Raw genomic sequence first — 55,314 nt, forward strand, 5'->3', positions numbered from 1 at the left:
TCGGCTGGACGGCTTCCGCCAGCCGGGGTAAGGAGCGTCCCGTAGAGATATGCGGGCATGATCGATACGAGATGAAACGGGCGGGGAGTGCCCCGCCCAGCGATATGGATGTCTGATGAGCGACAACGAAGACGACAGCGGCAAGGGCGGCAGGACGATCAGCCTGAGGGGCGGCGGCACGGAGACGAGCCGTGTGCGGCAGAGCTTCAGCCATGGCCGGACGAAATCGGTGGTCGTCGAGAAAAAGCGCAAGCGGATGGTCGTACCTGGCCAGGGCGGCGGCGTGAAGCCGATCGTTCCGAAACCGGTCGCCCCGCCGCCGGCGCCGCCCGCGCCGCCGGTTAGCGAAGCGCCGGCGAAACCGAAAGCCGCGCCTGCTCCGAAACCGGCCCCCATGCCGGCCCCGGCGCCCGCTCCAAAACCGACGGCGCCGGAGGCCGCGACGAAACCGTCGGCGCCCGCGACCGCTGAGAAGGCGAAGGCCGAGGCGCCTCCGGCGCCGACCCCTAAGACCGAGCCGCAGAAACCCGCCGCCCCGGAGCCCGCCGCAAAGGCTCCGGAGGAAGTGAAGCCGGTGGAAGCCAAGCCCGCCGCGCCGGAACCGGCCGCCGACAAGCCGGCTGAAGCGAAGCCGGCGGAGACGCCGCCGCCAGTCGCGAAAGCGCCAGCGCGCCCGGCGAAGCCCGCGCCAGCCCCCGCCCGCAGGCCCGCGGCTCCTGCTGGCCGGGCGCCCGAGCAGAGGCGCGGCGGCGCGCGGGGGAGGGGCGAAAAGCCGGCCATGCTCAAGTCGCTCTCCAAGGAAGAGTACGAACGCCGCATCAAGGCGTTGCAGGCCGCCAAGGCCGATGAGGGCGCGCGCCGTGAGCGCGACGCTGAGGAGGCCCGCCGCCGCGAGGAGGAGCGCGAAGCGCGCCGCGCCGAGCTGGAGGAGGCCCGCCGCCGCGAGGAGGAGGAGGCGATCCGCGTCGAACGCGAGGAAGCCGAACGCATTGAGCGCGAGAAAAAAGAGGAGGCGGCCAGGGCGCGCGCCGCCGCGGCGAACGCGAAGTCGAACCAGTCAGGTCCGGCGGCGCTCGATCCTTCCGGCCCGCCGCCGGAGGACGATCGCGGCCCGAAACGGCGCACCTCGCTGGGCGCGCCGGCGGGCGACGCGAAACGTCAGCCGCCGCCATCGCGCACGCCGCGCGACGGCGGTGACCGGCGCCGCTCCGGCAAGCTGACCATCGCGCAGGCCACCGGCGACAACGAGCAGGGCCGCCAGCGCAGCCTCGCGGCGATGCGGCGGCGCCAGCAGCGTGACAAGCGGAAGGGAGGCGGCTCCGGCGGCGAACGCGAGAAGGTTGTGCGCGATGTCGTCATTCCGGACATCATCACCGTGCAGGAACTCGCGAACCGCATGGCGGAGCGGGTGGCCGACGTGATCAAGGCGTTGATGGCGAACGGCATCATGGCGACGCAGAACCAGTCGATCGACGCGGACACCGCCGAGCTTCTGGTCGCGGAGTTCGGCCACAAGGTGAATCGCGTGTCCGAATCGGATGTCGAGACGGCGATCACCACTGTCGAGGACGATGAAGAAGCGATGCAGCCGCGCGCGCCCGTAGTGACGGTGATGGGCCATGTCGACCACGGCAAGACCTCGGTGCTCGATGCGCTGAGAAAGACCACGGTCGTCGCCGGTGAGGCGGGTGGAATCACCCAGCATATCGGCGCCTATCAGATCGAGGTCCAATCCGGACAGAAGATCACCTTCCTCGACACGCCCGGCCACGCCGCGTTCACCTCGATGCGCGCCCGTGGCGCGCATGTGACGGATATCGTCGTCCTGGTGGTCGCCGCCGACGATGCGGTGATGCCGCAGACGGTTGAGGCCATCAATCACGCCAAAGCGGCCGAAGTGCCGATCATCGTGGCGATCAACAAGATCGACCTGCCCGCAGCCGACCCGAAGAAGGTCCGCACGGATCTTCTTCAGCACAACGTCATCGTCGAAGAGATGTCCGGCGACGTGCTCGACGTCGAAGTCTCCGCGGTAAAGGGAACCGGGCTCGACAAGCTGGTCGACGCGATTCTTCTGCAGGCCGAGCTTCTCGACCTGAAGGCGAACCCGGATCGGGCGGCAGAGGGCGCGGTGGTCGAGGCGCAGCTTGATGTCGGCCGCGGCCCCGTCGCCACCGTCCTTGTCCAGAAGGGCACGCTTCGCACCGGCGATATTTTCGTTGTCGGCGAACAATGGGGCAAGGTCCGCGCGCTGATCGACGACAAGGGCGATCGTGTGAAGGAAGCCGGGCCGTCGGTTCCGGTCGAGGTGCTCGGCCTCAACGGCACGCCGCAGGCGGGCGATGTTCTCAACGTCGTCTCCGGGGAGACCGAGGCGCGTGAAATCGCCGACTACCGGCAGAGGAAGGCGCGCGAGCTGCAGGGGAATATCGGCTCCGGGGCTTCGCTCGACCAGCTGCTCGCGCAGGCCAAGGCGAACCAGGCGGTCTCCGAACTGCCGATCGTCGTCAAGTCCGATGTGCAGGGTTCAGCCGAGGCGATCGTGCAGGCCATGGACAAGCTCGGCAATGACGAGGTGAAGGTCCGCGTGCTGCATTCCGGCGTTGGCGCGATTACCGAATCCGATGTGACGCTGGCTGAAGCTTCGGGCGCGCCGATCATCGGCTTCAACGTTCGCGCCAATGCGCCCGCCCGGACATCCGCGCAGCAGAAGGGTGTCGAGATCCGCTATTATTCGATCATCTACAATCTTGTGGATGACATCAAAGCGGCGGCGTCGGGGCTTCTCTCGGACGAGGTGCGCGAGACCTTCATCGGCTACGCGACGATCAAGGAGGTCTTCAAGATCACCGGAACCGGCAAGGTCGCGGGCTGCATCGTCACCGAAGGCGTGGCGCGGCGTTCGGCCGGCGTCAGGCTTCTGCGCGACAACGTGGTGATCCACACCGGCAAGCTGAAGACGCTCAAGCGCTTCAAGGATGAGGTGAAGGAGGTCCAGGTGAGCCAGGAATGCGGCATGGCCTTCGAGAATTACGAGGACATCCGCGAGGGCGACGTGATCGAGATCTTCGAGACGGAGACGATCGAGCGCACCCTCTGATCGGGGCCGCCGGACCGGAAGGAAAGAGCGGGCCCCGCCCGCTCTTTCGCGTTCAGGAGTGACAGAATGGCGAAACGCGAACATGAAGGCGGCGCCGGCCCGACCCAGCGTCAACTCAGGGTCGGCGAAGTCGTGCGGCGGGCGCTCTCGGAGGCGCTGATGCGCGGAGAGACGCATGAGCCTGAACTCGACGGCGCGTCGATCACCGTGAGCGAGGTGCGACTGTCGCCGGATCTCAAGATCGCCACCGCCTATGTCATGCCGCTCGGCGGTGCGAACGGACAGGCGACGATCAAGGCGCTGGCGCGCGCCAAGGGCGAGCTGCGGCGCATCGTCGGCCGTCAGGCCCAGCTGAAGTTCGCGCCGGATCTGCGTTTCCGGCTCGACAGCGTGTTCGATCAGTTCGATGAGACCCGCCGGCTTCTCGACGATCCGCGCGTGAAGGGCGACCTCGACGCCGGGGACCGGGACTAGAGCCGCTGATGGCGCGGCGGAAACGCGGAACCCCGGTCGATGGCTGGCTGATCGTCGACAAGCCCGAGGGCGTGACCTCGACCCAGGTGGTCGGCCGCGCGCGGTGGGCGTTCAATGCGGCGAAGGCCGGCCATGCCGGTACGCTCGATCCGCTCGCGACCGGTCTGCTGGCGGTGGCGTTCGGCGAGGCCACGAAAACCGTTCCCTATGCGCAGCATGGACTCAAGACCTATCGGTTCACTGCGCGTTGGGGTGAGGCGACGACGACCGACGACCGGGAGGGCGAGATTTGCGAGCGGTCGGACCGGCGGCCGGATCGCGCGGCGATCGAGGCGGTTCTCGCCGGCTTCATTGGCGAGATCATGCAGCGTCCGCCGATTTTCTCGGCGATCAAGGTGGATGGCGCGCGGGCCTATGACCTCGCTCGACGCGGTGACGACGTGACGCTCGCTGCGCGGCCCATCCATGTCGAGCGGCTGACGCTGCTGGAGACGCCGAACCCCGATACCGCCATTTTCGAGATGGTCTGCGGCAAGGGCGGCTATGTTCGTTCGATGGCGCGCGATCTGGGTGGATCGCTGGGAACCTGCGCGCATGTGACCGCGCTTCGCCGGCTCGCCTCTGGTGGGTTCACGCTCGACGGCGCGGCGGCTTTCGCGGACTTGGAGACGTTCAGGGACGACGCTGGCGCAAATGCGCGCCTCCTCCCGGTTTCGGCTGGACTTTCCGGTCTCCGCCGCGTTGAGGTCGATGCGACCACCGCCCAGAGGATCGGCGCGGGCGACACGGCCGCCGCGCCCTATCTCGACGCGCCGGCCTATTGGGTGTCTCTGGCCGGCGCTCCGGTCGCGATTCTCGGCGCGGAGAATGGCGTCGCGCGCATCAGGCGGGTGTTCCGTTTCGCCTGACATTGCGCGGGCGGGACCGGCCTCCCGGAGCGGCGTATCTTGGAACTGCGGCCAGGAAACCCTATTCTTTCCATGTTGGGAACGCGGGATCGGCTTTTGAAACGCAAGCTCACCACCATCCTTTGCGCTGACGGCGTGCGCTTCGGCGCGCATATGGAGGCCGATGAGGCCGAGGCTTTCACCCGGCTCCGCCGTCATCGTGATATGATGGGTGAGCTTTTCGCGCGCCATGACGGCAGGCAGGTGAACACCTGGGGCGACGCGGTCATCGCCGAGTTTCAGAGCGTGGTGGAGGCGGTGCGCTGCGCCGTCGAGATACAGGATGCGGTCGCCCTCGAAAATGCCGGGCTGGAGTCGCCCCGGAGGATGCAATTCCGCATCGGCGTCAATCTCGGCGACGTAATGATCGATGGCGACGATCTCTATGGAGACGGCGTGAACGTCGCCGCGCGCCTGCAGGAAATGGCGGAACCCGGCGGCGTCGTCGTCTCCGGAGCGGTGCATGATTTCGCGCATAAGCAACTCGTGGTCGGGTTCGACTTCATCGGCGAACAGACGGTCAAGAACATCGCCGAGCCGGTCCGAAGCTACACCGTCCGCATGGCCGGGCGGAATGCGGATGAACCGGACGCACCGTCCGAGAAGATACGGTTGTCGGACGAGGATCTCTTCTCGAAGACTGGCCGGCGCGCCGACCGCATCCTCGCCTGGGTGCTGGCGCAGCCGAAGAAGGTGCGCAGATCGGCGGCGATGATCGCCGTGTTCTTCTGCATCAATCTTCTCTTCACCGGCATCGCGAACCCTTGGTTCATCTTTCCGTCGCTCCCTTTCGCGCTGATCATCTTCCTCCATGTCCGTCGAACCCGACGCGCCGGTCTGGAAGCGGCGGAGCGCTGAGCGGCCCCCTTTTCTTCCATCGCGAAAGGCGCCATAAGCCGCGCTTCCGAAGCCGACCGCTTCGACCCCGCTGGACGACATCCCGGCGGCGGCCGGGCGGAACCGGTCCATCGCCCCCCGGGGGGCCTCTCTGAAGGAGATATACGATGTCGATCACGCCCGAGCGCAAAGCCGCGCTCATCAAGGAATACGCCATCAAGGAAGGCGACACCGGTTCGCCTGAGGTGCAGGTCGCGATCCTGACCGATCGGATCACGACGCTGACAGAGCATTTCCGGACCCACAAGAAGGACAATCACAGCCGTCGCGGCCTGCTGAAAATGGTCAGCCAGCGCCGCAAGCTGCTGGATTACGCCCGGTCGAAGGACGAGGCCCGCTACCGCGACCTCATCAAGCGACTCGGCATTCGCCGCTAGGCGTGGAATGAATGCGCGCGCCGTTTCCGGCGCGCGTTTTCATATCCGATTATGGCCCCCGCGCCCGAACGCCCCTTGGATGGGACGGCGAAGCCGGGAAACGTTCAAAGCGCGCCGCCCCCGGCTCCGGGCGCCGCGCAATCGCATTTGAGGAGCCATGGCCCAATGAGGGGCCGCAACGCGGAACGCGCCCAAGGGGGCGCCGACCGTCCGAAAGGGATACGCATGTTTGATATCACCACCAAATCTATCGAGTGGGCAGGCGAAACGCTGACGCTGGAAACGGGCAAGATCGCCCGTCAGGCTGACGGCGCCGTCGTCGCCACCCTCGGCGAGACTTCGGTTCTCGCCGCCGTTGTTTTCGAGAAGAAGCCGAAGGTCGGCTTCGATTTCTTCCCGCTGACCGTTCACTATCAGGAAAAATACTACGCTGCGGGCAAGATCCCCGGCGGCTTCTTCAAGCGTGAGGCGCGCCCGACGGAGAAGGAGACGCTGACCTCCCGTCTGATCGACCGGCCGATCCGCCCGCTCTTCGTTCCGGGTTTCAAGCATGAGACGCAGGTGATCTGCACCGTGCTCAGCCATGATCTGGAAAACGATCCCGACATCGTCGCGATGATCGCCGCCTCCGCTGCGCTGACGATCTCCGGCTGCCCGTTCCGCGGTCCGATCGGCTGCGTTCGCGTCGGCTTCAACGCCAATGGCGAGTATCTCCTCAACCCGAAACAGGATGAGGTGAAGGAAAGCCGGCTCAACATGGTCCTCGCCGGCACCAAGGCTGCGGTGATGATGGTCGAATCCGAGGCGGCCGAGCTTTCCGAGGACGAGATGCTGGGCGCCGTGACCTTCGGTCATAACGCCATGCAGCCGGTGATCGACATGATCATCGAGATGGCCGAGGAATGCGCGAAGGAGCCTTTCGACTTCCAGCCCCCAGACAATTCCGAACTCTACACCAAGGTCAAATCGCTCGGCGAGACGGCGATGCGCGAAGCCTTCGCGATCACCGACAAGCAGGAGCGTCAGGCGGCGATCGCCGCCGCGCGCGAAACGATCAAAGGCGGCCTGACGGAAGAGGAGGCGGAAATCGCCGCCAAGAGCCTCTTCAAGGAGCTTGAGGCCGAGGTCGTCCGCGGCGACATCGTCAAGACAGGCAAGCGGATCGACGGGCGCGACCTGGTCACCGTCCGTCCGATCGTTTCCGAGGTCGGCGTTCTCAACCGGACCCACGGTTCGGCGCTCTTCACCCGTGGTGAGACGCAGGCGCTGGTCGTCACCACGCTCGGCACCGGCGATGATGAGCAGATGATCGACGCGCTCGAGGGCATGTATCGCTCCCCCTTCATGCTGCATTACAACTTCCCGCCCTATTCGGTCGGCGAAGCGGGGCGTGTGATGGGCCCGGGCCGGCGCGAGATCGGGCACGGCAAGCTTGCTTGGCGTGCCCTGCAGGCGGTTCTGCCGGCGCCGACGGATTTCCCCTATACGATCCGCATCGTCTCGGAGATCACCGAATCGAACGGCTCATCCTCGATGGCGAGCGTCTGCGGCGCCTCGCTCTCGATGATGGATGCGGGCGTTCCGCTGAAGGCGCCGGTCGCGGGTGTCGCGATGGGTCTTATCCTGCAGGATGACGGCCAGTACGCGGTGCTGACGGATATTCTTGGCGACGAGGATCACCTTGGCGACATGGATTTCAAGGTCGCGGGCACCTCGGCCGGCGTCACCTCCTTGCAGATGGACATCAAGGTCGCCGGCATCACCGAGGAGATCATGCGCACCGCTCTCGCCCAGGCGAAGGACGGCCGCGCGCATATTCTCGGCGAGATGGCGAAGGCGCTCTCCGCCGGCCGGCAGGAGTTTTCGGCCCACGCCCCGCGTATCGAGACGATGCAGATCAACCCGGACAAGATCCGCGAAGTGATCGGCTCGGGCGGCAAGGTGATCCGCTCCATCGTCGAGGAATCGGGCGCAAAGGTCGACATCAACGACGAGGGGATCATCAAGCTCGCCTCGCCCGACGCCGCCTGCATCGAGAAGGCGCGCGAGTTGATCAATTCCATCGTCGCCGAGCCCGAGGAAGGTCGCATCTACAGGGGCAAGGTCGTCAAGATCATGGACTTCGGCGCCTTCGTGAACTTCTTCGGCAAGCGCGACGGGCTCGTCCATGTCAGCCAGATGTCCTATGAGCGTGGCTCCAATCCGAAGGAGCTGGTGAAGGAAGGCCAGGAAGTCTGGGTCAAGCTGATGGGCTTCGACGATCGCGGCAAGGTCCGGCTTTCGATGAAGGTCGTCGACCAGGAGACCGGCAAGGAGATCAAGAAGGAAGAGGCCGCCGGCTGATCCGCAGGCCACTTTACGAGTATTGATCAAGGCCCCGGAGACGGGGCCTTTTTCATGTCCGCCGCCCTTGAGGCCGCACCGACGCGGAGGCAAGCTGTCGCGGCGTAGCGGGAGGCGAAAGCATGGGTAAGCTCGAAGGAAAAACCGCCTGGATCACCGGCGGCGGCGGCGGGATCGGCGAGGCGGCGGCGAAGGCGCTGGCGGCTTCGGGCGCGCATGTCGCGCTATCCGGCCGTCGCGCGGCCGAGGTGCAGCGGGTGACGGCGGAAATCCAGGCGGCTGGCGGCTCGGCCGAGGCGGCGCCGCTCGACGTCGTGGACGCCGCCGCGATGAAGGCGACCGCCGACGGAATCGCCGCGCGCCGGGGCGGCATCGACATACATTTCGCCAATGCCGGCGTGAATGTGCGCGACCGTGCCGTGGCCGAGGTCTCGGCCGAAGATTTCGCCCGCGTGATGGACGTCAACGTGAACGGCGTGATGTATGGCGTCATCGCTGTCCTGCCGCATATGCGCAGGGCCGGCGGCGGCACGCTGATCCTGACCTCCTCCTGGGCCGGACGGCATGTCTCGAAACTGACCGGGCCGGCCTACAGCGCCTCGAAACACGGCGTCGTCGCGATGGCGCAGGCGATCAACGCCGAGGAGGGTGAGCACGGCATTCGCTGCACGGCGCTGATGCCGGGCGAAGTGGTGACGCCGATCCTTCAGTCGCGCCCCCAGCCGCCTTCCGAGGCGGACATGGCGAAAATGCTGAAGGCCGAAGACCTGGGCGAGACGGTGCGATTCATCGCCGAAGCGCCGATGCATGTCTGCCTCAACGAGGTGTTGATCAGCCCGACATGGAACCGCTTTTACACCGGCCGCTGAATAGTGCGCGGCGGGTAGCCGCCCTGCGATATTCGCAGTTGCCGATGCAACGATAACACGACATAGGCCGCCGATGGGCTCATCCGACAACAGCAATCTTCGCGGCGTTCTCTTCATGCTCGCGACGACCGTGATCTTCGCGCTGCAGGACGGGCTGTCGAAGGCGCTGGCGGCCGAGCATTCGCCGATATTCATCACCATGTGGCGGTATTGGGCCTTCGGCGGGGTCTGCCTGATCCTGCTCTGGCGCACAGGGTTCAGGACAGGGCTCAAGAGCGGCCAGCCGGCGCTACAGGTCTTTCGCGGCGTGGTGCTGGCGCTGGAGATCTGCGTCGCGATCCTGGCTTTCCACGTTCTCGGCCTTGCGCGGACCCATGCGATCTTCGCCTTCGGCCCGCTGCTCGTCGTCGCGCTCTCCGGGCCGCTTCTGGGCGAGAGGGTCGGCTGGCGGCGCTGGGCGGCGATCGGTCTCGGCTTTCTCGGGATGATGCTGATTATCCGGCCGGGCTCCGAGCCGATCACGTTCGAGATGAGCGTCGCGATTCTCGGCATGGTGATGTTTGCGGCCTACGGTCTGGCGACGCGTCGCGCCGCGCGCACCGATGCGGCGATGACCAGTTTCTACTATACGGGCATTTTCGGGGCGCTGGTGATGACGCTGATCGGCCCCTGGTTCTGGTCGACGATGACCCCGTTCGAGATGCTGATGATGGCGACGCTCTGCTGCACCGGCATGTTCGGCCATTATCTGCTGATCAAGGCGTTCGAAGCGGCGGAGGCCTCCGCCATCCAGCCATTCGCCTATCTCCAGAACGTCTTTTCCTCGATGATGGGGGTGATGATCTTCGGCGAAATCATTTCCCCCTGGACCATCGCGGGGGGCGGGATCGTCATCGGCGCCGGGGTTTTCGCTTTCTGGCGCGAACATGTCCGCGCCAAGCAGAAAGCCGCCCCGGAGGGCGGCCTGATCACGCCGTCATGACGGCCGGCCTCACATCTTCCGCTCGACCATCATCTTCTTGATCTCCGCGATCGCCTTGGCCGGGTTCAGGTTCTTCGGGCAGGTCTTGGTGCAGTTCATGATCGTGTGGCAACGGTAGAGGCGGAACGGGTCCTCAAGGAAGTCCAGCCGTTCGCCCGTCGCCTCGTCGCGGCTGTCGATCAGCCATCGATAGGCGTGGAGGAGGGCCGCCGGGCCGAGATAGCGGTCGCCGTTCCACCAGTAGGAGGGGCAGGAGGTGGAGCAGGAGGCGCACATCACGCACTCATATAGCCCGTCCAGCTTCTTCCGGTCCTCGATGGACTGGCGCCATTCCTTTTGCGGTCTGTTCGTCGTCGTCTCCAGCCACGGCATGATCGCGGCGTGCTGGGCGTAGAAATGCGTCAGATCGGGGATCAGATCCTTGACCACCTCCATATGAGGGAGGGGATAGATCTTCACGTCGCCCTTCACTTCATCCAGCCCGTAGATGCAGGCGAGCGTGTTGATCCCGTCGATATTCATCGCGCAGGAGCCGCAGATGCCCTCGCGGCAGGAACGCCGGAAGGAGAGCGTCGGATCGATCTCGTTCTTGATCTTGATCAGGGCGTCGAGGACCATCGGCCCGCATTTGTCCATATCGACGAAATAGGTGTCGATGCGGGGCAATTCGCCCGATTCCTCGTTCCAGCGATAGATCTTGAAGGCCCTGACATTGCTCGCGCCCTCGGGCTTCGGCCAGGTCTTGCCCTTGGTGATCTTCGAATTCTTGGGTAGCGCGAATTCAGCCATCTGTTCGCCCCTTCCTCAGTAGACACGCGCCTTGGGCGCGATTTTCTTCATGTCGATTCCGCCCTCGGCCTCGGTCGTCAACGGGTCGACATGGACCGGCCTGTAACTGAGATCGACCTGGCCGGTCTTCTCGTCGACCAGCGCCAGCGTGTGCTTGCGCCAGTTCACGTCGTCGCGATCGGGGAAATCCTCACGCGCGTGGGCGCCGCGGCTTTCATGCCGCGCTTCGGCGCCGAATACGGTCGCCATCGCGTTGGGCGCGAGGTTCATCAGCTCCAGCGTTTCCATCAAGTCGGTGTTCCAGATCATCGTCTGGTCGGAGACCTTGATGTCGGAGAGTTCGCCATAGACCTCCATCATCGCCTCGCATCCCTCCTTCAAGGTTTTCGAGGTGCGGAAGACGGCGGCGTCCCGCTGCATCGCGCGCTGCATCTTCAGTCGCAGATCAGCTGTCGGGATGGCGCCGTTGGCGTGGCGCGCGGCGTCGAACCTCGCCATCGCCTCATCCACGGATTTCTCGTTGAGAGGTTGGTTGGCTGTGGTCGGATCGACAAACTCACCCGCCCTGATCGCGGCGGCCCGACCAAAGACCACGAGATCGATCAGCGAGTTGGAGCCGAGCCGGTTGGCGCCGTGCACCGAGGCGCAGCCCGCCTCGCCGACCGCCATCAGTCCGGGCTGGATCGCGTCGGGGTCGTCCGCCGTGGGGTTCAGCGCCTCACCGAAGTAATTCGTCGGAATGCCGCCCATGTTGTAGTGAACGGTCGGAAGCACGGGGATCGGCTCCTTGTTCACATCGACCCCGGCGAAGATGCGCGCGCTCTCCGAGATGCCGGGCAGCCGCTCGTGCAGCGTCTCCGGCGGCAAATGGTTCAGGTAGAGATGGATGTGATCCTTGTTCTCGCCGACGCCGCGCCCCTCGCGGATCTCGATGGTCATGCAGCGCGAGACGACATCGCGGCTGGCGAGGTCCTTGGCTGACGGCGCATAGCGCTCCATGAACCGCTCGCCCTCGGAATTGACGAGATAACCGCCCTCTCCGCGCGCGCCCTCGGTGATCAGGCAGCCGGAGCCGTAGATTCCGGTCGGGTGGAACTGCACGAACTCCATGTCTTGGAGCGGCAGCCCCTGGCGCGCGACCATGCCGCCGCCGTCGCCAGTGCAGGTATGGGCCGACGTGGCGGAGAAGAAGGCGCGGCCATAGCCGCCGGTCGCCATCACCACCAGCTTGGCGTTGAAGCGGTGGAGCGTGCCGTCGTCCAGCTTCCAGGCGATGACGCCCTGGATCGCGCCGTCCTCGGTCTTGATGAGATCGAGAGCAAAATATTCGATATAGAACTCGGCGTTGTTCTTCAGACTCTGGCCGTAGAGCGTGTGAAGGATCGCGTGCCCCGTCCGGTCGGCGGCGGCGCAGGTGCGCTGCACCGGCGGGCCTTCTCCGAACTCGGTCATGTGGCCGCCGAACGGGCGCTGATAGATTCGTCCATCCTCGGTCCGCGAGAACGGGACGCCGTAATGCTCCAGTTCGTAAACCGCCTTCGGCGCCTCGCGCGCCAGATACTCCATCGCGTCCGTGTCGCCGAGCCAGTCGGAGCCTTTCACTGTATCGTAGAGATGCCACTGCCAGTGGTCAGGCCCCATGTTCTGAAGGCTCGCGGCGATGCCGCCCTGCGCCGCGACGGTGTGGGAGCGGGTTGGGAACACCTTAGTGACGCAGGCCGTCCGCAAGCCCTGCTCCGCCATGCCGAGCGTCGCGCGCAGTCCGGCGCCGCCGGCGCCCACGACGACGACATCGTATTCGTGATCGGTGAATTCATATGCGGCCATGGGTCAGGTCCCCTCAATTCGGTCGCGGGGCCGCCGGGCGCCCCACATTGCTTCAACCCGCGAATGCGATCCTGGCGACGGCGAAGAGCCCGCCAAACGCGAAAAGCGCGCAAAAGAGCGTGTTCAGCACGAGAATGACCGTGCGTGCGCCGCCATGAACATAATCCTCGACCACCACCTGGATCCCGAGGCGCAGGTGATTGAACGCGACGACGATGAAAAGTCCGGCGACGATGGCGTGATAGGGCGCGCCGTATAGCGCGCGCACGGCTTCGTAACCGTCGCCAAGCGCGATCGCGAAAGGAAAGACGAACAGGAGCCCGAGCGGGACGAGCGCGATGGCCGTGATACGCTGGCTCCAGAAATGCCCGGTCCCGTCCTTGGCGGAGCCGAGGCCGGTGGCGCGGGCGCGGTCGGTCAGATAGCTCATTGCGTCCTCACAGCGCTACGAAGAGAATGATGAGGGTCAACGCGCCGGCGCCGATCAGAACGGCGATTCCGGAGCGCGTCGCCTGGTTCAGTTCGAAGCCGTTGCCGATGTCCCACCACATGTGTCTGATGCCGTTGCAAAGATGGTAGAAAAACGCCGCAGCCGAGCCGAGCATGATCAGCGCGCCGATCCAACTCGTCAGCAGCCCGTCGATGAAGGCGAAATAATCCGGGCCGCTCGCGGCCGCCAGGAACCACCAGACCACCAGCGCCATCGAAAGCGCCATGAAACAGCCGGCGGCGCGATGAAAGATTGAAAGGATCGAAGTGATCTGAGGTCGGTAGATCGTCAGATGCGGTGAAAGCGGGCGTTTGCCCCCGGTCGTGCTCGCCATGTCGGCTCCCCCTAGATCCCGTCCCCGCCTCGGCGCGAGACTCCGCCAGAGATGCGGCTGGGCCGAACGATACAGATATTCATCTCCGGCGCAAAGGCGCTGACACAATTTCCGTGAGCAGCGCGGCTATTAGCGATCACCGCCACCGCGCTTCAGAGTGGGCAGAAGGCCCAGTAGTCAAGATCGAGGAGGACGCCGGGCGCGTAGCGTCCGTCCTCGCTCCTCAGCGTCAGCCCGTCGTCCCGCCCTTTTGTGGCCACCAGTCGCAGTCGGAGCGCGCCGATGCCGGGCGCCGCCGTCTCCGCCTTGTCGAGAACTTCCGACCACGCGTAGACGGTGTCGCCGGCATGGGCCGGGGCGGCGTGCGCGCCGGCGTTGATCGCCGCGATCGGAGCGACATTGGCGAGGCCGTTGAAAGACAGCGCGCGCGCGAGGCTGATGATGTGTCCGCCATAGACCAGTCGCGCCTCGTCGCCGCGGGCCTCGACATTGAAGTGGACCTTGGCGGTGTTTTGCCAGAGCCGGGTCGCCATCATGTGCTCGGCTTCCTCCAGCGTGACGCCATCGACATGGTCGATCTTCTCGCCGATCGCGTAATCCCCCCAGCAATGCCGTTCGCCCGAGGCATCGAAATCGTAGCCGGTGAAATCGAGTCCCGGCGGAACGATCAGATTGGCGGGCGCCACCGCCTCCGCCAGTTTCGGGACCGTCGTCGCGGGCGCTTCGGCGCCGATCCGGTTCTTTCGCACCATCACCCAGCGCGCCCAGTCGATGATCGTCTCGGCGCGCTGGTTCGTCGCGGTCGAACGGACCCAGACGATGCCGGTCTTTCCGTTCGAGTTCTCCTTCAGGCCGATGACCCTGGATGATGCGCTGATCGTGTCTCCGGGAGCCACCGGGCGGTGGAAGCGGCATTCGGCGTAGCCGAGATTCGCGACGGCGTTCAGCGAGATGTCCGGCACGGTCTTGCCGAAGGCGATGTGAAAGCCGACCAGCTCCTCGACCGGTGCGGGAGAGAGGCCGCAGCTTTCGGCGAAGATGTCGGAGGACGAGAGCGCGAAACGGCTGGGATAGAGCGCGCCGTAAAGCGCGCGGTCGCCAAGGGTCACCGTGCGCGGCGCGGCGTGCCGGATGACCTGACCGAGGCGGAAATCCTCGAAGAAATTGCCGCTGCTGGTCTTGGTCATTCGATGCTCTCCGCTGTTGCGGGCGCGAAGATAGCGGTTCGCGCGGCGCGGGCAAGCGCCCCCGGTTAGAGCGCGCCGAGCTTCATCGAAGGGTCGTATTCGCCCTCCACCTCCTTCACCACCGCCTGACCGCAGCGCATGACGCCGCGCGCCGCGTCGAAGGCGTAGACCGGCTGGCCCTGCAGCGACCAGCCGGCGGCGAGCGCGGCCGTGACCTTGTGGCAGAAGGCGGATGTGTCGTCCTCGGTCAGCAATCGATATGCGAGCATCGGATTATCCCGGAAACGGCCTGACCCCGAGGAGCCAGCCATGCGTGAAGGCGATCACGGCGTAGATCAGGATGGTGATCAGGACCAGCCGGATTTCCGCCGCCGTTCCGGCGGACTTTCGCGGCGCCCAGGCGCCGACCCGCCGGTTGATCATCCAGATCATGCCGATAGCCCAGAGCGCCATGCCGCCGAAGAGCAGGATCGACGCCTGATCGCCGTTCGCGAGAAGGTGCGCCGCCGACCAGACCAGCGCCCCGGTCAGCATCGGATGCCGTATTTTCGTCGCCAGCCACCCTTTCGCGCCGCCGACGCCGAACAGATAGACGGCGAAAAGCATCAGGACGTTGTTGACATGGATGCCCCACGCAGGCGGATCGTAGACCGGAATGAAAGGCGCGGCGCGAAAGCCCCAGACGATGAGCACGAGAGAAAGCGCGACGATCAGCGAGAACGCGCCGCGATAGGCTTGCGGCCCGATCGCGTCGATCAGCCATTCGCGCAGACCGGGCAGCGCCGAGGGCAGGAAATGCGTCGCTGACCACAGCGAAAATCCGAGCGCGAGCGTCAACATGATCCGTTCCCCTCCAGATGGCGAAGCATGGCGTCAGTTCGCGCCGTCTTCAAGCCGCCGGATCGCTTCGGCCTCCGCGAGCAGCCGGCGCGCGGTCTCGACATGCAGGTTTTCGACGATACGGCCGTTGACGACGGCGACGCCGCCGCCCTTCGCGACAGTCGCCTCATAGGCCGCGAGCTGTTCCTTCGCTTCGGCAAGCGCCTCCGCAGATGGGCCGAACACCTCATTGGCGATGGCGATCTGCCCCGGGTGGATCAGCGTCTTGCCGTCGAACCCCATCGCTCGCCCCGCCTCGCATTCTTCGCGAAGCAGCGTCTCGTCGCGAAAGGCGTTGCAGACCCCGTCGATCGCCACCAGCCCCTCCGCCCGCGCCGCCAGCAGGCAGTGCCCGAGCGCCGCCGCGACCGGCGCGCGCCCTGGGACATGGGTGGCGCGCAATTCCTTCACCAGATCGTTCGTTCCCATCACCAGGCAGACCAGGCGTGGATGTGAAGCGGCGATGGCGGCCGCCGAGAGGACGCCTCTCGGCGTCTCCATCATTGCCCAGATCGCAGTTTTCGCCGGGGCCGCGCTCATGCCGGCGGCGACCGCCGCGATCATCTCCGGGCTCTCGACCTTCGGGATGAGGATCGCGTCGGGCCCGGCCACCGCCGCGGTCGCGAGATCGGCCGCTCCCCATTCGGTGTCGAGTCCGTTGATCCTGACGATAAGCTCGCGCGCGCCGTAGCCGCCCTCGCTCACCGCGTCGGCGACGAGGGTGCGCGCGTTTTCCTTCTCTTCCGGCGGAGCCGCGTCTTCGAGATCGAAAATAAGCGCGTCGGCGGCGAGGCGGCGCGCCTTCTCCAATGCGCGAGCGCGGCATCCCGGAATATAGAGCACGGAGCGGCGGGGGCGGGCGCTGACGGGCATGGGCTCTCCTTTTTGGTTCGCAGTCGCGGGATAGGGCGAATTCGAAAGCCGTTCAATTCGCAAGTGGTCGTCGGCCGGAGAACGCGATCGCGCTTGTCGCAGGAAGAACGCGATCGGGACGCAGATCGTCAAAGTCGTTTCAGTTGGCGCCTGTCCATCAGGGCGCGGGCGGCGCGTTATTCGCGCCTAACCGAGAATCCCGAGAGCGCCGTCCCAGAGCAACCTCATCCCGGTGAGTCCCAGCAGGACCGCTACGCCCCGAAAGTAGATCCGTTCCGGCACGCGCTTGTGCGCCCAGACGCCCAGAACGACGCCGGCCACCGCCGCGGGCGCGAGGGTCAGCGACATCGAAAGCGATGAGAGGTCGAGAACGCCGAGCGCGGCGTAGGGGCCGAGCTTCATCAGGTTCACCGCCCAGAAGATGAGCACGCTGGAGGCCTGATAGGCTGTCTTCTCCAGCCGTTCGGCCAGGAGATAGATGGTGATCGGCGGCCCGCCGGCGTGGCTGATCGTCGAAGTGAAGCCGGCCACAGCCCCCCAGAGCGTCGCCCGCGGCCCCCTGGGGCCCGCAACTTCGGGCGTCCAGCCCAGTTTTTGCGCCAACTGGAAGACGAGGAAGATGATTGCGATCGCTCCGAGGCCGAGTCGCAGCAGATTCGGCGAGACGGCGCCAAAGGCGAGAACGCCGAGCCCGATGCCGAACGCCGCCGCGATCAGCGCCGGCCATACCGCTCCCCATGACCATTTTCGCCAATAAGTCGCCACGCCGACCTGGTCGATCATGATCAGGATCGGCAGCATGATCGCCGCCGCCGTCGCCGGCGGCACGGCGAGCGCGAGAAGCGGCGTCGCGACGAAGCCGAGCCCGCCGCCGAATCCGCCCTTGGAGATTCCGGATAGCAGAACTGCGGCCACCGCTGCGGCCCATAGGGAAAGATCAGCCTCCGGCATGAAGATTCCTTCGCACTTGCGAGCGTGGCGGGCAAGGAGTATCCACCCTCGCGACCTTCAACGAGCCAATGAAAGGCGCCCCCCATGTCACGACCCAAGATCGCGTTGATCGGCGCCGGCCAGATCGGCGGCACGCTCGCCCATCTCGCCGGGCTGAAAGAGCTGGGCGACGTCGTCCTCTTCGATATCGCCGACGGCACGCCGCAAGGGAAAGCGCTCGACATCGCGGAGTCGAGCCCGGTCGACGGATTCGACGCCGCTTTCGCCGGCACGACCGATTACGCCGACCTCGCCGGCGCGGACGTCTGCATCGTCACCGCCGGCGTGCCGCGCAAACCCGGCATGAGCCGCGACGATTTGCTCGGCATCAATCTGAAGGTGATGAAGGCCGTCGGCGAGGGAATCGCCGAACATGCGCCCAACGCCTTCGTGATCTGCATCACCAATCCGCTCGACGCGATGGTCTGGGCGCTGCGGGAGTTTTCCGGCCTGCCGAAGAACATGGTCTGCGGCATGGCGGGCGTGCTCGATTCGGCGCGCTTTCGCTATTTCCTCGCCGAGGAGTTCAAGGTTTCCGTCAAGGACGTGAACGCGTTCGTGCTCGGCGGCCACGGCGACACGATGGTGCCACTGGCCCGGTACTCCACCGTCGGCGGCATTCCGCTCCCTGATCTGGTGAAGATGGGCTGGACCACACAGGACAAGCTCGACACCATCATCCAGCGCACGCGGGATGGCGGCGCCGAGATCGTCGGCCTGCTCAAGACCGGCTCCGCGTTCTACGCCCCGGCGGCGTCCGCGATCGAGATGGCCGAAGCGTATCTGAAGGACCAGAAGCGCGTCCTGCCCTGCGCCGCGCATGTCGAAGGCGCCTATGGGCTCGACGGGTTCTATGTCGGCGTGCCGACGGTGATCGGCGCAAGCGGCGTCGAGAAGGTGATCGAGATCAAGTTCGACAAGGACGAGCAGACGATGTTCGACAATTCCGTGAAAGCGGTGAAGGGTCTGGTCGCCGCCTGCAAGGAAATCGACGGCTCGCTCGCCTGAAGACGCCTGCGGAATCGAAGGGAGACGGCGCGCCTCGCCAGGGCGCGCCGTCTCATTTTTTGGGAGATCGCCGGGGGGGTGGATGCGCCGAACCCCGCCTGGACGCCGACGCCAAACACCGCCCCCGCGGTTTGGACAGATGTTTTTCGCGCGGCTGAGATCGTGCGGGTTCGGGAAAAGATCTGGCGAATTTCGATCGCGAATGTCAGTTCAGGCGAAGTTGTGGTCTGGCGCGGCGAATCCCTCCGCGGCTGAGCGGCCAACGCCTAAAAACCACCCATTCGGGTAGTTTGTGAGAAAAGCCGGCCATTTTGCATTGCGGTCGGCGTGGTGGGGACCTATTCGTGGCCTGCGGCCCGGGACGCGCCCGACGCCGCCCGAAGCAGACCCCGCGCGGGTCGCCGATCTGGGAGCGGAACCTCGCGATGAACATCCACGAATATCAGGCGAAGCAGCTTCTCAAGGAATACGGCGCGCCGGTTTCCGACGGCCGCATCGTGACCCGGGCGGAAGAGGCCAAAACGGCCGCCGGCGGGATGGACGGCCCGATCTGGGTCGTGAAGGCGCAGATCCACGCCGGTGGACGCGGCAAGGGCAAATTCAAGGAAGCGAGCGCCGGTGACAAAGGCGGCGTCCGCATAACGAAATCGGTCGGCGAAGCCGCCGACGAAGCCGAGAAGATGCTCGGTCGCACGCTCGTGACGCACCAGACCGGACCGGCGGGAAAAGAGGTCAACCGCGTCTATATCGAGGACGGCTCGGACATCGACCGGGAACTCTACCTCGCGCTGCTCGTGGATCGGGAAACCTCACGCGTTTCCTTCATCGTCTCCACCGAAGGCGGTATGGACATCGAAAAGGTCGCGGCGGAAACGCCGGAGAAGATCCTGACATTCTCCGTCGATCCCGCCTCCGGCATCCAGCCCTTTCACGGCCGCCGTGTCGCCTTCGCGCTTGGTCTCGAAGGGAAGGCGGTCAAGCAATGCGTCAAGCTGATTGGTCAGCTCTACCAGCTCTTCACCGAGAAGGACTGTTCGCTCCTGGAGATCAACCCGCTGATCGTGAACAAGGCGGGGGACGTCCATTGCCTCGATGCGAAGATGAACTTCGATTCCAACGCGCTCTACCGGCATCCGGAGATCATGGCGCTTCGCGATGAATCCGAGGAGGACGCGAAGGAGCTTCAGGCTTCCAAGTTCGATCTCAATTACATCGCCCTCGACGGCGAGATCGGCTGCATGGTCAACGGCGCCGGTCTTGCGATGGCGACGATGGACATCATCAAGCTCTACGGCTCGGAGCCTGCGAATTTCCTCGATGTCGGCGGCGGCGCCACCAAGGACAAAGTCACGGAGGCGTTCAAGATCATCACCTCCGATCCGCATGTGAAAGGCATTCTCGTCAACATCTTCGGCGGCATCATGCGCTGCGACGTGATCGCCGAGGGCGTCGTCGCCGCGGTGAAGGAAGTCGGTCTGAAGGTGCCGCTGGTCGTCCGGCTCGAAGGGACGAATGTGGAACTCGGGAAGGAGATTATCGCCAAGTCGGGGCTGAACGTCCTATCTGGCGACGATCTTGGCGATGCGGCGGAGAAAATCGTGAAGGCGGTGAGAGGTTAAGAGCGCGGCGCCCTGCGGGGCGTTTTGACGGGGAGGGAAGGACGATGCGGGGTTTCTTCTTTATTCTGGCGCTGACGCCGGGATTGGCCGCGGCTGACGCGGCGCGTGTCGATCAGGGGCTCGACGAAGGTTGCTTCGCCATCGATACGTGGCCGCTTTCGATACCGGTCCACATGGCGGAGCGCCATTACTGGACTTACGATCAGGCGCCCTCGTCGCACGATTTCGAGCTGATCCGGGACGACACCCAGATATTCCTTTCCGTCGGCGACCGGGTCAGCTGCTTCATCGTCGACCCGTTCGCGCCCGCTACGGCGGAAACCATCGAAGCGGCGCTGGAGCGGAAATTTTCGGGGGCGTGGTCGCGGAGCGGCGACGTCTGGATGGTGGACGGCGCGAGGCCGTTGACCGTCAGGCTGACAAACACCGAACGCGGCGCAGGAATCGCCGTGGAAACCGGTTCTTGAAGGACAGAGCATGGCCGTACTCGTCGATGAAAACACCAAGGTGATCTGTCAGGGCCTGACCGGCTCGCAGGGCACGTTCCATTCCGAGCAAGCGATCGCTTACGGCACGAAGATGGTCGGCGGGGTGACGCCCGGAAAAGGCGGATCCACGCATATTGGCCTGCCGGTCTTCGATACCGTGGTCGGCGCGCGCGAGGCGACGGGAGCGACGGCCTCCGCGATCTACGTGCCGCCGCCCTTCGCGGCGGACGCGATCCTCGAGGCGATCGACGCCGAGATGGAGCTGATCGTCTGCATCACCGAAGGCATCCCGGTGATGGACATGATGAAGGTCAAGCGCGCGCTCGAAGGGTCGAGGTCGATCCTGATCGGGCCGAACTGCCCCGGCGTCATCACGCCGGACGCCTGCAAGATCGGCATCATGCCGGGCCATATCCACCGGCGCGGTCGGGTCGGCATCGTTTCGCGTTCCGGCACGCTGACCTATGAGGCTGTCGGCCAGACCACCGCCGCCGGGCTGGGCCAGTCCACCTGCATCGGCATCGGCGGCGACCCGATCAAGGGCTTCGAGTTCGTCGACGCGCTGGAGCTTCTGCTCGCCGATGACGAGACAGAGAGCATCATCATGATCGGCGAGATCGGCGGGTCCGCGGAGGAAGACGCCGCGGCTCTGGTGAAATCGTCGAAGGTGAAGAAGCCGATGGCGGGCTTCATCGCCGGACGCACCGCGCCGCCGGGGCGCCGGATGGGCCATGCCGGGGCGATCATCTCCGGCGGGAAAGGCGGCGCCGAGGACAAGATCGAAGCGATGAAATCGGCCGGGATCACCGTCTCCGACAGTCCTGCGGGGCTTGGCGAAGCGGTGTTGAAGGCCATGAAACGCTAACGGGAAACCGAAATCGGGCGAGGATGCGTTATGACCGAACAGAGCGCTAACGAGCTTTTTCAGAACTCTTCGTTCCTTCAGGGCCATAACGCCCATTACGTCGAACAACTCTACGCCCGCTACGCCAGCGATCCGGCGGCGGTGGACGACGACTGGGCGGCTTTTTTCCGCTCGCTGGGCGACGAAGCGGGCGCTGCGGAGACGGAGGCGCGCGGCCCCTCCTGGGCGCGGGCCGACTGGCCGCCGACGCCCGGGGGCGAGCTCGTCGCGGCGCTCGATGGGCAATGGCCGTCGGAGCCGACGGCGAAGGAGATCGGCGACAAGCTCGCCGCCAAGGCGCAGGCCAGAGGCGCGGCGCTGAACGAGGCTCAGCTTCGTCAGGCGGTGCTCGACAGTCTCCGTGCGCTGATGCTGATCCGCGCTTACCGGATACGCGGTCACCTCGCCGCCAATCTCGACCCTCTGAACCTGACGCCCCCGGTCCGGCACCCGGAACTCGACCCCGCGACCTATGGGTTCGCGCAGGGCGACATGGACCGTCCGATCTTCATCGACAATGTCCTCGGCCTCGAGATGGCGTCGATCCGCGAGATCGTGGCGATCGTTCACCGGACCTACTGCGGCACGTTCGCATTGCAGTACATGCATATTTCAGACGGTGAGCAGGCCGGCTGGCTGAAAGAGCGGATCGAGGGCTACGGCAAGGAGATCGCCTTCACCCAGAACGGCCGTCGCGCGATTCTGCAAAAACTGGTGGAGGCCGAGGGTTTCGAGAAGTTCCTTGGCGTCAAGTATCTTGGCACCAAACGGTTCGGCCTCGACGGTGGCGAGGCGCTGATCCCGGCGATGGAGCAGATCATCAAACGGGGCGGCGCACTGGGCGTCGAAGACATCATTATCGGGATGCCGCATCGCGGCCGTCTTTCGGTGCTGGCCAATGTCATGGGCAAGCCCTACCGCGCGATCTTCAACGAGTTTCAGGGTGGCAGTTTCAAGCCGAACGACGTCGAGGGCTCCGGCGACGTGAAATATCATCTCGGCGCCTCCTCCGACCGGGAGTTCGACGGCAACATCGTCCACCTCAGCCTCACGGCCAACCCGAGCCATCTGGAGGCGGTCAATCCGGTCGTGATCGGAAAGGCCCGCGCCAAGCAGGAGCAGCTGGAGGATAACGAGCGCACAAGGGTGCTGCCGGTCCTGCTCCATGGCGATGCGGCCTTCGCCGGTCAGGGCGTTGTCGCCGAGTGTTTCGGGCTGTCCGGTCTCAAGGGGCATCGTACCGGCGGCACGATCCACCTCGTCGTCAACAATCAGATCGGTTTTACCACGGCGCCGCACAATTCCCGCTCCTCGCCCTATCCGACCGACATCGCGTTGATGGTCGAGGCGCCGATCTTCCATGTGAACGGAGACGATCCGGAGGCGGTGGTTCACGCCGCCCGCGTCGCGACGGAGTTCCGTCAGAAGTTCCACAAGGACGTGGTCATCGACATGTTCTGTTATCGCCGCTTCGGCCATAACGAGGGTGACGAGCCGATGTTCACCCAGCCGGAGATGTATCGGCAGATCAAGAAGCACAAGACCACGCTCCAGCTCTACTCGGAAGCCCTGGTCGCGGACGATCTGATCGCCGAGGGCGATGTCGACCAGATGAAGGCGGCGTTCCAGTCGCGACTCAACGAGGAGTTCGAGGCGGGAAAGGTGTACCGCCCGAACAAGGCCGACTGGCTCGACGGACGCTGGAAACATCTCGGTGCGGGGCAGGAGGAATACCAACGCGGCGTCACCGGCGTGCCGATGGAGATGCTGAAAGAGGTTGGCGAGGCGCTTTCCCGTGTCCCCGAGGGCTTCAACGCGCACCGGACTGTTCAGCGGATCATGGACGCGAAAGCCAGGATGATCTCTTCCGGCGAGGGGATCGACTGGGCGACGGCGGAGGCGCTGGCCTTCGGAACGCTGCAGCTCGAGGGGTTTCCTGTCCGGCTTTCCGGGCAGGACGTGACCCGCGGCACCTTCTCCCAGCGCCATTCCGCCATCATCGACCAGCAGTCCGAGGAACGGTACTACCCGCTGCAGCATATCCGCGAAGGCCAGGCGAAATTCGACGTGATCGATTCCATGCTCTCGGAATACGCGGTGCTGGGTTTCGAATACGGCTATACGCTGGCGGAGCCGAACGGTCTCACGCTCTGGGAGGCGCAGTTCGGCGATTTCGCCAATGGCGCGCAGATCATGATCGACCAGTTCATCTGTCCGGGCGAGCGCAAATGGCTTCGCATGTCCGGTCTCGTGATGCTGCTCCCGCACGGTTACGAAGGCCAGGGGCCGGAGCATTCCTCGGCCCGGATCGAGCGCTTCCTCCAGCTTTCCGCTGAGGACAACTGGATCGTCGCCAACTGCACGACGCCCTCGAACTACTTTCACATCCTCCGGCGCCAGCTTCACCGGAACTTCAGAAAGCCGCTGATCCTCTTCACCCCGAAGAGCCTTTTGCGACACAAGCTCTGCGTCTCCAGTCTGAGGGAGATGGGGCCGGATTCGAGCTTTCACCGCATCCTCTGGGACGACGCGGAGATGGGTTCCGGCGGCGTCGCGCTGAAGAAGGACGAGCGGATCAAGCGCGTGGTTCTTTGCTCCGGCAAGGTCTATTTCGATCTTCTGGAGGCGCGCAACGAGCAGGGGCTGGACGACGTTTATCTTCTCCGGCTCGAACAGCTGTACCCGTTCCCGGCGCTCAGCCTCACGAAGGAGCTCTCCCGCTTCAAAAAGGCGGAAATGATCTGGTGCCAGGAGGAGCCGAAGAACCAGGGGCCCTGGAGCTTCGCGGAACCGAATATCGAGTGGGTGCTGGAGCGGATCGGCGCGAAGCACACGCGCCCGCGCTACGCCGGGCGGAACGCCGCCGCTTCCCCGGCGACCGGCCTCGCGGCGCAGCACAAGCATGAACAGGAAAAGCTCGTCGCCGACGCGCTTACGGGCTGAGAAGGGATAGCGCATGAGCATTGAAATCCGCGTGCCGACGCTCGGCGAGAGCGTGACCGAGGCGACGGTGGCGAAATGGCTAAAGAAGACCGGCGATGCGGTCGCCGCCGATGAGCCGCTGGTCGAACTGGAAACCGACAAGGTCTCGGTCGAGGTCCCGGCGCCCGCCGCAGGGCGGCTCGACGAGATTGTCGCGAAAGAGGGCGAAACGGTCGGGCGCGACGCGCTGCTCGCCACGATGACCGAAGGCGAAGCCGGAGCCGAAGCGAGCAAGGCGAAGAACGACGAGCCGAAAGCCGAAGAAAGCGCGACTGAGGAAGGTGGGGCCGAGGAAAAGAAGGCCGCGCTTAAGACCGAGGAGCAGCCAAAGCCGGTGGAGCCCGCCAAGGCCAAGCCCGCTGGCGGTGGCGTGAAATCCAAGTCCGAGGTGCTCGCCGAGGCCGCGCGCGGCGTTCCCGCCGCGGCGGCGCCGGTCGCTGCGACCGCCGCGCCGGCGCCTGTGGCCGCCGCCGCGCCGCGCGCCCCTGTCCCGGCCGAGGACGCGGAGCGGGAGGAGCGCGTCCGCATGACGCGCCTGCGCCAGACCATCGCCCGCCGGTTGAAGGACGCGCAGAACACCGCCGCGATGCTGACCACCTACAACGAGGTGGACATGAGCGCGATCATGGGACTCAGGAACGAATACAAGGACGAGTTCCAGAAGAAGCACGGCGTGAAGCTCGGCTTCATGTCCTTCTTCACGAAAGCCTGCGTCCATGCGTTGAACGAGGTTCCCACGGTCAACGCCGAGATTGACGGGACCGACATCGTCTACAAGAACTTCGTCCATATGGGCGTCGCGGTCGGCACACCGAGCGGCCTCGTTGTGCCGGTGCTCAGGAACGCGCATGAGATGAGCTTCGCCGAGATCGAGAAGACCATCAACGATCTCGGCGTCCGCGCCCGCGACGGCAAGCTCTCGATGGCCGACATGCAGGGCGGCACGTTCACCATCTCGAATGGCGGCGTCTACGGCTCGCTGATGTCCTCGCCGATCCTCAACCCGCCGCAATCCGGCATCCTCGGCATGCACAAGATCATGGACCGGCCGATGGTGGTCGGCGGCGAGATCGTCGCCCGGCCGATGATGTATCTCGCGCTCTCCTACGATCACCGCATTGTGGACGGGAAAGAGGCGGTGACATTTCTTGTGCGGGTGAAGGACGCGCTGGAGGATCCGCGTAGGCTCCTGATGGATTTGTGAGCGGCAAAGATTTGGATACTTGGATGCGCGCCCTTGCTCCGGCGATCAAAGATAATCCGCTTATTCATCGAGCGTGGGTTTATGGTTCGCGTGTCAAAGGGACTGCGCTGTCAGCGAGCGATCTGGATGTCGCGCTGGAACTGATTGACGACGAAGCGGTCTGTGATTGGATCGACAGGTCGCATGTTTGGGTGGGCGCGCTCCAAGAGGCGATCGGTTCTTGGCCGAAGTTGCATGTAGAAGTTGTCTCGTTCGAGACAGATGAGCGCGTTGGCCCTGCGGTGAGAGATCACGGTGTTCTGATTTTCAGAAGAATGGCCGAGAGATGACCCCCGAACTCACCGTCCTCACCCTCGCCGGCCTCGTGCAGGTCGCCCAGTACTTCCTGATGGGTGTTCCCGCCAACATGCAGCTCGGCCCCGAGAAAACCGCCGGGCCGCGCGACGAGCCGCTTGCGCTTTCTGGCGTGGCGGGGCGGATGAAGCGGGCGATGGACAATCATTTCGAGGGGCTGATCCTTTTCACCATCGCCGTTGTCACGGTGACGCTTGGCGGCGCCGCGGGCGGGTTCACCGCCACCTGCGCCTGGGTCTATCTCATCGCCCGGATTCTTTACGTTCCGGCCTACGCCTTCGGCTGGACGCCGTGGCGGTCGGTCATCTGGTTCGGCGGGTTCCTCTCCACGATCGCGATGCTGCTCGCGGCGCTGGTTTACGGTTAAACGAAGGAGGCCGAAATGGCCGAATATGATCTCATCATCATTGGTGGCGGCCCGGGCGGCTATGTCTGCGCGATCCGCGCGGCGCAACTGGGGCTCAAGACCGCCTGCGTCGAAGGGCGGGGCGCGCTCGGCGGCACCTGCCTCAATGTCGGCTGCATTCCGTCCAAGGCGCTCCTCCACTCCTCCGAGATGCTTCATGAGGCGGAGGGGAATTTCGCAAAGATGGGGATTGTCGCCAAATCCGTCTCCGCTGATCTCGATCAGATGCACAAGCACAAGGCCAGCGTGGTCGAGGCGAACACCAAGGGGATCGAGTTCCTCTTCAAGAAGAACAAGGTCGACTACATCAAGGGCTGGGGGAAAATCACCGGGCCCGGCGAGGTGAAGGTTGGCGAGGATACGCACAAGGCGAAGAACATCGTCATCGCCACCGGGTCGGAGCCCGCGACGCTGCCTTTCCTGGAGATCGACGAGAAGCGGATCGTCTCCTCCACCGGCGCGCTGGAGCTTCCAAAGGTGCCGAAGAAACTGGTGGTGATCGGCGGCGGCGTGATCGGGCTGGAGCTCGGTTCGGTCTGGCGGCGGCTCGGCTCGGAAGTCACCGTGATCGAGTATCTCGACGAAATTACGCCGGGGGCCGACGCCGAGGTGGCGAAGACGTTCCGCAGAACCCTGACGAAGCAGGGAATCAAGTTCGAACTTGGCGCCGCCGTCACCGGGATCGAGACGCTGAAGACCAAGCTGAAGATCGCCTACAAGCGCCGCAAGGACGACAGCGAGCACCAGATCGACGCCGATATCGTGCTTGTCGCCACCGGGCGGCGGCCGGTGACAAGGGGTCTGGGGCTGGAGGCGCTTGGCGTCGCCACCGAGCGTGGGTTCATCCTGACCGACGCGCACTGGCGAACCAATGTCGAAGGCGTCTACGCCATCGGCGATGTCACCGAGGGCCCGATGCTCGCCCACAAGGCCGAGGATGAGGGCATGGCCGCCGCCGAACAGATTGCGAAGGGGGCTGGCCATGTTAACTACGCGGTCATTCCCGGCGTGATCTACACCGCGCCCGAAGTCGCTTCGGTCGGCCTGACCGAGGAGGCGCTGAAATCCGCGGGCCGGGCCTACAAGGTCGGAAAGTTTCCCTTCACCGCCAACGGGCGCGCCAAGGCCAACCTCGTCACCGATGGTTTCGTCAAGCTGCTCGCCGATGAAAGGACCGGGCAGCTTCTCGGCGCGCATATCATCGGCCCTGGCGCCGGAGATCTGATCCACGAGATCTGCGTCGGCATGGAGTATGGCGCGACCGCGGAGGGAATCGCCCGCACCTGCCACGCCCACCCGACCTATTCCGAAGCGGTGCGCGAGGCGGCGCTGGCGCTCTGCGACGGCGCGATCCATTTCTGATCGATCGCACAGGGCTGAACGGATGGCCGCGCGTGTCGCGACTGCGTAACAGCAAAGAGGAAAATGATGGCTTTCAGGCTACTGGGCGTATCGGGGGCGCTACGGCGAGCTTCCACCAATTCGGCGCTGATCCGCGCCGCCGGGGCGCTGGCCGGAGAGGATGTCGACTTCAGCATCGCTGATATCGACTTGCCGCTCTATAATGGCGATGTCGAGGATCGGGGCTATCCGGACAAGGTTGTCGCGTTTGTCGAGACGCTGCGCGCCGCCGACGCCGTCGTCATTTCCACTCCGGAATACAACAAGGGCGTCTCTGGCGTCCTGAAGAACGCGCTGGACTGGCAGAGCCGGTTTTCGCCTGTCCCGCTCAGTGGGAAACCGGTGGCGATCATGTCTGCGACAGGGGGTTACGCCGGCGGCCAGGTATCGCAGTTCATGCTCCGCCAGTGCCTCACGCCCTTCGCGGCGAAGGTGATTTCGCAGCCGCAGGTTCATGTCGGCTCGAACGAGACACCGGGGCTGTTCGTCGATGGAGAACTCGCGGACGAGAGAGTGCGCGCGTCGATCGCGAAGCTTCTGAAGGCGCTGAGAGAGATCGCCTGACTGTCAGTCGCCGAGATAGGCGCGAAGCGCGGGCGGCGGCGCGTCAAGGAGGGCGTCTGCGGGGGCGGGCGGGCCGATCCGTCCGCCTTCGATGAACGCGATCGCCCCTCTGGCGCGGCGCGCGTCCTCCGGCGCGTGGGTCGCCATGACGACGGCCAACGCGCGCTTTTCGCGAAGTCCGGTGACGAGGTCCAGCATCTCCGCTCGTTGAGCCGGGCCGAGCGCCGCGAAGGGTTCGTCCAGCAACAGCACCGGTCGGTCGCGAAGGAGCGCCCGCGCAAGCGCGACGCGTTGGCGTTGCCCGCCGGAGAGGGCCGCCGGACGACGCGCGCCGAGCCCGTCGAGCCCGACCTCGCGAAGCGACTCCGCGATCCGCGCCCGGTCGGCCCCGGTCAGGCGGAGCGCGGGGTCGAGCCCGAGCCCGACATTCGCCTCGACATCGAGATGCGGGAAAAGGTTGTGCTCCTGAAAGAGTATCGTCACCGGACGGCGCGCGGGTGGAATCCCCGCCATGTCGCGCCCGTCGATCAGCACCGCGCCTTGCGCCGGCTCGATGAATCCGGCGACGAGATTGAGGAGCGTGCTCTTTCCGCCGCCCGAAGGCCCGATCAGGCTCAGATGTGCGCCCTTCTCCAGCGATAGATCGCCGAACAGGCGAAACTCGCCGAGTTGGACATCTATTCCCTCAAGCCGGAGCATGACGACCCCAGCGGTCGCAAATATAGAAGATCCCGAAGCTGAGCGCCGTGAGCAGAAGCGCGGCGCCGCCCGCCGCCTCCAGTCGGTGCGCGGCCATCAGGCCGTACATGTAGAGCGGCAGCGTCGGCGCGCCGGGCGCCGAGAAAAGCGCGATGACGCCGAGATCGCCCATCGACAGCGCCGCGGCCAGACCGGCGGCGAAGCCGAGCGGCGCGCGCATCCGCGGCAGATAGACCAGGCGCAGGAGCGCGAACCCGCTCATCCCCAGAGAGGCGGCGAGCGGCCCGTAATCGCGCGCCGTCTCGCGAAGCGGCGGCAGCAGGAGGCGGAGCGCGAAAGGGAGCGCGATCATCGCGTTGATCAGCGCCACCAGCGGCAGCGCGATGGCGACCGGGCTGACGAACGGCCGGAGCGCGATGAAAAGGGCGACCCCGGCGACGAAGGGGGAGACCGCGAGCGTGAGAAGGCCGAGCGCTTCTGCCAGCCGCCCTGCGCCGGGCCGGCGCGCTTCGATCCCGGCGATCAGTGCGCCGAGCGCCAGAGCCAGCGCCAACGCCAGCGCGGCGGCGACGGGCGCGACGATAAGCGAGCGGCCGGCGGCGGCCCAGACCCCGGCGCCCATGGAGAGGAGCCCCGGCGCGCCCTGCGCCGCCGCCGCGAGGATCGGCGAAGCGAGAAAGACGAGCCCGAGAGCGATCACCGCGCCGTCCCCCCAGCGCGCCGCCGCGCCGCGCCCGTCCCAGCGCAGCGGCGCGCCGCCATGCCCGGGGCCGAACGCCGCCGGCGCCGATAGCCGGGCCGCGAAGAGCGCGAGCCCGAGGCAAAGCGCGAATTGCAGCCCGGCCAGCAGCGCCGCGCGGCCGAGGTCGAAGTCGAAGCGCATTGCGTGATAGATCGCCAGTTCCAGCGTCGTCGCGCGCGGCCCGCCGCCGAGCGCCAGCGCCACGGCGAAGCTGGTGGCGCAGATGAGAAAGATGAGGGCGAAGGCGCCGGGCGCCGCCGCGCGGAGCGCCGGCCATTCCAGTAGTCGGAACAGTGCGGGCCCTTCGACGCCGAGCTGCGCCGCGAGCCGCCAGCGCTCCGCCGGAATTTCCGCCCAGCCCTGCAGCAGCATCCGCGTCGCCAGCGGCAGGTTGAAGAAGACATGCGCGATCAGCACCCCCGGCAGCCCGTAAATGTCGAGCCGCCCGAAGCCGACGGCGAGCAACGCCTGGCTGACCATCCCGGAGCGCCCCCAGATCGCCACGACACCGAGAATGGCGACGATGACCGGCAGCAGGAAGGGGGCGCCGAGAAGGCTGACCACCGCGCCGCGTCCCCGGAACCGCCGCCGGGCGAGCGCGCGGGCGAGCGGGATGGCGAGGGCGACGGAGATCAGCGCCGAAAGGAACGCCTGCAGTGTGGTGAAACGCAGCGCCCGCCAGTCCGGCGCGGAGAGCCCGGCCCCCGCCTCGGCCGAGACCGCGAGCACCGCGACCGCGCCGATGGTGAGCGCGAGCACCAGCGCGAGCGCCGCCCCACCGCTGATCGCGACGGCGGGATGGAGGCGGACGCGGCCCGCGCTCACTTGCTGAGCGCCTCCAGCCATTCGGCGAGCGCGGCGTCGCGCGCCGATTTCGCCTCCGACACCGGGTAGATCAGCGTTTTCTGCGGTCGGGGCAGGGTGGTGAACCCTTCCGGCAGGCCGGCTGAGGGGGTCTTCGCCGGGTACATCCAGTTGGTCTCCGGGATCGCCGCCTGAAAGCCGTCGGTGAGCATGAATTCGAGGAACCGGTCGGCGAGCGCGGGCTGGTCGGTCGCCGCCAGCTTGCCGGCGATTTCGACCTGCATGTAATGGCCCTCGGAGAAGATCGCGGCGGCCTTAGTGTCGTCGCTCTCGGCGATGGCGTGATAGGCCGGCGAGGTGGTGTAGGAAAGCGCCATCGCCGCCTCGCCCTCCAGGAACATGCCATAGGCTTCCGACCAGCCCTTGGTGACGGTGACGATGCGGGGCGCGAGCCGTTCCCAGACAGCGCCGGCTTCGTCGCCGTAGATTTGCTTGACCCAGAGCAGCAGCCCGAGGCCCGGCGTCGAGGAGCGCGGGTCCTGGATGACGATAGTCACGTCATCGGGCGCGTCGAGCAACGCCGCGAGGCTTCCAGGGGGCGTTGCGAGCCGGGTCTTGTCGTAAACGAAGGCGAACCAGCCCCAGTCATAGGGAAGGAAAACAGGGTCGGCCCAGCCGCCGGGTACATCGGTTTCGGGCGTCAATCCGTGCGGGGTGAAGAGGCCGGTCGCCGCCGCGTCGGCGGCGAGATTTGCGTCGAGGCCGAGGACGATATCGGCCTCTGTCGCCGCGCCTTCCAGCTTGATCCGACCGAGAAGAGCGGCGCCGTCGCCGGCCGCGACGAATTCGAGATCGCAGTCGCAGACCGCCTCGAAATTCGCCTCGATCTTCGGGCCCGGGCCCCATTCCGTGACGAAACTGTCATAGGTGTAGACGGTCAGTTTCTCGGTCGCATTCGCGCCACCCGCGAGAATGAGGGCGAAAACCGCCGTGGTGAGGGAGGTTCTGATCACGCTCGACTCCTCTGTTGCGGCGCAAGAAGAGCGTGAGAGGAACTCTCTGGCCTTTCCTACGCCGGCATGATCCGGGTCAGGTTCAACGGGTTCGCTTGACGCATCTCAGCCGCTGACGCGGCCCCCCGAGGCGAGGGGGACACTAGGCCGGGCGCCGAGCCGGGTCAATGAGAGGGGAAAGCGGGCGCGGGGGCGGCGTGGCTATCGCATGTTATCGCGCGCGATAAGGGGGTCAAACATCTGAAAAGTAAAGAAATTCGAAAACCGTGTTCGCGATGGCGCGGTATTCGGGGGTTTCAGGTCGCATGGTCCGCCCGCTCGTTCCCCGGTTTCCCGGCCGTGAGCCGGGACCTTGTGAGGCGGGGCTGTGCTGTCGGGGTTCTGGGTCAGGCCCGGGAGCTTGTCGCCGGTGGCTTAGCCGACCTCGCCGCCGCCGTCGCCGATCTGGCCGCGATGCATCAGGACATGATCGAGCAGAACACAGGCCATCATCGCCTCGCCCACCGGCACGGCGCGGATGCCGACGCAGGGGTCGTGCCGACCCTTGGTGACGATCTCGGTCTCCCGCCCGGCCTTGTCGACTGTGGCGCGGGGGCTGAGAATCGAGGAAGTGGGCTTGACCGCGAAGCGGACGACTACGTCCTGGCCGCTGGAGACGCCGCCGAGGACGCCGCCGGCGTGGTTGGAGGTGAAGACCGGCCCGCCCTGGGTCATCCGCATCTCGTCGGCGTTTTCTTCGCCGGTCAGCTCGGCCGCGCCCATTCCGGCCCCGATCTCGACGCCCTTGACGGCGTTGATCGACATCATCGCGCCGGCGAGGTCGGCGTCGAGCTTGGCGTAGATGGGCGCGCCGAGCCCGGCGGGAACGCCGGAGGCGGTGACCTCGATCACGGCGCCGATGGAGGAGCCGGATTTGCGCAGACCGTCGAGGTAATCCGCCCAGAGCGCGGCGGCCCTGGCGTCGCCGGTCCAGAACGGATTGCGCTCCACTTCGGCCCAGTCCCAGTTCTCCCGGCGCGCCTCATGCGCGCCCATCCGCACCATCGCGCCGCGAATGCGGAGGTCGGGGAGCAGCGCTTTCAGCGCTTCGCGCGCGACGCCGCCCGCCGCGACCCGCGCCGCCGTCTCGCGCGCCGAGGAGCGGCCGCCGCCTCTCGGATCGCGCACGCCGTATTTCATCCAGTAGGTGTAATCGGCGTGGCCGGGGCGGAATTTCTCCGCGATCTCCGAATAATCCTTTGAACGTTGATCGGTGTTGCGGATCATCAGCTGGATCGGTGTTCCGGTCGTCACGCCTTCGTAGACGCCGGAGAGTATCTCTACCTCGTCGGCCTCGCGGCGCTGCGTGGTGTATTTGTTCTGGCCGGGTTTGCGCCGATCGAGCCAGTGTTGAAGCATTCCCGGCTCCAGCCGCAGGCCGGGCGGGCAGCCGTCGACCGTCGCGCCGAGCGCGGGCCCGTGGCTTTCGCCCCAGGTGGTGACGCGGAACATGCGACCATAGGTGTTGAACGACATCGGACGCTCCTTCAGCCCGCCATGTAGCGGAGCGGCGGCGCGAAGGAAAGGTTAGCCGGCGACCATCGCCTCGGCCAGTTTCAGATCGACGGAGACGAGCTGGCTGACGCCCTGTTCGGCCATGGTGACGCCGAACAGCCGGTCCATCCGGCTCATGGTGACGGCGTGGTGGGTGATGATCAGGAAGCGGGTCTCGGTCCGCCTGGTCATCTCGTCCAGCAGGTCGCAGAACCGCCCGACATTGGCGTCGTCGAGCGGCGCGTCGACCTCGTCGAGAACGCAGATCGGCGCCGGGTTGGCCAGGAATACCGCGAAGATCAGCGAGAGAGCGGTCAGCGTCTGCTCACCGCCCGAAAGCAGCGAGAGCGTGGAGAGTTTCTTGCCCGGCGGCATGCACATGATCTCCAGTCCGGCCTCCAGCGGATCGTCGCTCTCGACCAGCACGAGATTGGCCTCGCCGCCGCCGAAAAGGTGCTTGAAGAGGGTGGAGAAGCTGCTGTTGACCTCATCGAACGCGGCGAGAAGGCGCTCGCGCCCCTCTCCGTTCAACTCGGCGATGGCGTGGCGGAGCTTCGCGATGGCGGCTTCGAGGTCGCCCTTCTCACGGGCGAGGGCGTCGCGTTCCTCGCTGGCGGCGGCGGCGTCCTCCTCCGCCCGGAGGTTCACCGCGCCGAGGCTGTCGCGCTGGCGGCGAAGCCGGGCGATCTCGATCTCCAGCGCTTCGGCGGCGGGGAGGTCCCCGGCGGCGTCGATGCGCTGGAGAAGCGCCTCGGGCGCGCATTCCATTTCCTCGCGGATACGGGTGGCCGCTTCGCGCACCCGCTCGGCCGCGGCCTCGCTCTGGGTTTCGCGGCGGGCGCGGGTTTCCCGCGCGGCGGAGGCTTCGCGTTCGGCCTCACGCGCTGCGGCTTCGGCGGCGCGGGCGTGCGTCTCCGCCTCCGCGAGCGCGTCGGCGGCTGCGGCGCGGCGGGCCTCGGCGCGCTCGATCTCGTGCGCGAGCGCCTCGCGGCGCTTTCTGATCTCGCCGGGAAGGGCGGAGGCGGCCTCGCGTTCGGCGCGGGACTCTTCGGCGCGCCGGGTCAGGTCATCGACCCGGAGCGCGGCGTTCTCGCGCCGCGCGCGCCAGCTCGCGCGCTCTTGGCTCGCTTCCGCCAGCCGGGTTTCGCGGGCCTTGCCGGCGCGGCGAAGATCGTCGGCCTCGCCGCGCGCGGAGAGCATTTCCGAGCGCGCCGCGCCGAGCGTCAGCTTCGCCGCCTCCGCCGCGCGCCACGCGGCCTCGGGGTCGGCGACGGCGGCGCGCGCGGCCTCGGCTTCCGCCTCGGCGGCTTCGGCGTCCTTCGCCTCCTCGGCACGGCGGGCGAGGGTGATCTCCATCGCTTCGCGCCGGCCGGACGCCATGTCGAGATCGGCTTCCGCCTTGGCGGCGGCGCGGGCCGCTTCGCTGGCGGCGGCTTCCGCGGCGCGGCGGGCGGCGCGGCGGGCTTGGTCGTCGTCGGCGGCGGCCTTGAGCCGGTCCTTCATGGCGTCATGCGTCGCGCTGGCGGCGGCGGCGGCCGCTTCCGCCTTTTCCAGCGCCGTGCGCATTTCGGTCAGACGGTTGCGCTGACGCAGGCGCTCCGCCGCCGCCGAGGGCGCGTCCTCCGCCATGGCGCGAAACCCGTCCCAACGCCAGAGATCGCCCTCGACGCTGACCAACCGCCAGCCCGGCCCGAGCGCCGCCTGCATCGAGGCCGCGGCCTCGCGCGGCGCGACAGCGACGCGCGCGAGGCGCCGTGCGAGCGCGGGCGGCGCCGTGACATGGTCGCCGAGTGGCAGGGCGCCGGCGGGCGGGCCGGCGGGCGCGTCGGTTTCGGGGAGCGCGGCCCAGCCCGAGCCGTCCTCGGTGAGCGGCGCCTTCAGATCGTCGCCGAGCGCGGCCCCAAGCGCAGCCTCGTAGCCGGGCGCGACCTGGATATGGTCGAGAAGCGCGTCCTTCGCGCCGTCGCTCCGGGCCAGAAGCCGCTCCAACGCCGTGGTCTCGGCCCGGATCGCGGAAAGTTCGCCGGCGGCGGCGGAGGCGGCGGCCCGGCTTTCGGCCTCCACCGCCTGCGCTTCGGCGCGGGCGGTCTCGGCTTCGGCGAGCGCGGACTCGGCGGCTTCGGCGGCGGCGCGGGCGGTCGCGGCCGTCTCTTCGGTGTCATCTCGGCGCGCCGCGGCTTCCTTCAGCGCATCGTCCAGCGCCGCCGCGGCCGCTCTGGCTTCCTCGGCGCTCTTGCGGGCGCGGGCGGTCGCGTTCCGCGTCTCGTCATGCCGGCGGGCGGCGGCCTGCGCTGCGGCGGCGAGGCGGGCGGCCTCCGCCGTCAGGCGATCGGCTTCGACCTCAGCGATCTCCAGCCGTTCGCCGGTCGCGCGCGCCCTCCGGTCGGCGGCGGTCTCGGCCTCATCATGGCCGGCGCGGGCCGCGATCAGCGTCTCCTCCTCCGCCAGCAGCCGCTCGATGACTTCGGCGGCCTCCTGCTGCAATTCCGTCTCGCGCGCGAGGTCGCCCTCGATCTGCGCGATTCGCGCCGCCAGACGGTCGAGCGCGCCCTGCGCCTCGGCCTCGCGCTCGCTCAGCCGGTCGCGCTCCACCGCGAGGCGCTGGAGGATGGCGGCGGCGGTCATCTCCTCGTCCCGTTTCGGCGGCAGGGCGGCCTCTGCCGCCTCACGCGTCTTTTCGGCCTGCAACGCGCCGCGCTCCGCCGCGCCGACCGCGCCGACCGCTTCGGCGAGCGCTTGCTCCGCGGCGAGGCGGGCCTCGTCAGCTTCGCGCCAGCGGATGAAGAGGAAGGTCGCCTCCGCCCGTCGCAATTCGGTTGCGATCTCGCGGTAGCGGGCCGCCTGTTTCGCCTGCCGCGCGAGGGCGGCGAGCCGGACGTCGAGTTGTTCGATCACGTCGGCGACCCGGCCGAGATTTGTCTCCGCGGCGTTCAGTTTCAGCTCCGCCTCGTGCCGGCGCTGATAGAGCCCGCCGATCCCGGCCGCGTCCTCGAGAATCGAGCGGCGCGCCGTCGGTTTGGCGTTGATCAGTTCGGAGATCTGCCCCTGCCGCACCAGCGCTGGCGAATGCGCGCCGGTGGCGGCGTCGGCGAAGAGCATGCGGATGTCGCGCGCGCGCACGTCGTCGCCATTGGCCTTGAAGGCGCTGCCGGCGTCGCGGGTGATGCGGCGGATGACATCGAGCGTCTCATACCGGTTGAATGCGGCGGGCGCCCGGCGGGCGGAATTGTCTATCGAGAGGGAAACCTCTGCGAAATGCCGAGCCGGGCGGGTCGCGGCGCCGGCGAAGATCACGTCCTCCATCCCAGAGCCGCGCATGGATTTCGCCGAGGTTTCGCCCATCACCCAGCGGAGCGCCTCGAGAAGGTTGGATTTTCCACAGCCGTTCGGCCCGACCACGCCGGTGAGCCCGGGCGCGATATGGAGCTCCGTCGGATCGACGAAGCTCTTGAAGCCATGCAACCTGAGCTTGGTGAGGATCAACCGGCGGTCCCCCCTTCCTATGCTCTTTCGGTATGCGGAGGGGCGGTGAAGGTCAAGGATTCTGGCGCTCGATCTGGCGTGATCGTCGCTGGCGGCGACTAGATATGGCGCCTTGTTCAGTCGATCTTCCGGGCCTCGTCGATCAGCATGATCGGTATGCCGTCGCGGATCGGAAAGGCCAGGCCGGCGGCGCGGGAAATCAGCTCGCTCGCCTCCCGGTCGTAATCCAGCGGCTTCTGCGTCACCGGGCAGACCAGACTCTCCAGCATCTTGCGGTCGACACCTGCGGTGACGGCGAGGCTTTGCTTGTGCTCTTCGGTCATTGGAGCGATCCGTCCTCTCCGTGGCTGGCGATAGCGAACTCCATCAGCGCGATCAGGCTGGCCCGGCGATCGCCGAGCATCTCCGCCTCCAGCAGCGCCTGTTTCTCCTCTGCGGAGAACGGGCAGAGCATGGCGAGCGAATTGACCAGCATCTCCTCGTCCGCCTCTTTCAGACTGTCCCAATCGGTCGAAAGCCCGGCGGCGCTGAAATAGCGCTTGAGAAGGAAGAGGAACTTCGGCCGGTCGAAGCCGTCGTCAGCCTCTTGCGGGCCAAGATCGCGGCGCCAGCGCGACCAGTCCGGTCGGACGCGACGATAAGGGGTGAAACCGTCCAGCTCCTCAGCCGGGGAAAACCGGCAGATCCCGGCGAGAACCACCAGATAGCGGCCGTCCTCGGTTTCCGAAAAGCTGACGATGCGGCCGGCGCAGCCGACATCGCGAAGCGCGGGCGGATCGCCGTCCCCGGCCGGCTGAATCATGCCCACGAGCCGCCGACCGGTTTTCAGCGCATCGTCGAACATCGCCAGATAGCGCGGCTCGAACACGTTCAAAGGCAGCCTGCCGCGAGGCAGGAGCAGCGCTTCGGAGATCGGAAAGATCGGCAGCGTGTCTGGCAGATCAGCGAGGCCGAAGTGACGGGCCATCAGCGCCTCAGACGAAGATCATCGACGAGAGCCGGCGCCGGCCCTTCAGCGCCACCGGGCTCTTGTCGCCCAGGCTTTCGAATATCTTCAAGAGCTGGGTCCGCGCGGCGCCCTCGTTCCATTCCCGGTCGCGACGGAACAACTCCAGCAGCTCCTCGATCGCGGCTTCGGAATCTCCACTGGCCAGAAGAGAAAGCGCCAGATCGAACCGCGCCTGATGGTCGGACGGATCGGCTTCCAGCCGGGCGCGAAGCTCTTCCGCCTCGCCCACGCCTTCGGTCTGCTCCGCGAGATCAAGCTGGGCGCGCACCGCGCTGAGCGCGGGGTCGTTGGCGATCTCCTCCGGCGCGCCGTCCAGCGTCGCGCGGGCCTGGTCGGCGCGGCCCGCGGCGGCGAAGGCCCGCGCGAGCCCGGCGCAGGCGCGGGCGTTGGCGGGCTCCGCCTCGAGGATCGCGGCGAAGGTCTCCACTGCGTCGGTGGTCGCGCCCTCGGTCAGCATCTGGTCGGCGGCGTCGAGCGCTTCGGCGACGCCTTCGGCCTCTGACGCGCCGGCGCCGCCCTGGGCGGCGACGCGGGTGACGAACTCCTTGATCTCGGAGGGGGGCACGGCGCCCATGAACCCGTCGACCGGCCGCCCGTCGACGAATGCGAAGACCGCCGGGATCGACTGCACGCGCAACTGTGCGGCGAACTGCGGATTCTTGTCGATGTCGATCTTGACCAGCTTCGCTTTGCCGCCGGCCTCTCGCACCGCGGTTTCGAGCGCTGGGCCGAGCGTCTTACACGGGCCGCACCATTCGGCGTGGAAGTCGACGATCACCGCGACCTTCTTAGAGGCCTCGATGACATCGGTCATGAAGGTGGCGTCGGCGCCGTCCTTGACGAGATCGCCGCCAGCGTCAGGCGCGGCCGCGCCGTTTCCGAGATTAAGCATATGCGCCTCTCCATTCGTTTTGCACGACATAGTGCGAGTGGGGGCGAAAGAACAATGGTTCAGCCGTGGTTTTCCGCCGCGCGCGCCGCAGCTTTGGCCTCCAGCGCGTCGAAATCGACTTCCTCGAACGAGTGGCCGGTGGCGGCGAGGAAGGCGTGAAAATGCGCGCGCGAGACCGGAAGGGTCGCCTTGTTGTGGAGCGGATGGAAATTGAGCGGCTCCAGCGCCATCATCCCGGCGTCGAGGATCAGGCTAACCTTCCGCTCCCGGTCGTTCATCAGCGCGAAGGGCGTGACCGCGCCCGGTCTGACGCCGAGCGTCTCCCACAGCAGATCCGGCGGGGCGAACGAGAGGCGCCGCCGCCCGATCGCCTTCTCGAGATCGGCGATCCTGATCCGTCGCTCGCCGAGGCAGGAAACGAGCGTCAGCGCGCCCTTCCTGTCCTTGAGGAAGAGATTCTTCGTATGCGCGCCCGGCAGGGCGGCCTTGAGGTCGCGGCTTTCCTCCACCGTGAAGACAGCGGCATGACGGTGGAGCGGGGCGGAGATGCCGATCCTTCTGAAAAATGCGAGAAGGCGGGCCTCGCTCTCGGCCTCCTCCGGGGTCGGATCGAATTCCATCGGCGTGCGTCTCCTCAGCTTTTCGCTCGGCTCGTCGCTAGCCCGTGGAATGACGCTTGCCAAGAGCCGACGAATCCTTATAAGCCGCGTTTGTCTGATGATGCGGGCGTAGCTCAGGGGTAGAGCACAACCTTGCCAAGGTTGGGGTCGTGAGTTCGAATCTCATCGCCCGCTCCAGACATCTAGATCGCCCGACTGTCGAATATGTCGTTCCCCACAGTGGGGCGAGCCGAGGCGACGTTTCTGAATCTCCGGCGCCGGGACGCCTCCGTAATGTGGGGGGCGGCCGTTCGGCCAGGACCGCTATACTGGAATTCCCTTCGCGAAACGCCGCCGGTCTGCCCTCCGCCAGGATCTTCCGGCCACGCCGGCGATGCTGGAGCGATCGCGGTCTCCGAAACAGCGCCCGATCCGGGGCAGGATGAGGGAACGGTCGTGAGCGATGGCGCGGATCTCATCATGGATTGAGCGTCCGCCCCGGGTCACGCATATCCTCGTCGATGGCTCCAGTGGTTTCGGCTGCGGCTTACATGAATTCAGCCATCGTCAGGTCTGGATTGACGGGCGCGGGGGGGCGCACGGCCATGAACTGGTCGCCGCTTTCTTATGCGCGACGGCGCCGACGGGCGACGGGGCCGACGGGCGCCGCGCCCCCCTCGGCGCGGGAAAGAAATTCACGCGCGGTGGAGATCATCGCGTCAAGCCGTTCAACCTCCGCCTCTGCATCTCGGGTCGGCATCTCGTGGTTTTCTTCGAACGCGCAATGGCCGGTCAGGTCGTCGCGATATTCTGATATGAACTTGACGAGCGGGCCGAAGGCCTTCGTCACATGATCCTTGTGAACGAGTTCGCCCCGCATGAAGGCGCGGTAGAGAATATCCGGCCAGTGGTCTCCGGGCGCGAGCGCGGTATGGTCGAGTTCGGATTGGAAATCATTTGCAATCATGGTGTGGCCTCAATGTTTCCATGCAGCAATCCTGATCTGGCCGGCGACCGCAACCGCGACCAAAGCTATAGATGCCGGCGTGGACAGCGACAGGACGACGCCTCCGATGGCGGCTCCGGGAGCCCGCGGATCGCGCCTTTCCGCGCGTCGAGCAGCTACATGCGCGTCCTCGCAAGCATTGAAAGCGCGCCCCCGCCGACCGGGTGGCCCGCGAGTCGCCCGAACGGCTAATCGCGGAGATCATTCTCCGCGCCGTCTGACGCCGCCGCCGGCTTCCAGGGCGCAGGATGCTCATGTACGGCGTGGGTTCTCGCGGTATGCGCCTCCAGTGGAGCCGGTTGCCCTCGGCGACGGGGGTGATGCTCTCACCGTGAAGGAAAGCTGAAGGGGGGTCAGGCTTTCATTCGGCGGGCTCTCTTTGCGCGCCGCTTCAAGCGGCCTCTCTGAACCGCCAGATAGGCGAAGGCGGACAGGCGGCCGAATGCTGACTGACCCGGCGTCAGCAGAATCGCGTTCAGATATTCCCGCGAGACACGGCGGGCCGGTCTCGCATCCGCGACCGTGTCGGGATCGAACCACTTGGCGACCTCGTCGGGCGTTCTGTTCGCGCGTTGCGAACCCTCGTCATGAAGGCGGCGCATGAACTGTGGCGCGCAATCCAGCCGGATGATCTTGCCCAGCAGCGCGCATTCGGCCAGCAGCACATAGTCCGATGCGATGTAACTGCCGATCAGCCGGGTGCGCGCAAGTTCCGTCCGGCGGAACATTCCGAAGATCGACGTGACGATGCCCAGGCCCTCCAGCACCTCATACATGCGCCTCGCCGGCGTTCCGGCCGCTGTATGCACACATGAGGGATGCTCCTGATCTATCTGGTTTCCGTGCTCGTCGATATATCTGAACGCCGGATAGACGAGCACGGTGTCCCTGTCGGCGGCGTCAAAACCGCTCAGGCAGGTCGAAAGGAAGTCCGGCTCAAGAATGTCGTCGTGAGCCAGCCAATTGAAATGTTGCGCGCGGGCGAGGTGGAAAACGTAATTGTAATTCTTGGCCGCCCCGATGTTGCGCGGATGCCGGACATAGGTGATGCGCGAATCCCGTTCCGCGAATGCCTGGCATATTTCCGGCGTCGCGTCGGTCGAGGCGTTGTCGGAGATGATGAGTTCGAAGTCCTGGAAGCTCTGGTCCAGAACCGACTGGATCGCCTCCTCGAGATAATTCTCGCCGTTGTAGACCGGCAGCCCGATGCTGCACCGGGGCGTATTCGCATCTGCGCCTTCGCTCGTCATGCGTCGATTCCCCGACTCTGCGCGGGCGTTCCTCGTCTCGCCCTGCGCGCATCATGCGCACAGATCGCCCGACGATCAAACGCCGCCGAAACACGATGAAGAACATCCGTGACGGCGCGCCTGTAGCATGGAGCGACAGCGCGCCGGTCCGCGGATTCGGCACCCGGAAGCATGGACGGGAGAGCCGGCAACGTGGAGAACCTTCGCCAGGGCGTCTTGAACGCGCCCGTCAAAACACCGCAGAAAACGGGGAAAGGATGGAAGGTGGTACGCCCTAGGGGAATCGAACCCCTCTTTCCAGAATGAAAATCTGGCGTCCTAACCGATAGACGAAGGGCGCACGCCGCGCGTGTCTAATCCGGCGGCAGACGGGTTGCAAGCCGGATTCTTCATGGTTTCACCCGGCGGGCGCGGCGTCCTCCACCGTCAGTTTGGCCTTTCGCCTTCCGCCCCAGTCGTCGATCTCCAGCCGCCCGGCGAGATGGACCGGCGCGCCGCCGGTTCCGTCGAGGAAGGGGCCGAGCGGCCCCTCGAAGGCGCGAAAGGCGATGGCGTCGAGCCGCCCGCCCGCCGGGTCTTGAAGCGTAAGTCGGAGATGGCTTTCGCCGGCGCGCTTGGCGAAGGCGACGCGCACAGCCGGAATGGCGAAGCGCGGCGCGCGCGCCGCCTGGCCGAACGGGCCGGCGCGCTCCAGCATTTCGACCAGATCGGGCGTCGCGGCGCCGGGCGCGACGGCGCCGTCGATACGAAGCGCGCGCGCGGCCGGTCGGGCGCCGACCGCTTTCGCCAGCTTCGCGCCGAGCGCCGCCATCGCCGCCTCGATCCCGTCCGCGGCCACCGTCAGCCCGGCCGCCATCCGGTGTCCGCCGCCCTTCAGCAGCGCGCCTTCGCGCGCCAGCGCCGCGACCGCCGCGCCGAGGTCAACGCCCTCCACCGAGCGGGCCGAACCCTTGCCCACGCCATCCGCCACGCCGATCACCACCGCCGGGCGGTCGAACCGCTCCTTCAGCCGCGCGGCGACGATGCCGACGACGCCGGGATGCCAGCCAGGCGCGGCGGCCCAGACGAGCGGCCCGTCGGCGCCGCGCGCCTCGACGTGAAGGGTCGCCGCCTCAAGCACTTCGGCCTCGATTCGCCTGCGCTCGGCGTTCAGGCGATCAAGTTCATGGGCGATCCCCGACGCCTCTTCCGCCGAAAGTGTGGAGAGAAGCCGCGCGCCGAGATCGGCCTTGCCGATGCGCCCGCCTGCGTTGACTCGAGGCCCGAGAAGATAGCCGAGATGAAAGGCGCTCGGCGGCGCGGTCAGCTTGGCGATGTCGGCGAGGGCGCGCAGACCCGGCCGCGCGCGCCCCGCCATCACCTTCAGCCCCTGTCGCACGAAGGCGCGGTTCACCCCGATCAGAGGCGCGACATCGGCGATGGTGGCGAGCGCGACGAGATCGAGCGCCGCCATCAGATCCGGCTGCGCGGCTCCGCGCGCCCTCAGCAGCCGGTTGGCGGCGACCAGCAGGAGAAAGACCACCCCGGCGGCGCAGAGATGGCCCATGCCGCTTTCGTCGTCATGCCGGTTCGGATTCACCACGGCCGCGCATTCGGGAAGCGTCTCTCCCGCCAGGTGGTGATCGGCGATCATCACATCGGCCCCCGCCACGACTGCGGCGGCGACGGGCTCGTGGCTGAGCGTGCCGCAATCGACGCAGACGATCAGGTCGTGCTCGCCGGCGAGCGCGGTCATCGCCTCGACATTCGGCCCGTAACCCTCGTCGACCCGGTCGGGAATGTAGACCGTCGCCTCGCGCCCAAGATCGCGCAGCCAACAGACGAGCAGCGCGGTGGACGACCCGCCATCGACATCGTAGTCGCCGAAGATCGCGATGCGCTGGCGGCGCGCAACCGCATCGACGAGGCGCGCGGCGGCGCGATCCATGTCGCGGAGCGTGGACGGGTCGGGCAGCAGCGTCTTCAGCGTCGGGTCGAGATGCGCGGCCGCGCCTTCTGGCGTCACCCCGCGAAGCGCGAGGACCCGGCCGATGATCTCCGGCGCCCCGAGCGCGCGGGTGATGGCGGCGCCCATGCGCTCCGCCTCAGCGCCGGGGCCGGTCCAGCGTCGGCCGAGGACGGAGCTTTCGACATCGAGAAAGGCCCTTTCAGTCGCCATCGCCGTCACCCGGCCCGCCTTGGCTGTCGCCGCCGGGCCCTTCCTTGCCGATATCGCGCGGGAGCCTGCGGTTCCCCGAGACCCGACGCGGAGGTCGGCCGCGAAGCGCGCGGCGCAGAAGAACGACGCCGACAAGCCAGCCGCCGGCGCAGATGACGAGCCAGACCGCCAGCGGCGTCCGGCCGGTGGCGGCGGCCCCGGAAGTCAGCGCCCAGGCCACGGCAAGAAAGCACGTCGTCCAGAGGATCAGCCACAGGACGAGAAACGCGACGACGGCGGGCCGGGCCGGGCGGCGCGCGGTTTCTTCGCCGCGCGTCGCTTTCACGCGTCCCGCGTCCGGTACTGGAGGCGCCGCACCGACCCGGTGCGCGAGCGCATCAGGATCGTTTCGGTTTCGGTATATTCGCCGCGCCGTTTCAGCCCGGCCAGGATGGAGCCGTCGGTGACCCCGGTCGCGGCGAAGATCACGTCCGCCGTCACCATGTCGTCGCGGCTGTATTTCCGGTTAAAATCGGTGATTCCGGCCGCCGCCGCGCGGCCCCGCTCGTCATCGTTCCGGAAGAGCAGCCGGCCCTGAATCTGCCCGCCCATGCATTTCAGCGCCGCCGCGGCGAGCACGCCCTCGGGCGCGCCCCCGGAGCCCATGTACATGTCGATGCCGGTCTTTTCCGATTCGGCGCAGTGAATGACGCCGGCGACGTCGCCATCGGTGATCAGCCGGATCTGCACGCCGACTTCGCGCAACTCGTTCAGCATGGCTTCGTGGCGCGGGCGCTCCAGCACGCAGACCTTGATATCCTCCGGTCCGCAGCCTTTCGCGTCCGCCAGCGCCTTCACCCGTTCGGCGACGCTCATGTCGAGATCGACCAGGCCCGGCGCGAAACCGGGGCCGATGGCGAGCTTGTCCATGTAGACGTCCGGCGCGTGCAGCATGGTTCCGCGCGGCCCCATCGCGATGACGGTCAGCGCGTTCGGCATGTCCTTCGCGGTCAGCGTCGTTCCCTCCAGCGGGTCGAGCGCGATATCGACCTCAGGACCTTTGCCGGAGCCGACCTCCTCGCCGATATAGAGCATCGGCGCCTCGTCGCGCTCACCCTCTCCGATCACCACAACGCCCTTGATGTCGAGAAGGTTGAGCTGCTCGCGCATGGCGTTGACGGCGGCCTGGTCGGCGGCCTTCTCGTCGCCCCTGCCGATCAGGCGGGCGGAGGCGATGGCCGCCGCTTCGGAAACCCGGGCGAGTCCGAGCGAGAGCATCCGGTCGGCGAATTCGGTGTGAATCTTCTGGTTCATGCGCTCTGGTCCCCTTTCCGCATTTCGCCGCTTCATACGCGCTCGGACGCAGAGGGGTAAAGCGCGCCGGTGGAGAATCCGCCGCCGCCCCCCCGGCGCGGGCGTCAGAGTTGTTCGATGCGGATCGCCACCGCGGGGCCGGTTGCGACATCGCTCGTGGCGATGGTGGAGAGCGCGGCGTCGAGCCGATCGCGGTGCGTCTCGTGCGTGGTGATCAGCACGGTCGCCTCGCCGCCCTCGGCCGCGTCCGCGCTCTGGCGCATCTGGTGAATGGAGACCCCTTCGGCCCCGAGCGCCGCCGCGACCTTGGCGAGAACGCCGGATTCGTCGCGAAGCGCGAGCCGGAGATAATAAGCGGCGGGCGCCCCTCCGGTGGCGCGCGGCGCGGCGCGCAGCTGCGCCGCGGGAATGCCGAACGCCGGCGTCCGCGCGCCCCGCGCGATGTCGATCATGTCGGCGGCGATGGCGGAAGCGGTCGGTCCCGCTCCGGCGCCGGGCCCCTCATAGACGGTGCGGCCGGCGAAATCGCTTTCCAGCACCACCATGTTCGTTACGCCCTCAAGCTTGCCGATCGGGCTGCCGGCGGGGGTCAGGCAGGGCTGCATTCGCTGCTCAAGCCCGTCCCCATGCATCCGGGCAACGCCGAGCAGCTTGATCCGGTAGCCCATCTCGGCGGCATGGGCGATATCCGCGAGCCTGACCTGATCGATCCCCTCGGTCTTCACCCCGTCGAAATCGACGCGGGTTCCAAAGGCGAGCGCGGCCATGAGCGCGAGCTTGTGCGCCGCGTCCGTCCCGCCGACATCGAATGACGGGTCGGCCTCCGCGTAGCCAAGGCGCTGCGCGTCCTCCAGCACTTCGGCATAGGGTTCGCCCCCCGCCTCCATTCTTGTCAGGATGTAATTGCAGGTGCCGTTCAGGACGCCCATCAGCCGGGTGATCCGGTTGCCGGCCATGCCCTCGCCGAGCGCCTTGACGCAGGGGATGCCGCCGGCGACCGCGGCCTCGAACCGGAGCGCGGCGCCTGACGCCTCGGCCGCTTCGGCCAGCGCCTGCCCGTGATGCGCCAGCATCGCCTTGTTCGCGGTGACGACATGCTTGCCGGCGCCGAGCGCGGCCTCGGTCGCCGCCTTGGCCGGGCCGTCCTCTCCGCCCATCGCCTCGACCACCAGATCGACATCGTCGCGCCGGGCGAGGGCGACCGGGTCGTCCTCCCATGCAAACGCGGAGAGATCGACGCCGCGCTCGCGCGTCCGGTTGCGGGCGGAGACAGCCGCAACGACAAGCGGGCGCCCGGCCCGTCTTGTGATTAGCGCGGCATTGGTCTCAAGCAGCTTCAGAACGCCGCCGCCAACCGTGCCGAGGCCGATGATTCCGATGCGCAGAGGGTCGGTCATGCCGGGATTCGCCTTCGATCGTTTGAACGCCGCCCTCTTGCGACAAAACCTCGTCCGGAGCAACGTGGGCGGGTCAGCCGGGTGCGGCGGCCATGATCTCATCAGCCTTCGCCAGAACCTTTCTGACGCCGCGCGCGGCCTGGCGGATCCGCTGTTCGTTCTCCACCAATCCGAGGCGCACATACCCCTCGCCATATTCGCCGAAACCGACGCCGGGTGAGACTGCGACGCCCGCTTCCTTCAGGAGGAGCTTGGAAAAACCCATTGAGCCGAGCTTCCTGAAAGCCGGCGGCGTCGGCGCCCAGGCGAACATCGTTGCGGGAGGCGCGGGAATCTCCCACCCCGCCTGCGCCATCGCCGAGACCAGCGTGTCGCGCCGGGCGCGATAGACGCCCCTGATCTCCTCGACGCAGTCCTGCGGGCCATTCAGCGCCGCCGTCGCCGCGACCTGCACCGGAGTGAAGGCGCCGTAATCGAGATAGGATTTGATCCGCGTGAGCGCGCCGATCAGCCGCGCGTTGCCCTGCGCGAAGCCGATGCGCCAACCCGGCATCGAATAAGTCTTGGAGAGAGAGGTGAACTCGACCGCGATCTCCTTCGCGCCTTCGACCTGAAGGATCGAGGGCGGCGGGTTTCCATCGAAGTAGATTTCCGCATAGGCGAGATCGGAGAGCAGCCAGATTTCGTGCTTGCGGGCGAGCGCGATCAGTTCGCGGTAGAACTCCAGATCGCAGACCTGCGCGGTCGGGTTCGAGGGAAAGTTGACGATGATCGCCGTCGGCTTCGGAACCGAATGCACGACGGCGCGCTCGAGCGCCTTGAGGTAGGATTCGGGTTCGAACCGCCCTTCGGTCAGCGCCGGAATATGCCGAAGCGCGGCGCCGGCGATCATGAATCCGTAGGGGTGGATCGGGTAGGACGGATTCGGCGAGAGAATCACGTCGCCAGGCGCAGTGATCGCCATGGCGAGATTCGCCAGCCCCTCCTTCGAGCCGAGCGTTGCGATCACTTCCGTCTCCGGGTCCAGCTTTACGCCGAACCGCCGCTCGTAATAGGCCGCCTCGGCGCGGCGAAGCCCGGCGATGCCCTTCGAGGCGGAGTAACGGTGGGTGCGGGGTTTTCGCACCGTTTCGACCAGCTTGGCCACGATGTGGGCGGGGGTGTCCATGTCCGGATTGCCCATGCCGAAATCGATGATGTCGACGCCCTTGGCGCGGTATTCCGCCTTCAGCCGGTTGACCTCCGCGAATACATAAGGCGGGAGGCGTCTAATACGGTGAAATTCGTCGGTCATGGCGCGCGTTTTCTCCAGCGGGCCTCGGGAATAGCGCCGCTGCGCGCCGCCGGCAAGAACCAGCGGCGCGCGGCCGGAAGAAGCGGATGTGGGAGAGGGGAAAGGCAGGCGCGCGCTCAGGCGGCGCGGCGGCGGCGCATGAAGCCGAGACCGCCAAGCGCGCCGAGAAGAAGCCAGGCCGACGCCGGCAGCGGCACCGACGGCATCGGCGCGGACGCCGCGGCGGCGAAGGCGTCGAGCCGGACATTGCCGCCATTGCTGGAGGTGAAGACCAGTGACCGGACGCCGGCGAAGAACCCGTCATCGAAAGCGACGGTGTGAAAGCGCTTCTTGCCGAAATCGGCGATGCTGAACGAGATCGTCGCGGCGTTGTCGGCGGTCAGCGTCAGGGTGTTTCCGGCCTTGCCGGTTTTCGTGGAGCTTCCGCCGAGAAAGCTGAAGCTGATCTGGTTGAGGTCGAACCGGTCGCCCGATTCCAGCGTCATCACCATACGCTCTTTCTTGTTGAGCGCGGCGCAGGCGCCCTTCATGCAATTGCCGTTCACGATGCGGGCGTCGTCGAAAGCGAAGCCCGCCTCGACGTAGGCCTCCCCCTTTTTCGGCTTCCCGTCATCGAAGCCGACCGTCGCCGCGCCGGCGCCCCCGCCGAAGAACGCGACCGCAAGCGCCGCCATGATGACCCGAAAACCTGTGTGCTTCGTCATATTCCGATCCCCCCGAACCAGCAGCGAACCCGCGCCGCCCCCTATCGATGGTTGGGATGTAAAGTCGAAATGTGTCGTGATTGCGCCGCATCTGCGGCCCATTGAAGGTATTTCCGTTAACGTAAGCGTTAAGGTTGGAGGCGGTCGCTTATTCGATCGGTCCCGCCAGCGCGGCGCGCCGTGTTTCGGCGGCCTCGGCGGAGACGGCCGCGTCGATCTGCGCGGCGTCGCCGAGCGCGGGGTCGGGTGTCGCGTCGGTATGCACGCCCGGCGGCGGCGCCGGCGGAATATCTGCAAGGCGCGGCCAGTCGGCGTTCGATTCGTCGGTCACGGTCGCCGAAACGGGAACCTTGCGAAAGATCTCAGGGCCGGATCCGACGCACGCGCCGAGGGATGCGACGAGAAGACCGCTCGCCACAAGCGCGAATGTCGGATAGGCGCCGCGCTTCAGTCGAGGTGTATGCGCCATTCGGGCCGCCCCATGCTACAGTCCGGATACAGAGTATCGAATGCGCGCGCGCGCCGCCAGCGCTGGCGGGCCGCAGAGGCGAATCGTGGGAGGCGACCATCATGAGCGACGAGAAGGGACCGAAAGGCGATCTTCCCGGCCCCGACATTCCGGGTGTCGAGGAAAGCGCCGAATTCGCCGCGAACATGGCGACGGTCATGCAGCACGCGCAGGAAATCTGGGCGCGGATGGCGGAGGCGGGCGCCAGGGACGAACGCCCGCATCACCCCGATCCGATGAACGTCGCCCCGGTGTTTACCGAACTCACGAAGGAGATGCTGAACAACCCGCGCGAACTGGCGGAGAAATCGCTCGAACTCTGGGGCCAGCAGGCCGAACTCTGGCGCCGGACGATGATGGGCTGGATGGGGGCGGAAGAAGCCGAGCCGCTCGCGGAGCCGGAGCGAGGCGACAAGCGTTTCGCCGACAGGGAATGGTCGGAGAACCAGGTCTTCAACTACATGAAGCAGGCCTATCTCCTGTCCTCGCGTTGGACGCAGGATCTGGCGCACAATATCGGCCAGATGCCGGAGCGCGATCGCAGGAAGCTCGACTTTCACATGCGCAACGTCGTCGAGGCGATGAGTCCGTCGAATTTCGCCGCGACCAACCCGGAGGTGCTTCGCGCCACCATCGCGGAAAAGGGCGCCAACCTCGTGCGCGGCGCGGAGGCGCTGTCGAGGGACATCGCGCGCGGCAAGGGCAAGCTGCTGATCTCGCAAACCGACATGAACGCCTTCAAGGTCGGCGAGAACATGGCCCTGACCGAGGGCGCGGTGATCTGGCAGGACAACGTGCTGCAGCTGATCCAGTATGCGCCGAAGACGAAGACGGTCTGGTCGCGCCCCCTCCTCTTCGTGCCGCCCTGGATCAACAAGTATTACGTGCTCGACCTCAACCCAAAGAAGTCGATGATGCAGTGGCTGGTGGAGCAGGGCCATCAGGTCTTCATCATCTCCTGGGTCAATCCGGGGCCGGAGCAGAAGGGCGAGACCTGGGACAGTTACATGACCGCGATCATGACCGCGCTGGACAAGGTTCGCGAGGAGACCGGGCAGAGCCAGGTCAATATCGGCTCCTACTGCATCGGCGCGACGATGACCGCGGTCATGCTCGCGCACATGGCGCGCACCGGGGATGAGCGTGTCGCCTCGGCGACGATGTTCACCGGGCAGATGGAGTTCTCGTCGGCCGGCGATCTTCAGGCGCTGGTGGACGAGAAGACGCTGGAGATCGTCGACGAGCAGATGGAGGAAGGCTATCTGCCTGCGGACACGATGGCGAGCGCCTTCAACATGCTGCGCTCCTCCGATCTGATCTGGAGCTATGTCGTGCAGAACTACATGCTCGGCAAGGACCCGTTCCCCTTCGACCTTCTCTACTGGAACGCCGATTCGACCGCGATGCCGGCGAAGGTGCATCATTTTTATCTGGACAGGTTCTACCAGAACAACGCGCTGGCGAAGGGGGAACTGGTCGTCCATGGCGGCAAGGTCGACGTCGCCGATATCCGGATACCGGTCTATCACCTCGCCAGCCGGGAGGATCACATCGCCCCCGCCGCCTCCGTCTATCGCGCGGCCAAATTGCTGGTGAACGCCAAGAACCGCTTCGTTGTCGCGGGCTCCGGCCATATCGCCGGGGTGGTGAACCCGCCGGCGCTCGGCAAGTATCAGCACTGGGTGCGCGACGACATGGACGCGCCCGACATCGAGACGTGGCTGGAGAATGCGAAAGAGGTTCCCGGCTCCTGGTGGCCGGACTGGGATCGCTGGCTGAAGCGCCGCTCCGGCAAGAAGATTCCGGCGCCCACGCCGGGCGCGAAGCTGGGCGTGATTGAGCCGGCGCCGGGCTCATATGTGAAGGTGCGTTTCGACGAGAAATGACACGGGCGAAAGCGCGTCGTCCCGCGCCGCCTTCGGGCGGGCCGGCGCGGACGGCGCGGCGTCTCGCCGGGTGTTGGAACCCTGGCCGGCCCCCGGCGTTCTCACCGTCGAGGAGGCAGATATGACGAAGTTTTCCAAGGGCGACCATGTGAGCTGGAATTCCGAGGCCGGCCGCGTCAGCGGGCGCATCTCGAAAGTCCACAAGCAGAATTTCGAATTCAAGGGCCGCACCCGCCACGCCTCCGGCGAAGAGCCGCAATATGAGATCGAAAGCGACAAGACCGATCACGTCGCCGCGCACAAGGAAAGCGCCCTGACGAAGATCGGCTGATGGGGGCGCGGTTCATGAGCGTCGGTCACTCGAACCGGCCGCTCCCCGAATTTCTCGACATTCTCCGCCACGCCCGCGTCGGGCTTCTGGTCGATGTGCGTTCCTTCCCCCGGTCGCGCGGCAATCCGGCCTTCAACATTGGGCGTCTGCAGCAGGACCTGGCGCAGGTTCAGATCGGCTATCGCCACATCCCCGCGCTCGGTGGTCGGCGCGGCAGGCAGGCGCAGGTGGAGGAGACGGTGAACGCCATGTGGCGCGTGAGGAGCTTTCACAATTATGCGGATTACGCCCTTGGTGAGGAATTCGCCGCCGGATTCGCTGAACTCGTGGCGTTCGGGCGCGAGACGCGCGTGGCGATGATGTGCGCCGAGGCCGTCTGGTGGCGCTGTCATCGGCGCATCATCACCGATCATCTGCTTGTTAATGGCCACGCCGTCGACCACTTGATGGGCGGCGAACGGATTGACCCGGCTCGGCTCACGCCCGGCGCATGCCGCAGGGACGCAGGCGCCGGCGCGGGCAGGGTGGTCTATCCGCCGGTGGCGTGACCGCCCCCGCGCGCCGGCGGCCCTAGGCGTCGGTTCGACGGGCTCTCACGCTTGCGGCGACGAAGGCGGCGATGAACGCCGCCGTCATCAAGAGGACGATGGTCGGCGCCGGCGCGCTGTCCAGGAAGAAGCTGAGCCAAACGCCCGTCACGGCCGCCGCGACCGCGACCGCGACCGCGACCGCCATCATCGCTCCGAATCGCCGCGTGACCAGAAACGCCGTCGCCCCCGGCGCGATCATCAGCGCGATGGCGAGGATGATGCCGACCGCCTTCAGGCTGGCGACGATGGTGAGAGAGAGCAGCACTAGCAGCCCGTAATGCAGCAGCCGCACCGGCAGGCCCGCCGCCCTGGCTTGCGCCGGATCGAAAGCGTGCAGCGTGAGATCCCGCCATTTCAGCAGGATGAGCAGCGCCACCACGCCGGCGATCACGCCGGTTTCAATCAGGTCGGCTGGGCCGATCCCGAGAATGTCGCCGAAAAGGATGTGGTCGAGATGCGCGTCGGTGGTAATTTTCGTGTACATCACCACGCCAAGGCCGAACATGCCGGAGAACACGACGCCCATCACCGTGTCCTGCTTCACGCGGCTGTTTTCCTGCAGGTAGCCAGTCCCGAGCGCGCAGATCATCCCGGCGACGAACGCGCCGATCCCGATCGGTATGCCGATGATATAGGCCCCGACCACGCCCGGCAGCACGGCGTGCGAGATCGCGTCGCCCATCAGCGACCAGCCTTTCAGCACCAGAAAACAGGAAAGCAGCGCCGCGGGAACTGCGATCAACGCCGCGATCAGCATCGCATCGCGCATGAAGGGAAGCGAGAAGGGCAGCATTAGCTCTTCCATCACGCGTCGCCCTCCGCGGGGTTGTCGATGCGCGCGATCGCCGCCGCCCGCCGCCGGATCGCGGCGACCCGGCCGTGTTTGGGCGCGAGGAAGAAGGCGAGGAGAAAGAGGAATGTCTGAAGGACGACGATCACCCCGCCCGTAGCGCCGTCGAGAAAATAGCTCAGATAGGCCCCGACGAGGCTCGTCCCGGCGCCGAGCGCGACCGCCAACCCGATCAATCGCGGAAAGCGGTCGGTCAGCAGATAGGCCGTAGCCCCCGGCGTCACCACCATGGCGATCACGAGAAACGCGCCGACCGTTTGCATCGCCGCCACCGTCGCCGCCGCCAGCAGCGTGAAGAAAAGCCCGCGCAGGAAGGTGACGCGGAGCCCGATGGCGCGGGCATGGGTCTCGTCGAAGAACACCGTCATCAGGTCGCGCCAGGTCAGCAGCAGCGCGCCCATCGAGATAACGCCGATGATCGCCAGTTGCAGCGTGTCCGCCGGCGTGATCGCCAGAATGTTCCCCATGACGATGGTCTGGATGTTCACCGAGGTCGGAGAGAGCGAGACCATGAAGAGGCCGAGTCCGAAGAACGAGGTAAAGATCAGCCCGATGATCGCATCCTCTTTCAGCCCGGTGCGGTTGTTGAGGAACAGCATCGTCGCCGCCGCCAGCCCGCCGGAAAGAAACGCGCCGAGCGCGAACGGCAGCCCGAGCATATAGGCCCCCGCCACCCCCGGAACGATGGAATGGGAAAGCGCGTCGCCGATGAGCGACCAGCCTTTCAGCATCAGGAAAGCCGAGAGGAACCCGCAGACGGCGCCGACCATGGCGCTGACCCAGATCGCGTTGACCATATAGCCATAGGAAAACGGCTCCAGCAGCGCGCTCATCGGTCCCGCTCGTCATAGAGCACGAAGGGCCGTTCGTCGTCGGAGATGACCGTGACCTGCCGCGCGTCCTCGTCATCGTGAAGATCGGCGCCGCCAAGCACGAAATGCCGCAGCACGCCGCCGAACGCCTTTTCCAGGTTGTGCTGGGTGAAGATCTCTCGTGTCGGACCGTGCGCCAGAACCGTGCCCTTGATCAGCACCGTGCGGTCGCAGAACTCCGGCACCGAGCCGAGATTGTGGGTCGAGACCAGCATCACGCGGCCCTCGTCGCGCATCTCGCGCAGAAGGGTGATGATCGCCTCCTCGGTCTTCACATCGACGCCGGTGAAGGGCTCGTCGAGCAGGATCACCCGCCCGTCCTGCGCCAGCGCGCGGGCGAGGAAGACCCGCTTGCGCTGACCACCGGAAAGCTCGCCGATCTGCCGGCGGCGGAAATCCGTCATCCCGACACGGGCGAGGGCGACCCTGACCGCCTCCCGGTCCGCCGGGCGGGCGCGGCGCGTGAAGCCCATATGGCCATAGCGCCCCATCATCACCACATCGTCGACCAGCACCGGAAACGACCAGTCGACCTCCTCCGCCTGCGGCACATAGGCCACGAGATTGCGGCCGACCGCCTCCTCCACGCTAAGGCCGAGAATCCGGACCTCCCCCGTGGCGGCCTTCAGAAACCCCATGATCGTCTTGAACATGGTCGACTTGCCGGACCCGTTGACCCCGACCAGCGCGGCGATCGACCCTTGCGGAACCTCGAAGCTCGCATCGCGGAGCGCCGTCACCCCGTTCCGGTAGGCGACTGTGACATGGGAGACGGAGATCCCCGCCGCCGGGGCTGCGTCCGTGTGCGCGGCGGGGCTCGGCGTCGCTCTCACTGCGACAGTCCCTTGACGATCGTTTCCGAAGTGACGCGCAGCAGGTCGAGATAGGTCGGCGCCGGCCCGCCCGGCTCGCTGAGACTGTCGACATAGAGGACGCCGCCATAGCGCGCGCCAACCTCGCGCGCGACCTGCTGGGAGGGTTTCGGCGAGACCGTGCTTTCGGAGAAAATCACCGGGATGTTCTCCGCCCGCATCACGTCGATCACATGGCGCACCTGGCTCGGCGTACCCTGCTGGTCGGCGTTGATCGGCCAGAGGAAAAGCTCCTTCAGTCCGAAATCCCGCGCCAGATAGCTGAACGCGCCTTCGCCGGTCACCAGCCAGCGATGCCCTTCCGGCAACGCCTCCAGCTCCTTCCGAATCGGCGCCGCCACCGCGTCAATCTCCGCCATGTAGGCGGCGGCGTTGGCGCGGTAGACGGCCTCGTTGGTCGGATCGAGCCGGATGAAGGCGTCACGGATGTTCGCGACGTAGATCTTGCCGTCTTCCGGTGACATCCAGGCGTGCGGGTTGGGTTTTCCCGTATACGGGCCATCCGCGATGCTGATCGGCTCAACGCCGTCGGAGGCGACGACATCCGGCACGTCGCGAAGGCTCTGGAAGAACTTCTCGAACCAGAGCTCGAGGTTGAGGCCGTTCCAGATGATCAGGTCGGCGTCCTGCGCCTTCAGTATGTCGCGCGGCGTTGGCTGGTAATTGTGAATCTCCGCGCCGGGCCGCGTTATCGAGACGACCTCGGCGGCATCGCCAGCGACGTTGGCGGCGATGTCGGCGATGACCGTGAAGGTCGTCACCGCCTTCAACCGGTCTGCCGCGGCCGGCCCGGCGGCGTAGATAATAGTGAGGCATAGCGCTGCGAGGCGGAGGATCATCGTCGGAATTTCCTGTGTTGCGACTTCGGCTCGAGGTCAGTGATGATTATGAGAATGATTTGCATCTTGTCAATCCAGATGAAAGCGCGTCGCATTTACCCGCTCAACCGGTCGGGTTATAAGCGGCTTCATGACGAACGTGACGACCATCGCCAAGGAAATGGAGGAGGCGCTCCGCGCCGACGGCGTGCGCATCACGCGCCAGCGCGCCGCGCTGCTCAAGGTGCTGGCCGGCGCCGACGACCACCCGGACGCGAACGAGTTGCACCGGCGCGCGCGGGAGATCGAGGACACCGTCTCCCTCGCCACCGTCTATCGCACGCTCTCCGCGCTTGAAGCCCAGGGCGTCGTCCATCGGCTCGCCTTCGAGGGCGAGCCGGCGCGATTCGAGACCACCAACGC

At 66.5% G+C, this 55,314-nt stretch carries 54 protein-coding genes, 2 tRNA genes and 1 riboswitch (2 of these 57 running past the window's edge); of the genes, 24 read left to right on the plus strand and 32 right to left on the minus strand.

Annotated features, from left to right (window positions below):
* The 9 genes from G5B40_RS16040 to G5B40_RS16080 form a co-directional block, all read left to right on the plus strand.
* A protein-coding gene (locus tag G5B40_RS16040) for an RNA-binding protein (RefSeq protein WP_165100575.1) crosses the window boundary here: on the plus strand, positions 1 to 31 show its 3' end. Its footprint begins 590 nt before the window's first position; only the last 31 of its 621 coding nucleotides appear in the window; its start codon lies beyond the left edge, outside the window; it ends in the stop codon at positions 29 to 31.
* A gap of 84 nt (positions 32 to 115) precedes the next feature.
* On the plus strand, positions 116 to 3,100 hold the full coding sequence (gene infB, locus G5B40_RS16045) for a translation initiation factor IF-2 (RefSeq protein ID WP_165100578.1): 2,985 nt from the start codon (positions 116 to 118) through the stop codon (positions 3,098 to 3,100).
* Between the two features lie 66 nt (positions 3,101 to 3,166).
* Positions 3,167 to 3,574 (plus strand): 30S ribosome-binding factor RbfA, encoded by a 408-nt coding sequence (rbfA, locus tag G5B40_RS16050; protein WP_165100581.1) that lies wholly within the window; start codon positions 3,167 to 3,169, stop codon positions 3,572 to 3,574.
* A gap of 8 nt (positions 3,575 to 3,582) precedes the next feature.
* Complete coding sequence (gene truB, locus G5B40_RS16055; RefSeq protein ID WP_165100585.1) at positions 3,583 to 4,482, plus strand: tRNA pseudouridine(55) synthase TruB; 900 nt, start codon at positions 3,583 to 3,585, stop codon at positions 4,480 to 4,482.
* Positions 4,483 to 4,578: 96 nt separating this feature from the next.
* Complete coding sequence (locus G5B40_RS16060; RefSeq protein ID WP_211907355.1) at positions 4,579 to 5,379, plus strand: adenylate/guanylate cyclase domain-containing protein; 801 nt, start codon at positions 4,579 to 4,581, stop codon at positions 5,377 to 5,379.
* A gap of 146 nt (positions 5,380 to 5,525) precedes the next feature.
* Positions 5,526 to 5,795, plus strand: a complete 270-nt coding sequence (gene rpsO / locus G5B40_RS16065; protein WP_165100591.1) for a 30S ribosomal protein S15 — start codon at positions 5,526 to 5,528, stop codon at positions 5,793 to 5,795.
* Between the two features lie 225 nt (positions 5,796 to 6,020).
* Positions 6,021 to 8,138 carry a polyribonucleotide nucleotidyltransferase gene (gene pnp / locus G5B40_RS16070; RefSeq protein WP_165100595.1) on the plus strand — a complete coding sequence of 706 codons (2,118 nt, stop codon included), beginning with the start codon at positions 6,021 to 6,023 and terminating at the stop codon, positions 8,136 to 8,138.
* Positions 8,139 to 8,260: 122 nt separating this feature from the next.
* On the plus strand, positions 8,261 to 9,007 hold the full coding sequence (locus tag G5B40_RS16075) for an SDR family oxidoreductase (protein ID WP_165100597.1): 747 nt from the start codon (positions 8,261 to 8,263) through the stop codon (positions 9,005 to 9,007).
* Positions 9,008 to 9,080: 73 nt separating this feature from the next.
* Entirely contained in the window at positions 9,081 to 9,989 is a 909-nt protein-coding gene (locus tag G5B40_RS16080; protein WP_165100600.1) for a DMT family transporter, read from the plus strand.
* A 9-nt stretch (positions 9,990 to 9,998) separates the two neighbouring features.
* On the opposite strand, the gene G5B40_RS16085 is transcribed toward G5B40_RS16080, so the two are convergent.
* The 9 genes from G5B40_RS16085 to G5B40_RS16125 form a co-directional block, all read right to left on the minus strand.
* A complete protein-coding gene (locus tag G5B40_RS16085) occupies positions 9,999 to 10,778 on the minus strand; it encodes a succinate dehydrogenase iron-sulfur subunit (protein ID WP_165100601.1) in 780 nt (259 codons plus the stop codon).
* 15 nt (positions 10,779 to 10,793) lie between these two features.
* A complete protein-coding gene (gene sdhA, locus G5B40_RS16090) occupies positions 10,794 to 12,605 on the minus strand; it encodes a succinate dehydrogenase flavoprotein subunit (protein WP_165100604.1) in 1,812 nt (603 codons plus the stop codon).
* 52 nt (positions 12,606 to 12,657) lie between these two features.
* Entirely contained in the window at positions 12,658 to 13,035 is a 378-nt protein-coding gene (sdhD, locus tag G5B40_RS16095) for a succinate dehydrogenase, hydrophobic membrane anchor protein (protein ID WP_165100607.1), read from the minus strand.
* Between the two features lie 7 nt (positions 13,036 to 13,042).
* Positions 13,043 to 13,429: a succinate dehydrogenase, cytochrome b556 subunit gene (sdhC, locus tag G5B40_RS16100; RefSeq protein ID WP_165100610.1), complete on the minus strand. Its 387-nt coding sequence runs from the start codon at positions 13,427 to 13,429 to the stop codon at positions 13,043 to 13,045.
* A gap of 152 nt (positions 13,430 to 13,581) precedes the next feature.
* Positions 13,582 to 14,616, minus strand: coding sequence for a MaoC family dehydratase (locus G5B40_RS16105; RefSeq protein ID WP_165100613.1), 1,035 nt, complete (start codon positions 14,614 to 14,616; stop codon positions 13,582 to 13,584).
* A 65-nt stretch (positions 14,617 to 14,681) separates the two neighbouring features.
* Positions 14,682 to 14,885, minus strand: a complete 204-nt coding sequence (locus G5B40_RS16110) for a DUF1737 domain-containing protein (RefSeq protein ID WP_165100616.1) — start codon at positions 14,883 to 14,885, stop codon at positions 14,682 to 14,684.
* A 4-nt stretch (positions 14,886 to 14,889) separates the two neighbouring features.
* Positions 14,890 to 15,456, minus strand: a complete 567-nt coding sequence (locus G5B40_RS16115) for an NnrU family protein (RefSeq protein ID WP_165100619.1) — start codon at positions 15,454 to 15,456, stop codon at positions 14,890 to 14,892.
* Positions 15,457 to 15,489: 33 nt separating this feature from the next.
* Complete coding sequence (locus tag G5B40_RS16120; RefSeq protein WP_165100622.1) at positions 15,490 to 16,368, minus strand: HpcH/HpaI aldolase/citrate lyase family protein; 879 nt, start codon at positions 16,366 to 16,368, stop codon at positions 15,490 to 15,492.
* 186 nt (positions 16,369 to 16,554) lie between these two features.
* Positions 16,555 to 17,319 carry a sulfite exporter TauE/SafE family protein gene (locus G5B40_RS16125; RefSeq protein WP_165100626.1) on the minus strand — a complete coding sequence of 255 codons (765 nt, stop codon included), beginning with the start codon at positions 17,317 to 17,319 and terminating at the stop codon, positions 16,555 to 16,557.
* Positions 17,320 to 17,403: 84 nt separating this feature from the next.
* On the opposite strand from G5B40_RS16125, the gene mdh reads away from it, so the two are divergent.
* The 10 genes from mdh to G5B40_RS16175 all read left to right on the plus strand — a co-directional run bounded on the left by mdh (position 17,404) and on the right by G5B40_RS16175 (position 28,288).
* Complete coding sequence (gene mdh / locus G5B40_RS16130; RefSeq protein WP_165100629.1) at positions 17,404 to 18,366, plus strand: malate dehydrogenase; 963 nt, start codon at positions 17,404 to 17,406, stop codon at positions 18,364 to 18,366.
* A gap of 425 nt (positions 18,367 to 18,791) precedes the next feature.
* The gene (gene sucC, locus G5B40_RS16135) at positions 18,792 to 19,985 is read left to right on the plus strand and encodes an ADP-forming succinate--CoA ligase subunit beta (RefSeq protein ID WP_165100632.1); all 1,194 of its coding nucleotides are present in this window, start codon (positions 18,792 to 18,794) and stop codon (positions 19,983 to 19,985) included.
* Between the two features lie 44 nt (positions 19,986 to 20,029).
* Positions 20,030 to 20,452 (plus strand): hypothetical protein, encoded by a 423-nt coding sequence (locus tag G5B40_RS16140; protein WP_165100634.1) that lies wholly within the window; start codon positions 20,030 to 20,032, stop codon positions 20,450 to 20,452.
* A 10-nt stretch (positions 20,453 to 20,462) separates the two neighbouring features.
* Positions 20,463 to 21,338 (plus strand): succinate--CoA ligase subunit alpha, encoded by an 876-nt coding sequence (sucD, locus tag G5B40_RS16145; protein ID WP_165100637.1) that lies wholly within the window; start codon positions 20,463 to 20,465, stop codon positions 21,336 to 21,338.
* Between the two features lie 30 nt (positions 21,339 to 21,368).
* Complete coding sequence (locus G5B40_RS16150) at positions 21,369 to 24,320, plus strand: 2-oxoglutarate dehydrogenase E1 component (protein WP_165100640.1); 2,952 nt, start codon at positions 21,369 to 21,371, stop codon at positions 24,318 to 24,320.
* A 13-nt stretch (positions 24,321 to 24,333) separates the two neighbouring features.
* Positions 24,334 to 25,563, plus strand: a complete 1,230-nt coding sequence (odhB, locus tag G5B40_RS16155) for a 2-oxoglutarate dehydrogenase complex dihydrolipoyllysine-residue succinyltransferase (RefSeq protein ID WP_165100643.1) — start codon at positions 24,334 to 24,336, stop codon at positions 25,561 to 25,563.
* A complete protein-coding gene (locus G5B40_RS16160; RefSeq protein ID WP_165100646.1) occupies positions 25,560 to 25,892 on the plus strand; it encodes a nucleotidyltransferase family protein in 333 nt (110 codons plus the stop codon). The genes odhB and G5B40_RS16160 overlap by 4 nt, the downstream gene beginning before the upstream one ends.
* Complete coding sequence (locus tag G5B40_RS16165; RefSeq protein WP_165100648.1) at positions 25,889 to 26,284, plus strand: MAPEG family protein; 396 nt, start codon at positions 25,889 to 25,891, stop codon at positions 26,282 to 26,284. Before G5B40_RS16160 ends, G5B40_RS16165 begins: the two co-directional genes overlap by 4 nt.
* A 15-nt stretch (positions 26,285 to 26,299) precedes the next feature.
* Positions 26,300 to 27,685, plus strand: coding sequence for a dihydrolipoyl dehydrogenase (gene lpdA / locus G5B40_RS16170; RefSeq protein ID WP_165100651.1), 1,386 nt, complete (start codon positions 26,300 to 26,302; stop codon positions 27,683 to 27,685).
* Between the two features lie 66 nt (positions 27,686 to 27,751).
* Positions 27,752 to 28,288 (plus strand): NADPH-dependent FMN reductase, encoded by a 537-nt coding sequence (locus G5B40_RS16175; RefSeq protein WP_246209573.1) that lies wholly within the window; start codon positions 27,752 to 27,754, stop codon positions 28,286 to 28,288.
* A 3-nt stretch (positions 28,289 to 28,291) separates the two neighbouring features.
* Here the strand turns inward: G5B40_RS16175 and G5B40_RS16180 are convergent, their stop codons facing one another.
* From G5B40_RS16180 to G5B40_RS16220, 9 genes are all read right to left on the minus strand, one after another.
* Complete coding sequence (locus G5B40_RS16180; RefSeq protein ID WP_165100657.1) at positions 28,292 to 28,987, minus strand: thiamine ABC transporter ATP-binding protein; 696 nt, start codon at positions 28,985 to 28,987, stop codon at positions 28,292 to 28,294.
* Positions 28,974 to 30,575: an ABC transporter permease family protein gene (locus tag G5B40_RS16185; protein WP_165100659.1), complete on the minus strand. Its 1,602-nt coding sequence runs from the start codon at positions 30,573 to 30,575 to the stop codon at positions 28,974 to 28,976. Before G5B40_RS16185 ends, G5B40_RS16180 begins: the two co-directional genes overlap by 14 nt.
* On the minus strand, positions 30,551 to 31,543 hold the full coding sequence (thiB, locus tag G5B40_RS16190) for a thiamine ABC transporter substrate binding subunit (RefSeq protein ID WP_165103760.1): 993 nt from the start codon (positions 31,541 to 31,543) through the stop codon (positions 30,551 to 30,553). Before thiB ends, G5B40_RS16185 begins: the two co-directional genes overlap by 25 nt.
* 39 nt (positions 31,544 to 31,582) lie before the next feature.
* Positions 31,583 to 31,684: riboswitch (TPP riboswitch) on the minus strand.
* A 276-nt stretch (positions 31,685 to 31,960) separates the two neighbouring features.
* Positions 31,961 to 33,061 (minus strand): chorismate synthase, encoded by a 1,101-nt coding sequence (gene aroC, locus G5B40_RS16195; protein ID WP_165100662.1) that lies wholly within the window; start codon positions 33,059 to 33,061, stop codon positions 31,961 to 31,963.
* 51 nt (positions 33,062 to 33,112) lie between these two features.
* Positions 33,113 to 36,562, minus strand: coding sequence for a chromosome segregation protein SMC (gene smc, locus G5B40_RS16200; protein ID WP_165100666.1), 3,450 nt, complete (start codon positions 36,560 to 36,562; stop codon positions 33,113 to 33,115).
* 116 nt (positions 36,563 to 36,678) lie between these two features.
* Positions 36,679 to 36,885, minus strand: a complete 207-nt coding sequence (locus G5B40_RS16205) for a Trm112 family protein (RefSeq protein WP_165100668.1) — start codon at positions 36,883 to 36,885, stop codon at positions 36,679 to 36,681.
* Positions 36,882 to 37,529, minus strand: a complete 648-nt coding sequence (locus tag G5B40_RS16210; protein WP_165100671.1) for an LON peptidase substrate-binding domain-containing protein — start codon at positions 37,527 to 37,529, stop codon at positions 36,882 to 36,884. Before G5B40_RS16210 ends, G5B40_RS16205 begins: the two co-directional genes overlap by 4 nt.
* Before the next feature lie 7 nt (positions 37,530 to 37,536).
* Entirely contained in the window at positions 37,537 to 38,463 is a 927-nt protein-coding gene (locus G5B40_RS16215) for a thioredoxin family protein (RefSeq protein WP_165100673.1), read from the minus strand.
* 59 nt (positions 38,464 to 38,522) lie between these two features.
* Positions 38,523 to 39,083, minus strand: coding sequence for a prolyl-tRNA synthetase associated domain-containing protein (locus G5B40_RS16220; RefSeq protein ID WP_165100676.1), 561 nt, complete (start codon positions 39,081 to 39,083; stop codon positions 38,523 to 38,525).
* A gap of 102 nt (positions 39,084 to 39,185) precedes the next feature.
* Between G5B40_RS16220 and G5B40_RS16225 the strand changes: the two genes are divergently transcribed.
* Positions 39,186 to 39,260: transfer RNA gene (locus tag G5B40_RS16225), tRNA-Gly, on the plus strand.
* Positions 39,261 to 39,687: 427 nt separating this feature from the next.
* On the opposite strand, the gene G5B40_RS16230 is transcribed toward G5B40_RS16225, so the two are convergent.
* The 10 genes from G5B40_RS16230 to G5B40_RS16275 all read right to left on the minus strand — a co-directional run bounded on the left by G5B40_RS16230 (position 39,688) and on the right by G5B40_RS16275 (position 48,633).
* A complete protein-coding gene (locus G5B40_RS16230) occupies positions 39,688 to 40,029 on the minus strand; it encodes a hypothetical protein (protein ID WP_165100678.1) in 342 nt (113 codons plus the stop codon).
* Positions 40,030 to 40,421: 392 nt separating this feature from the next.
* The gene (locus G5B40_RS16235; protein WP_165100681.1) at positions 40,422 to 41,318 is read right to left on the minus strand and encodes a glycosyltransferase family 2 protein; all 897 of its coding nucleotides are present in this window, start codon (positions 41,316 to 41,318) and stop codon (positions 40,422 to 40,424) included.
* 265 nt (positions 41,319 to 41,583) lie between these two features.
* Positions 41,584 to 41,658: transfer RNA gene (locus G5B40_RS16240), tRNA-Glu, on the minus strand.
* A 57-nt stretch (positions 41,659 to 41,715) separates the two neighbouring features.
* Positions 41,716 to 43,476 (minus strand): single-stranded-DNA-specific exonuclease RecJ, encoded by a 1,761-nt coding sequence (gene recJ, locus G5B40_RS16245; protein WP_165100684.1) that lies wholly within the window; start codon positions 43,474 to 43,476, stop codon positions 41,716 to 41,718.
* Positions 43,466 to 43,801 carry a hypothetical protein gene (locus G5B40_RS16250; RefSeq protein ID WP_165100688.1) on the minus strand — a complete coding sequence of 112 codons (336 nt, stop codon included), beginning with the start codon at positions 43,799 to 43,801 and terminating at the stop codon, positions 43,466 to 43,468. Before G5B40_RS16250 ends, recJ begins: the two co-directional genes overlap by 11 nt.
* On the minus strand, positions 43,798 to 44,769 hold the full coding sequence (gene glpX, locus G5B40_RS16255) for a class II fructose-bisphosphatase (RefSeq protein ID WP_246209575.1): 972 nt from the start codon (positions 44,767 to 44,769) through the stop codon (positions 43,798 to 43,800). Before glpX ends, G5B40_RS16250 begins: the two co-directional genes overlap by 4 nt.
* Before the next feature lie 104 nt (positions 44,770 to 44,873).
* Positions 44,874 to 46,166 (minus strand): homoserine dehydrogenase, encoded by a 1,293-nt coding sequence (locus G5B40_RS16260; RefSeq protein ID WP_165100691.1) that lies wholly within the window; start codon positions 46,164 to 46,166, stop codon positions 44,874 to 44,876.
* Positions 46,167 to 46,239: 73 nt separating this feature from the next.
* The gene (locus G5B40_RS16265) at positions 46,240 to 47,460 is read right to left on the minus strand and encodes an LL-diaminopimelate aminotransferase (protein ID WP_165100694.1); all 1,221 of its coding nucleotides are present in this window, start codon (positions 47,458 to 47,460) and stop codon (positions 46,240 to 46,242) included.
* 116 nt (positions 47,461 to 47,576) lie between these two features.
* Positions 47,577 to 48,164 carry a VPLPA-CTERM sorting domain-containing protein gene (locus tag G5B40_RS16270; RefSeq protein ID WP_165100697.1) on the minus strand — a complete coding sequence of 196 codons (588 nt, stop codon included), beginning with the start codon at positions 48,162 to 48,164 and terminating at the stop codon, positions 47,577 to 47,579.
* Positions 48,165 to 48,312: 148 nt separating this feature from the next.
* Entirely contained in the window at positions 48,313 to 48,633 is a 321-nt protein-coding gene (locus tag G5B40_RS16275) for a hypothetical protein (protein WP_165100700.1), read from the minus strand.
* 101 nt (positions 48,634 to 48,734) lie between these two features.
* On the opposite strand from G5B40_RS16275, the gene G5B40_RS16280 reads away from it, so the two are divergent.
* From G5B40_RS16280 to G5B40_RS16290, 3 genes are all read left to right on the plus strand, one after another.
* Positions 48,735 to 50,558 carry a PHA/PHB synthase family protein gene (locus tag G5B40_RS16280; RefSeq protein ID WP_211907356.1) on the plus strand — a complete coding sequence of 608 codons (1,824 nt, stop codon included), beginning with the start codon at positions 48,735 to 48,737 and terminating at the stop codon, positions 50,556 to 50,558.
* Between the two features lie 121 nt (positions 50,559 to 50,679).
* Positions 50,680 to 50,889, plus strand: coding sequence for a hypervirulence associated TUDOR domain-containing protein (locus G5B40_RS16285; protein WP_165100703.1), 210 nt, complete (start codon positions 50,680 to 50,682; stop codon positions 50,887 to 50,889).
* A 14-nt stretch (positions 50,890 to 50,903) separates the two neighbouring features.
* Positions 50,904 to 51,437, plus strand: coding sequence for a DUF488 domain-containing protein (locus G5B40_RS16290; protein ID WP_246209579.1), 534 nt, complete (start codon positions 50,904 to 50,906; stop codon positions 51,435 to 51,437).
* Between the two features lie 22 nt (positions 51,438 to 51,459).
* Here the strand turns inward: G5B40_RS16290 and G5B40_RS16295 are convergent, their stop codons facing one another.
* From G5B40_RS16295 to G5B40_RS16310, 4 genes are read right to left on the minus strand one after another with little or no spacing between them, the layout of a single operon-like run.
* Positions 51,460 to 52,287: a metal ABC transporter permease gene (locus tag G5B40_RS16295; RefSeq protein ID WP_281350522.1), complete on the minus strand. Its 828-nt coding sequence runs from the start codon at positions 52,285 to 52,287 to the stop codon at positions 51,460 to 51,462.
* Positions 52,284 to 53,162 carry a metal ABC transporter permease gene (locus G5B40_RS16300; RefSeq protein WP_165100711.1) on the minus strand — a complete coding sequence of 293 codons (879 nt, stop codon included), beginning with the start codon at positions 53,160 to 53,162 and terminating at the stop codon, positions 52,284 to 52,286. Before G5B40_RS16300 ends, G5B40_RS16295 begins: the two co-directional genes overlap by 4 nt.
* The gene (locus G5B40_RS16305; RefSeq protein WP_165100714.1) at positions 53,159 to 54,034 is read right to left on the minus strand and encodes a manganese/iron ABC transporter ATP-binding protein; all 876 of its coding nucleotides are present in this window, start codon (positions 54,032 to 54,034) and stop codon (positions 53,159 to 53,161) included. The genes G5B40_RS16300 and G5B40_RS16305 overlap by 4 nt, the downstream gene beginning before the upstream one ends.
* Positions 54,031 to 54,912, minus strand: a complete 882-nt coding sequence (locus G5B40_RS16310; protein ID WP_165100717.1) for a metal ABC transporter substrate-binding protein — start codon at positions 54,910 to 54,912, stop codon at positions 54,031 to 54,033. Before G5B40_RS16310 ends, G5B40_RS16305 begins: the two co-directional genes overlap by 4 nt.
* Before the next feature lie 130 nt (positions 54,913 to 55,042).
* On the opposite strand from G5B40_RS16310, the gene G5B40_RS16315 reads away from it, so the two are divergent.
* A protein-coding gene (locus G5B40_RS16315) for a Fur family transcriptional regulator (protein ID WP_165100720.1) crosses the window boundary here: on the plus strand, positions 55,043 to 55,314 show its 5' portion. It continues 154 nt past the right edge of the window; the window shows 272 of its 426 coding nt (coding positions 1–272); its start codon is at positions 55,043 to 55,045; the stop codon falls past the right edge of the window.

It is taken from the genome of Pikeienuella piscinae (assembly GCF_011044155.1).
Lineage (GTDB): Bacteria > Pseudomonadota > Alphaproteobacteria > Rhodobacterales > Rhodobacteraceae > Pikeienuella > Pikeienuella piscinae.

Excerpts from the sequence above, each read along its gene's own strand:
- G5B40_RS16300 (WP_165100711.1), bottom strand. The coding sequence starts at position 53,162 with ATGAGCGCGCTGCTGGAGCCGTTTTCCTATGGCTATATGGTCAACGCG.
- G5B40_RS16280 (WP_211907356.1), top strand. The coding sequence starts at position 48,735 with ATGAGCGACGAGAAGGGACCGAAAGGCGATCTTCCCGGCCCCGACATT.
- G5B40_RS16215 (WP_165100673.1), bottom strand. The coding sequence starts at position 38,463 with ATGCTTAATCTCGGAAACGGCGCGGCCGCGCCTGACGCTGGCGGCGAT.
- lpdA (WP_165100651.1), top strand. The coding sequence starts at position 26,300 with ATGGCCGAATATGATCTCATCATCATTGGTGGCGGCCCGGGCGGCTAT.
- odhB (WP_165100643.1), top strand. The coding sequence starts at position 24,334 with ATGAGCATTGAAATCCGCGTGCCGACGCTCGGCGAGAGCGTGACCGAG.
- G5B40_RS16115 (WP_165100619.1), bottom strand. The coding sequence starts at position 15,456 with ATGTTGACGCTCGCGCTCGGATTTTCGCTGTGGTCAGCGACGCATTTC.
- infB (WP_165100578.1), top strand. The coding sequence starts at position 116 with ATGAGCGACAACGAAGACGACAGCGGCAAGGGCGGCAGGACGATCAGC.
- G5B40_RS16110 (WP_165100616.1), bottom strand. The coding sequence starts at position 14,885 with ATGCTCGCATATCGATTGCTGACCGAGGACGACACATCCGCCTTCTGC.
- G5B40_RS16220 (WP_165100676.1), bottom strand. The coding sequence starts at position 39,083 with ATGGAATTCGATCCGACCCCGGAGGAGGCCGAGAGCGAGGCCCGCCTT.
- sucC (WP_165100632.1), top strand. The coding sequence starts at position 18,792 with ATGAACATCCACGAATATCAGGCGAAGCAGCTTCTCAAGGAATACGGC.
- G5B40_RS16120 (WP_165100622.1), bottom strand. The coding sequence starts at position 16,368 with ATGCCCGTCAGCGCCCGCCCCCGCCGCTCCGTGCTCTATATTCCGGGA.
- G5B40_RS16175 (WP_246209573.1), top strand. The coding sequence starts at position 27,752 with ATGGCTTTCAGGCTACTGGGCGTATCGGGGGCGCTACGGCGAGCTTCC.
- G5B40_RS16075 (WP_165100597.1), top strand. The coding sequence starts at position 8,261 with ATGGGTAAGCTCGAAGGAAAAACCGCCTGGATCACCGGCGGCGGCGGC.
- G5B40_RS16260 (WP_165100691.1), bottom strand. The coding sequence starts at position 46,166 with ATGACCGACCCTCTGCGCATCGGAATCATCGGCCTCGGCACGGTTGGC.
- sdhA (WP_165100604.1), bottom strand. The coding sequence starts at position 12,605 with ATGGCCGCATATGAATTCACCGATCACGAATACGATGTCGTCGTCGTG.
- G5B40_RS16080 (WP_165100600.1), top strand. The coding sequence starts at position 9,081 with ATGGGCTCATCCGACAACAGCAATCTTCGCGGCGTTCTCTTCATGCTC.
- G5B40_RS16235 (WP_165100681.1), bottom strand. The coding sequence starts at position 41,318 with ATGACGAGCGAAGGCGCAGATGCGAATACGCCCCGGTGCAGCATCGGG.
- G5B40_RS16150 (WP_165100640.1), top strand. The coding sequence starts at position 21,369 with ATGACCGAACAGAGCGCTAACGAGCTTTTTCAGAACTCTTCGTTCCTT.
- truB (WP_165100585.1), top strand. The coding sequence starts at position 3,583 with ATGGCGCGGCGGAAACGCGGAACCCCGGTCGATGGCTGGCTGATCGTC.
- G5B40_RS16105 (WP_165100613.1), bottom strand. The coding sequence starts at position 14,616 with ATGACCAAGACCAGCAGCGGCAATTTCTTCGAGGATTTCCGCCTCGGT.
- aroC (WP_165100662.1), bottom strand. The coding sequence starts at position 33,061 with ATGTCGTTCAACACCTATGGTCGCATGTTCCGCGTCACCACCTGGGGC.
- rpsO (WP_165100591.1), top strand. The coding sequence starts at position 5,526 with ATGTCGATCACGCCCGAGCGCAAAGCCGCGCTCATCAAGGAATACGCC.
- pnp (WP_165100595.1), top strand. The coding sequence starts at position 6,021 with ATGTTTGATATCACCACCAAATCTATCGAGTGGGCAGGCGAAACGCTG.
- G5B40_RS16140 (WP_165100634.1), top strand. The coding sequence starts at position 20,030 with ATGCGGGGTTTCTTCTTTATTCTGGCGCTGACGCCGGGATTGGCCGCG.
- G5B40_RS16270 (WP_165100697.1), bottom strand. The coding sequence starts at position 48,164 with ATGACGAAGCACACAGGTTTTCGGGTCATCATGGCGGCGCTTGCGGTC.
- G5B40_RS16230 (WP_165100678.1), bottom strand. The coding sequence starts at position 40,029 with ATGATTGCAAATGATTTCCAATCCGAACTCGACCATACCGCGCTCGCG.
- G5B40_RS16285 (WP_165100703.1), top strand. The coding sequence starts at position 50,680 with ATGACGAAGTTTTCCAAGGGCGACCATGTGAGCTGGAATTCCGAGGCC.
- rbfA (WP_165100581.1), top strand. The coding sequence starts at position 3,167 with ATGGCGAAACGCGAACATGAAGGCGGCGCCGGCCCGACCCAGCGTCAA.
- G5B40_RS16290 (WP_246209579.1), top strand. The coding sequence starts at position 50,904 with ATGAGCGTCGGTCACTCGAACCGGCCGCTCCCCGAATTTCTCGACATT.
- G5B40_RS16275 (WP_165100700.1), bottom strand. The coding sequence starts at position 48,633 with ATGGCGCATACACCTCGACTGAAGCGCGGCGCCTATCCGACATTCGCG.
- glpX (WP_246209575.1), bottom strand. The coding sequence starts at position 44,769 with ATGAACCAGAAGATTCACACCGAATTCGCCGACCGGATGCTCTCGCTC.
- sdhD (WP_165100607.1), bottom strand. The coding sequence starts at position 13,035 with ATGAGCTATCTGACCGACCGCGCCCGCGCCACCGGCCTCGGCTCCGCC.
- G5B40_RS16205 (WP_165100668.1), bottom strand. The coding sequence starts at position 36,885 with ATGACCGAAGAGCACAAGCAAAGCCTCGCCGTCACCGCAGGTGTCGAC.
- G5B40_RS16085 (WP_165100601.1), bottom strand. The coding sequence starts at position 10,778 with ATGGCTGAATTCGCGCTACCCAAGAATTCGAAGATCACCAAGGGCAAG.
- G5B40_RS16265 (WP_165100694.1), bottom strand. The coding sequence starts at position 47,460 with ATGACCGACGAATTTCACCGTATTAGACGCCTCCCGCCTTATGTATTC.
- G5B40_RS16310 (WP_165100717.1), bottom strand. The coding sequence starts at position 54,912 with ATGATCCTCCGCCTCGCAGCGCTATGCCTCACTATTATCTACGCCGCC.
- sdhC (WP_165100610.1), bottom strand. The coding sequence starts at position 13,429 with ATGGCGAGCACGACCGGGGGCAAACGCCCGCTTTCACCGCATCTGACG.
- mdh (WP_165100629.1), top strand. The coding sequence starts at position 17,404 with ATGTCACGACCCAAGATCGCGTTGATCGGCGCCGGCCAGATCGGCGGC.
- G5B40_RS16210 (WP_165100671.1), bottom strand. The coding sequence starts at position 37,529 with ATGGCCCGTCACTTCGGCCTCGCTGATCTGCCAGACACGCTGCCGATC.
- sucD (WP_165100637.1), top strand. The coding sequence starts at position 20,463 with ATGGCCGTACTCGTCGATGAAAACACCAAGGTGATCTGTCAGGGCCTG.
- G5B40_RS16180 (WP_165100657.1), bottom strand. The coding sequence starts at position 28,987 with ATGCTCCGGCTTGAGGGAATAGATGTCCAACTCGGCGAGTTTCGCCTG.
- G5B40_RS16165 (WP_165100648.1), top strand. The coding sequence starts at position 25,889 with ATGACCCCCGAACTCACCGTCCTCACCCTCGCCGGCCTCGTGCAGGTC.
- G5B40_RS16185 (WP_165100659.1), bottom strand. The coding sequence starts at position 30,575 with ATGGCTGGAGGCGCTCAGCAAGTGAGCGCGGGCCGCGTCCGCCTCCAT.
- G5B40_RS16125 (WP_165100626.1), bottom strand. The coding sequence starts at position 17,319 with ATGCCGGAGGCTGATCTTTCCCTATGGGCCGCAGCGGTGGCCGCAGTT.
- recJ (WP_165100684.1), bottom strand. The coding sequence starts at position 43,476 with ATGGCGACTGAAAGGGCCTTTCTCGATGTCGAAAGCTCCGTCCTCGGC.